This window comes from Pseudogulbenkiania subflava DSM 22618 (assembly GCF_900177275.1).
GTDB lineage: Bacteria > Pseudomonadota > Gammaproteobacteria > Burkholderiales > Chromobacteriaceae > Pseudogulbenkiania > Pseudogulbenkiania subflava.
In genome coordinates, this window is the sequence record NZ_FXAG01000002.1 from 166,340 (window position 1) to 221,818 (window position 55,479).

The following is a 55,479-nucleotide window of genomic DNA, read 5'->3' on the forward strand; positions in this document are numbered from 1 at the left end:
GTAACTTCCTGATCCCGCAAGGCAAGGCCAAGCGTGCCAACGCCGCCAACCTGGAAGCTTTCGAAGCTCGCCGCGCCGAACTGGAAGCCAAGCAAGCCGAAATCCTGGCCGACGCTCAGGTTCGTGCCGAGAAGCTGGCTGACGCTACCATCACCATCGCCCAGAAGGCCGGTGTGGATGGCCGTCTGTTCGGCTCCGTGACCAACGTCGACATCGCTGAAGCCGTGACCGCCTTCGGCGTGCCGGTGAAGCGTTTCGAAGTTCGCCTGCCGAACGGCCAACTGAAGGCCATCGGTGAATACGACCTGGAAATCGCCCTGCACCACGACGTGGTTGTGGCGATCAAGGTTGTTGTAACGCCGGAAGCCTGATTCCCGCATTTGCCGGAATCACCAAAAAGCCCGCACACGTGCGGGCTTTTTCTATTTCTGCATCCGGGTGGATCAAGCTGACTTGAGAGCCGCTGACAAAACCCAATGCTGCGGTCTTGGCCTGGCATGCGGCTGCAGACAGTACGAGTCGTACGGCCAAGCCGCCCCACAACGCCAAGAGGATTTTGTTAGCGGCGTTTAGTCGTTCTGCAACACGAGGCGCGCCTTGAGGCCGGGGGCGCCGGCTTCGGCGATGGCCAGCAGGCGGTCGATATTGGGGTGCTTGCCGGGGTTGAGCCGGGCGTCGGTGGTGTGCTCGGCGTAGAGTGCCAGCCCTTCTTGCGCCGCGGTGCGGTCAATGTGGCCGAAGCGCTGCACCAGCGCGTAGTAGACCTTGACCGAGCCGGCGGTACCGGGCTGGTTTTCCAGGCGAGCCTGCGGTTCGTCGTGTTCGTCGAGCAGGACCAGCGCGGCGATGCCGGCGGTGTCGGGCAGGGATGCCAGAATGTCCTTGAAGCTGGCGGATGTGGTCATTGCTTTTTCCTTGATGTCATCGGGGTGCCGGGGCGCTTGCTGCTGGCGCCAGTCCTGCCGGCGCTCAGCATGCCTCGAGTGGGATATCGGCGGTAGTTTACCATCGTGTTGACCGCAACCGTTTTGCTGCCGACTCTGTACCGGAGGCGGTGCAGGGCGATCATTGAAGTCGTGGGCGCGGGTTCGTGGCATCGTGGTGGTCACCGTCAGCGCATGGCCGCAGGGTGTTGAAGAAGGGGATGACACGATGGAAATGCCTTGGCCGGCCGTTTGCAGATGTCCTGGCACGACTCTTGCTAAATAAGCGGTGGTTATCCAGCGTGCCGCCGCTTCGATGCGGGGTAAAGGGGAGGGCTGCACCTGTTTGGCGCCTTTTCCTGCGTCGTTATGGTGATAAATGCACCATGGTAGTGCACGCAGCAGAGCCAAGTCTGCACTTCTGCTCGACAGGGCCGGAAGTGGAAGTAATAGAGGAGAACTAGAACGGCTCAGCCGTCATCTCGAGAAAGACAAGGTTGGCCGAAGCCTCTTCGGCCAACCTTTTGTTTTTTAGGGCGTCGTGTCCTGCTGCGGAGCACTGGCCTGTCCACGGCCTGCTCTCGCCTCTGCCGCCAGGCTTTCGATCTGGGCTTACTCGCTTGCGAACCTGGCCATCGCCACCGGTCTTGTGCGCCAGGCTCTGCCGGTTTTCAGGGTTGCGTGCCCTGCAAATAGCGCTTGCTCAAGTTGCGGAACAGCTCGGAGCCGGCTTCGCGCAGCATTTCGAACAGAACCATCTCGCGGCTCACCAGCACCGCGCCGGCGTCGCGCATGCGTTGCAGGCCCAGCTCGAGATCGCGCGCCGAGCGGCTCGTCACCGCGTCCGCCACCACGAATACCTGTTTTCCCGCCGCCAGCAGTTCCAGCACCGTCTGCAGCACGCAGACGTGGGTTTCCATGCCGCAGACGATGACTTGGGGACGCGCCAGCAACTCCTCCGGCAGGCAGTTCCCGGCGACGCAGGAGAAATGCCGCTTCGCCACTACCGGAGCATCGGGAGCGGCCGCCAGCAGTTCCGGTACGGTGTGGCCGAGGCCCTGTGGATACTGTTCGGAAAACACCACCGGCAGGCCGGTATCGTGCGCCACGCCGAGCAGCCAGCGCACCCGTGCCACCACCCCGCCGGGGTCGATCACCGCCGGCACCAGTTTCTGCTGGATATCCACCACCAGCAGCGTGGCCTTGTCGCGTTGCATCAGCATGGTCGTCTCCTTATTCCCGAAGCGTCAGCCAGAGCCTAGCAGCCGTGCCGCGCGGGCGGCAAGACCGCGCCGGACCAAGGGCTATCCCTTGATGGGCCGGAGGATGAAATGTGGCACCATCGCGTTCATCGACACGATAGAACGCGTGCGGGTGCTGGCGATCCGCTACGCAGGAGGAGAGAGGGCCATGTTGCAGGGAGCGTATCGCGAGTTTCACCACCGCTTGCAGGAGCAGATCGACTCGCGGCGGATCTATACCGACCCGCTCTCCACCCTGGCCTACGGCACCGACGCCTCCTGCTACCGCCTCACCCCCAAGATCGTGGTCAAGACCCAGCACGAGAGCGAGGTGCAGGCCATCCTGGCGCTGGCGGCGGAACTCGCGCTGCCGGTGACCTTCCGCGCTGCTGGCACCTCGTTGTCCGGCCAGGCAGTGAGCGACTCGATCCTGGTGGTGGCGAGCCACGGCTGGAAGGGCATCGAGGTGCTGGAGAACGGCGCGGCGATCCGGCTGCAGCCGGGCGTGGTCGGCGCCGCCGCCAACGCCGCGCTGGCGCCGTTCGGGCGCAAGATCGGTCCTGATCCGGCGACGATCAACTCGGCCATGATCGGCGGCATCGTCAACAACAACTCCAGCGGCATGTGCTGCGGCACGGCGCAGAACAGCTACCAGACGCTGCGCGCCATCCGCGTGGTGCTGGCCGACGGCAGCGTGCTCGACACCGCCGACGCCGCCAGCGTGGCGGCGTTCCGCACCAGCCACGCCGGCCTGCTCGGGCAACTGGCGGCGCTCGCGGCGCGGGTGAAGAGTGATGTCGAACTGGCTGCCCGCATCCGTCGCAAGTACAAGATGAAGAACACCACCGGCTACAGCCTGAACGCGCTGGTGGACTTTACCGATCCGCTCGACATCCTTACCCACCTCATCGTCGGCAGCGAAGGCACCCTGGCCTTCGTCTCCGAGGTGATCTACCACACCGTGGTGGAGCATCCGCACAAGGCCTCGGCCCTGGTGTTCTACCCCACCATCAAGGCCGCCTGCGACGCGGTGCAGGTGCTGGCGCAGCACAAGGACGTGGTGGCGGCGGCGGAGCTGCTGGACCGCGCCAGCCTGCGCTCGGTGGAGAACAAGGCCGGCGTCCCCGAGCTGATCAAGACGCTGTCGGAGGACGCCGCCGCGATCCTGATCGAGACCCGCGCCGCCGATCCGGCAGCGCTGGCGGCCAACACCGCGGCGATTGCCGGCTTCATCGGCCACATCGACACTCTGACCGGGGTAGCCTTCACCGACGTCGCCAGCGAGTACACCCAGCTGTGGAACATCCGCAAGGGCATGTTCCCCAGCGTCGGGGCGATGCGCGCCGCCGAGACCACGGTGATCATCGAGGATGTGGCGTTTCCGATCGAGCACCTGGCCGAGGGCACGCTGGCTTTGCAGGCGCTGTTCAAACAGTTCCATTACGACGAGGCGATCATCTTCGGTCACGCCCTGGAGGGCAACCTGCACTTCGTGTTCACCCCCAACTTCTCCGGCGCCGAAGAAGTCGCCCGCTACGAAGCCTTCATCGAGGCGGTGTGCCGGCTGGTGGCAGTGGACTACGAGGGCGCGGTCAAGGCCGAGCACGGCACCGGCCGCAACATGGCGCCGTTCGTGGAGATGGAATGGGGGCCGGTGGCGTACCGCGTGATGCAGGAGATCAAGGCGATCTTCGACCCCCAGGGCCTGCTCAACCCGGACGTGATCCTGACCAGCGACGCGCTGCTGCACGTCAAGGACCTCAAGCCGATCCCGGTGGTCGACGCGCTGGTCGACAAGTGCATCGAATGCGGCTTCTGCGAGGTGATGTGTCCGAGCCGCGCCATCACCCTGACGCCGCGCCAGCGCATCGTTGCCAACCGCGAGATGGCGGCGCTGCGCAGCGCCGGGGACGCGCCGGACCGCCTGGCCGAGCTGGAAGCGCTGTACCAGTACGCCGGCGACGACACCTGCACCACCTGCGGCCTGTGCGAAACCGCCTGTCCGGTCGGCATCAACACCGGCAAGCTGACCACGCAGATCCGCCAGGGCCGCCAGAGCGACACCGGCTGGGCGGCGGCGAACTGGCTGGCCGGGCACTACGACAGCGCCACGCGCGGGGCGCGGCTTGGCCTCAAGCTGCTCGATGCGACGCACGCCGTGGCGGGCGACGCCGCCACCGGCGCCGTGATGCGCGGCCTGCGCCGCGTGTTCGGCCGGCGCGTGCCACACTGGACGCCGTACTTCCCGCGTGCCGCAGGGAAATTCAACTACGCGCAGGGTTCCGGGCTTGATGCCGCAGCAGCACGCGAAGGCAAGCGAGCAACGACGAGACAGTACGAGCAGTACGGCGAGGAGTCGCGCAGCGCCGCCGACAAAGTGATGCAAAGGCAGCAGGCTCGGAACAAGGTTGTGTACTTGCCATCCTGTCTGACCCGCACTTTCTCCCCGTCCAGCGCCATGCCCGACCCGCGCCCGCTCAACGAAGTGGTGGCCTCGGTGCTGGGCAAGGCGGGCTACCAGCTGCTCTACCCGGCGGGCTTGGACAACCTGTGCTGCGGCACGCCGTTCAAGTCGAAGGGGGCGCTGGACGCGGCTGCCGTCAAGCTGGCCGAACTCAAGGCAGCGCTGCTGGCGGCGAGCGACAACGGCCGCTGGCCGGTGATCGTCGATAACGGCGTGTGCACCGCGGCGATGCTGGAGGGCATCCAGGACGAGCGCCTGCGCATTCTCGACGTCACCACCTTCATCGAGACCGAGGCGGCCGCACATCTGCACTTCACCCCGCTCGACGAACACGTGGCACTGCACGTGGTGTGCTCGATGAAGAAGCTCGGCCAGGGCGCGACGCTCAACGCGCTGGCACGGCGCTGTTCGAGCCGGGTCACCGAGCCCGCCGGCATCACCTGCTGCGGTTTCGCCGGCGACAAGGGCTTCACCTATCCGGAACTGAACGCCTCGGCGCTGACCGGGCTGAAGGAGCAGGTGGGCGGCTGCTGTGGCGGCTTCTCCACCAGCGCCACCTGCGAGATCGGGCTGTCGGAACACGCCGGCATTCCCTACCAGCACCTGATGTACCTGGTGGACCGCGCCACGCATCGCCTCGGCTGAGCCTGTCGAGATCCAGCTACCAGCCGCCTGCGGGCGGCTTTTTCGTGCCCACGGCGCGGAGGTGACGCGTCCTGGCTGGGCGGGACGCGGTTTTTATGTCATGGTCGAACGTCGGGCTGGCGCGGCGCGATCCGCGGCGTTGCCTGCCGTTCCCTTCTCGAGGAGATTCCATGAGCTACCCCATCCGCCGTGCCGACGTCGCCGACGCCCCCGCCTTGCAGGTCCTGTTCAGCTGCCCCTCGGTAGTGCGCAATTCGCTGCAGCTGCCGTATCCCTCGCTGTCGCACTGGCAGACGCGCCTGGCGGAGTTGCCGGACAGCACGCACGCACTGGTGGCGTGCGACGCGGAGGACCGTGCCATCGCCTACGGTGCCCTGATGCGCCCGCCGCAGCTGCGCCGCGCCCACACCGCCTCGCTGGCGCTGGCGGTGCACGAAGACTGGCAAGGCAAAGGGGTGGGGCGCCAGTTGTTGGGGGCGTTGCTGGAGTACGCCGACAGCTGGCTGGGACTGACCCGGCTCGAACTGCACGTCTATGCCGACAACGAGCGGGCCATCGCGCTGTACCGGCAGCTGGGTTTCGAGGAGGAGGGACGCTTGCGCGCCGATTCGTTCCGCGACGGCGAGTTCGTCGATGGCCTGCTGATGGCTCGCCTGCGCGGGCCTCTGGCTGGGCGCAGCTGAGGCGCCGGAGGGCAGCGCCGAGCCCGTCGGGGGAAACCGTCTGCCCAGCGCGCGGGGCACAAAAAAAGCGCCATCGAACCGTGGCGCCAATACTGACGGAGGAGAAAGACAGCGGTTTCAGCGCTTGCCGAAGTGGTAGGGCGACGAGCGATAGAACGGGTTCATCGGATGGTAGCCGGCGTAGGCCTTGCGCTGCTCGGCAAAGCGCGCCCGCAGCATGCCGCCGAGGAAGGCCAGTGCGCCGCCCAGCATCGGCAGCAGCAGGAAATAGAGCAGGCAGAAAGCGATCAGGGTACGCATGGCGGGGTTCCTTCGATTGACTGGATACATTGTTCCAGCCTGGCGCGCCAGGGTCGTTCACGATCAGGACATTGTTATTGTGCATTGCGACATTTTTGCGGGCGGCCCGGCGTGACCATGAAAAAACCCGCCTCGTTGCCGGGGCGGGTTGGCGTTGTCAGGTTGGCCGAAGCCGCTGTTACAGGTCCTGTCCCTCGACGATGCCGTCGTGGGTGGCGGCGTGACGGGGCAGGATCAGGTTCAATACGATCGCCAGCAGCGAGCACAGGCCGACGCCGGCCAGCCCGAACGAGCCCAGCTTGATCTCCAGGCCGCCGATGCCGGCGGTCAGCACCACCGAGATGATCACCAGGTTGCGCGGCTCCATCAGGTCCACCTTGGCTTCGATCAGGGTCTTCAGGCCGATCGAGGCGATGGTGCCGAACAGCAGCACCATGATGCCGCCCATCACCGGCATCGGGATCGACTGCAGCAGCGCGTTGAACTTGCCGAAGAAGGCCATGGCGATGGCGAACAGGGCCGCCCAGGTCATCACCACCGGGTTGAAGTTGCGTGTGATCATCACCGCGCCGGTCACCTCGGCGTAAGTCGTCACGGGAGGCCCGCCGATCAGGCCAGCCAGGCACACGCCCAGGCCGTCGCCGGACAACGTGCGGTGCAGGCCCGGGGACTTGGTGTAGTCGCGGCCGGTGACGCCGCCGATCGCCATCACGCCGCCGATGTGCTCGATGGCCGGGGCGATCGCCACCGGCAGCATGAACAGCGCCGCGGCCCAGTTCACTTCCGGGCTGTGGAATTGCGGCACGGCGAACCACGGCGCGTTGGCCAGCTTGGCGAAATCGACCACGCCCAGCAGCGCCGCGACGATGTAGCCGGCCGTGACGCCGGCCAGGATCGGCACCAGCTTGAACATGCCGCGCGCGAAGATCGACACCACGATGGTGGTGGCGAGCGACACCGCCGCCAGCAGCAGCGAAGTCTCGTACGGCATCACCTGCTGGCCGCCGGCGCGCCCCATCGCCATGTTCGAGGCGGCATTGGCCACGCTCAAACCGATGATCATGATCACCGGGCCGATCACCACCGGTGGCAGCAGGCGGTTGACCAGCTCCATGCCGCGCCATTTGACGATGGCGGCGAACACGAAGTACATGAAGCCGGCGCAGAACAGGCCGAACATGGTGGCACCCATGCCCCAGGTCTGCATCGAGTAGATGATCGGGCCGATGAAGGCGAACGAGGAACCGAGGAAGATCGGCACCTGGCGACCGGTGCACAGCTGGAACAGCAGGGTGCCGACGCCGGCACCGAGCAGAGCCATGGCCGGATTGAGCCCGGTCAGAAGCGGCACCAGTACCAGGGCGCCGAAGGCGACGAACAGGATCTGGGCTCCCGATACCGCCGTCTTGAGTTGTTGGAACATGAAAGAATCCTTGTTGTTAGATAGAGCGCGAATCAGAGCGACGTCCCGTGGCCGGCGTCACACCGTGCAGTACATGATGGCCTGCGCGATGATGTTGTCCTGGCCTTCGGCCAGTCGGCTGCGGCCGCGAAAGGCTTGCACCATGGCCTGTACCCGCTGGTAGGTCTCGTAGTTGGGGCGTGCCTGGTAGGCAATGTCGATGCCGAGCTTGGCGGCCAGCTTCTTGATGGTGGTGGGCTTGATGCATATCTGGCGCTCGGGGTCGCTGTAGGCCAGAAAGCAGGTCACCACCGGCCATTTCGCCGCATGGGTTCTCGGATCGTGCCGGCACAGCGTCAGGACATCGACGAACGCCTCGAAGTGCTCGGGCGAAAAATGATGCAGCACGTCGTTGAGCGCCGCCACGAAAGGCAGGTGCACCTCGCCGTATCCCAGGTAGTTACGGAACGCCATCTTCTCGAACGTGCTGACCGTGCTGCAGCGGCCGATGATCTGGCGGCAGCAATCGATGACGGCGGCCGTATTGCCGGTGACGAGGGCCCGCTGCAGCACGGGCTCGGTCAGGCCCTCCCGGCACAGGCGGATCACACTGTCGATACTGCGATGCTTCTTCCCCTGCGCCAGCCAGTCCGGGTCATTCAGCGCGCCGGGAAAACGCAGCAGGAAGTCGTGATCTATCTGTTCGAACGCATCCATGCGTCGCCTTTCGTCGTGGGGCAGGAGAGAGCAGACAGCACCGGGCCGGCCACGCTTCGGTGGCAGACCGCCGGCGAGTGTCAGCCGTGCTTGGTGCCGAAGATCTTGTCGCCGGCGTCGCCCAGGCCGGGGATGATGTAGCCGTGCTCGTTGAGGTGGCTGTCGAGCGAGGCGGCGACGATTTGTACGTCGGGATGGGCCTCGTTCACCACTTTCACGCCTTCCGGTGCCGCCACCATCACCACCGCCTTGATCTGCTTGCAGCCCTTGCGCTTCAAGAGGTCGATGGTGGCGACCATCGAGCCGCCGGTGGCCAGCATCGGGTCGATGATGATGGCGATGCGCTCGTCGAGGCTGTCGACGAACTTGTCGAAGTAGGGCACCGGTTCCAGTGTTTCCTCGTTGCGGTAGAGTCCGACCACGCTGATCTTGGCCGACGGCACCAGGTCGAGCACACCATCCAGCATGCCGAGGCCGGCGCGCAGGATCGGCACCACGGTGACCTTCTTGCCCTTGATCTGCTGCACCTCGATCGGGCCGCACCAGCCCTCGATGGTGACGGTTTCCAGTTCGAAATCGCGGGTGGCCTCGTAGGCCAGCAGGCGCGCCAGCTCCTGGGTCAGCTGGCGGAATTTCATGGTGCTGATGGCGCCTTCGCGCAGCAGCCCGAGCTTGTGCTGTACCAGCGGGTGGTGCACTACGGTGATGTTCATGCGGCTTCCTTCGCTCGTGAAAAAACAGCCGGGTCGTCCCGTTTCGGGATACCGGCTGTTTGGCATTGTGTCCGTGAACGGCGGGGTCGCCGCCGTTCACGTGGGATTAAATGGGTGTTTACACCATGTTGCGATTTTAGCCTTTTTCCCACTGGTAAATCCACGGCAACAAGCCTTCGGCGGGCTGCGGGGCCGAGCACAGATAGCCTTGCACTGCATCGCAGCCCAGTTCGCTCAAGAGTGCCAGGTCGGCGCTTTCCTCGATCCCCATGGCCACGGTGAACAGGCCGTGCCGCTGCGCCAGGAGCAGGTTCTCCTGCAGGATGGCGCGCAGGTGAGGATTGCTGCCGGCACCGTGCACGAAGGCGCGATCGATCTTCATCGTCGAGAAGTGCTCGCCGTTGAGGCGCGTCGCCAAGCCGCTGCCGATGCCGTATTCGTCGACCGCCACGCCGAAGCCGCGCTCACGCAGCTGGCCGAGCTGCGGTTCGGCCAACTCCCAGTGCTGACGCAGGGTGTTCTCGGATAGCTCGAGGATCAGGCTGGAGGACGGCAGGCCGGCGATGCGGCACTTGCTTTCCAGCAGCCCCGGCAGGTTGCGGTCGGTGAGCGACAGGGCGGACAGGTTGATCGACACCGTGAGCTTCTGGCCGTGATCGAGCCAGTCGCGACAGGCGTAGAGCGACTTCTCGAGGATCAGTTCGGTCAGTTCGCGGATCATGCCGCGCTCTTCCATGATCGGCACGAAGGTTACTGGCGACAGCACCCCCAGTGCCGGGTGGCGCCAGCGCGCCAGGGCCTCGACCCCGAGCACCTTGCGCGAACGCAGTTCGACCACCGGCTGGAAGTAGGGTACTAGCTGGTCGTTGACCAGCGCCCGCCAGATTTCGTCGATGGACATGGCGCTGGCAGAGATCAGGCGGTCGTCTTGATAAGGCAGGAATTCGTCAGTCATGGTGTCAGGCGATGCGGGAGACTCATACACGTTTTTCATTATATGACGAATGAAAAAAACCTGTCTGGTGCGGGCAACAAAAAACCCGGCGCAGCGACCGGGTTGTGGCGTCTCAGGCGCATGGTTACGCCTGGGCGATATCCTTCAGCAGTTCCTGCAGTTCGCCGGACTGGAACATTTCGTACATGATGTCCGAACCGCCGATGAATTCACCCTTGATGTAGAGCTGCGGAATGGTCGGCCAGTTGGAGAAATCCTTGATGCCCTGGCGGATTTCCGGATTCTGCAGCACGTCGACGGTCAGAAAGTCGTCCACGCCGCAGGCCTTGACGATCTGCACTGCGCGCGCGGAGAAACCGCACTGCGGGAACTGGGCCGAGCCCTTCATGAACAGTACGACCGGGCTGCTGGTGACGGTTTGCTTGATGGTTTCCTGGATATCCATGGATGGCAGAATCCTTGCGTTGGTTGAGGCTGGCGCTCCGGAACAGGCAACCCTGTCTGGCGACGCAATACCCGAGCGTTTCGATGGGGTATTTTACGGTCCGGCCGGCGGCGGGTCAATTTGCATGCGGCCACGGCGCTCATCCTGTCGCGCCGGCGACGGCATGAATCCATCCGACAGCTGGTGGTACAGCGCCGGGCTCAGGCGGGCGCTGATGAAGCGCGCCAGCACGCAGGCCGCCATCAGGCTGATCACCATGCCATGGTTGTCGATCATTTCCATCATGATGATGGCCGAGGTGAGCGGCGCCTGCGTCACCGCGGCGAGAAAGCTCGCCATGCACAGGGCGATGATGACGTGCTGGCCGGCAAGGGGAAAGAGCCAGCTCGCCAGATCGTTGCCGATGCCGGCGCCGACCGCCAGCGAGGGGGCGAAGATGCCGCCCGGCACGCCCATGAAGTAGGTCACCAGGGTGGCGCCGAAGCGCAGCAGCGGGGCGTGCCAGGGCAGGGTGGCGCTGCCGTCGATCAGGTGCGAGGTGGCGGCGTAGCCGCTGCCGAACGAACTGCCGCCGCTCAGCCAGCCCATCAGCGCCAGCAGCAGCCCGCACAGTCCGGCGAAGCGCACCGGGTGGGCGGCGCGCCAGCGCCACAGGCGGCTCCCGGCGTAGCGCTGCGGCCACAGCATGGCGCGGCTGAACAGCGCGCCCAAGAGGCCGCAGCCAATGCCGCAGACGATGATCGGCGTGATGATGGCGCTGCTCAGTGCCGGGATGTGCAGCGAGCCGAAGTAGCTGTAATTGCCCAGCAGGGAGATCGCCATCAGGCCGGAGAGAATGATGGTGGACAGCAGCACGCCGCTGGTGCGCGACTCTAGGCGCCGCCCCATTTCCTCCACTGCGAACACGATGCCGGCCAGCGGGGTGTTGAAGGCGGCGGCGATGCCGGCCGAGCTGCCCGCCAGGATCAGGTCTTGCGGGCGGATGGTGCGGCCGTGCGGCAGCCAGCGGTGCGCGGCGTGCATGATGCTGGCCGCCACTTGCACCGACGGCCCTTCGCGTCCGGCCGAGATGCCGCCCAGCAGACCGAAACAGCCGACCAGGATCTTGCCTACGGCGATGCGCAGCGAAACCAGCTGGTGTACCGGCTGGCGTTCGCTGCTCAGGCGGATCGCGGCGATGGCCTGCGGAATGCCGCTGCCCTGGCTGCCGGGGAAGTAGCGCCGGGTCAGCCACACCGCCAGCATTGGCACCGCGACCGGCAGTAGCCAGGCGCACAGCGGGTTGAACGCCACCAGGCGCAGGAAGCCGTGCTGGGCTTGTTCGGACAGCACGGCGAAGCCAGCCACTACCAGCCCGGCCAGCGCGGCGGTAATCCAGAGGGTGAGGCGGGTGCGCCAGCGGAATTGGTTGATCAGGTCGTGCAGCAGCACCAGGCGGCGGTTGCGGCGGCGCCATTGGGGGGCAATGTATGGCATGGTGGTTAAATAACACAGGCCGCCTCGGGGGCGGCCTGTTGTCGGGCGGGTGGATGAAAGCCTATATCAGGGTTTCATCATAGACTCACGCTTTTTGTTTGGCCAGCACGGCGGCGAAGAAGCCGTCGGTGTTGTGTCGGTCCGGACGCAATGCCAGGTAGTCGCCCATCTCCAGCGGAATCTTCTGTTCCGCCAGCACGTCCGACACCGGCACTAGCGTGAAGTCGGGGTGCTCGGCCAAGAAGGCTTCGACGATGGCCTGGTTTTCCTGCGGCAGCAGGCTGCAGGTGGCGTACACCAGGCGTCCGCCGGCCTTCACCAGGCGGCTCGCCGAGGCGAGGATGGAGGCCTGCTTGGCGTTGAGTTCGGCCACGCTTTCCGGGCTCTGGCGGAATTTCAGGTCGGGGTTGCGGCGCAAGGTGCCGAGGCCGGAGCAGGGGGCGTCCACCAGCACGCGGTCGGCCTTGCCGGCCAGGCGCTTGACGCGGGTGTCGTTCTCGTGCGCGATCAGCTGCGGGTGCACGTTGGACAGGCCGGAGCGGGCCTGGCGCGGCTTGAAGTTGGCGAGGCGCTTTTCCGACACGTCGAAGGCGTAGAGGCGGCCAGTAGAGGCCATCTGCGCGCCCAGGAGCAGCGTCTTGCCGCCGGCGCCGGCGCAGAAGTCCACCACCATCTCGCCGCGGCGCGCGCCGGTGATCAGGCCCAGGAGCTGGCTGCCTTCGTCCTGCACTTCGATGCTGCCGTCCTTGAACAGCGGGTGGCGGTTGAGCGCCGGCTTACCCTTGAGGCGGATGCCGATGGGCGAGAACGGCGTCGGTTCGGCGTCGAAGCCGTCGCGGCGCAAGGCCAGCAGGGCGTCGTCGCGCTTCATCTTCAGGGTATTGACGCGCAGGTCGAGCGGCGCGCCCTCGATCATGCCGCGTCCCAGCGCGATGATCTGTTCCGGGGTGTCTTCGGCCAACCTTTCGATTACCCAGGCCGGCAGTTCGGCCTGTACCGCCAGTTCGTCCGGCAGTGTCTTGCCCTTGAGCTCGGCCACCCAGTTGCGTTCTTCTTCCTTCAGGCTGCCGCCAAATTCCTTCAGGTTGAGCCCGCGCACGCGCGCCAGCGTGGCCAGCGCCAGACGGCGCGGGGTGGGCTTCTGCGGCGCGATCACCGCCTTGAGCTGGCTGAAGCGGCGCAGGCAGGCGAAGGCGGTTTCGGCGATGACGTGGCGGTCGTTGGCGCCGAGGTTGGCGTGCTCGCGGAAGTAGGCGCTCAGCACGGCGTCGGCGGGACGGTCGAAGCGGACCATCTTGCCGAGCACGGTTTCGATGTGGAAGAGCTGGGTCTGGTTGATCATCGTGGTTCCGTTAGGGGTTTTCCGACAGAGACCAGACGGTCTTGCCGTTGATGTCGATGCGGCGGGCGCGCTGGTCCAGTGTCTTGTCCTTGTCGATGCGCAGGATGCGCACCGGCAGGTTGGCAAAGTCCGGCGCCAGCCAGAATTCGGTCACGTCGTCGCCGTTCTTGGCGCGGAATACGACCACGCGCAGCGTGCCGTGGTCGGGCGGGTAGCGGGTTTCGCCACCTGGCGCCAGCGGATAGTCGTACACCTTCTTGCCGGTGGTGATGCGTTGTTGTGGCGGCAGCAGGCTGCCGCCGGTCAGCGCCAGCTGGTAGCCCAGGCTCAGGATGTCCTGTGTGCCCGGGGCGAGTTCGGCCTGCTTGTCGCCGTGGTCGCCGTAGGCGAGGGTGTTGGCGCTCCAGTCGAAGCGCGCCGATTCGCGTTCGGTGTCGCCGCGCCAGGCCTGGTAGGCGAGCGGAGTCAGCCCGCGCTTGCCGATGCTGCCGCGCGACTGGTAGCGCAGGTGGGGGCCGATGATCGGCGTCAGGCGCGCGTCCAGGGTGTAGTTGGCGCCGCTGCGTTGCCAGCTGATCTCGCCGTGGCCGGCCATCAGGCTGCCGTAGTAGATCTGGTAGTCGACGCGCGAGCTGTCGGGAAAGCGGCGCGTCTTGGCGGCGCCCTTGGCTTCCAGTCCGGTGCTGTCGTCGGCTTGCGGCGGCGGTGCGGCGGGGTCGCTGTTGTCGTTGGCCGGCTGTTCCGCCGACGGCGTGGCGGCCGGGGCGGGGCTGGGCTCGGCGGCGGCCGGCACGTCTTTGGCGGCAGGGGTTTCCGTGGCGGCGGCCAGCATGTCTTTGCCTGCCGGAGGCGCTTCGGCGACGGGGGCGGACGCGGCATCGGCGCGATGCGCGGCGCGGGCGCGGTGGTGGCGCTTGACGCCCGGAGCGTGCCCGGCCGGGACGGCCACCAGCCCGGTGGACGGGGCCGCGGCCGGCGCGGGGCCGGCTTCCGGTTCCAGTGTCATCGCCTGCATCGCCACAGACAAGGGCTGCAGCTTGGCCGGTTCCGGCAGGCTCGCCGCGTGCGGCAGATGACCGGACAGCAGCACGCCCAGGTGTAGCAGCAGCGAGAGCGCCAGTGCCAGGAGCAGGGGGCGGTAGAGTCGCATGGCTATTCGAGCGGCGCGGGAGGCAGGACGTTCCCGCCAAGCGCCATGGCTCAGTTCAGAGAGGGCGAAATCAGCCATTGTGTGGCGTCCTGGGCGCGGCCTTTGACGCGGCCGTCGACGATGGCCAGCTCGCCGGCGACGAAGCGGCGCACCGCCTCCGGGTACATCTGGTGCTCGATCTTCAGCACGCGTGCCGCCAGGGTGTCCTCGCTGTCGTCGTCCTGCACCGGTACCACTCCCTGCGCCACGATCGGGCCGTGGTCGAGGTCGGCGGTGACGAAGTGCACGGTACAGCCGGCCACCTTGCAGCCCATGTCGATGGCGCGCTGATGGGTGTGCAGGCCGGTGAAGGCCGGCAGCAGCGAGGGGTGGATGTTCAGCATGCGGCCTTCGTAACGGCGAGTGAAGTCCGGGGTCAGGATGCGCATGAAGCCGGCCAGCACCACCAGGTCCGGGGCGTAGCCGTCGATCAGCTCGGCCAGCGCGACGTCGAACGCCTCGCGGCTGGCGAAGGCCTTGTGGTCGAGCGTGGCGGTAGGCACACCGCGTTCGGCCGCCCAGGCGAGACCCGCAGCGCCGGGGCGGTTGCTGATCACCGCGGCGATGCGCGCGCCGGGAATCTGCGCCTCGACGATGGCTTGCATGTTGGAGCCACGGCCGGAAATCAGGATGACGATGTTTTTCATGGTGGTTGAGCGTAGGCAAGCGTCCTTGCCGTACAGACTACCAAAGACAAACGCCGCCAGCCCGTCAGCCAGCGGCGTTGTGTTTCAAACGGGAGACGCTCAGTTTACCTGGGTCTGGTGCTCGTCGCCGTTGCGCGCGCGGATCACGCCGATGCGCGATACCGTTTCGCCCTGTTCGGTCAGGATGGCCGCGGCCTGGTCAGCGTCGGCGGCGTCCACGATCACCACCATGCCGATGCCGCAGTTGAAGGTGCGGTACATCTCCTGCGCGTCGACATTGCCTTCGGCCTGCAGCCACTGGAACAGCTTCGGCAGCTCCCAGCTCTTGGCGTCGATCTGCGCCACGGTGTTTTCCGGCAGCACGCGCGGGGTGTTCTCGGTGATGCCGCCGCCGGTGATGTGGGCCATGCCCTTCACGTTCAGCTGCTGCATCAGTGCCAGGAGCGGCTTCACGTAGATGCGGGTCGGAGCGATGATCGCCTCGCGCAGGGTCTTGCCGCCGTCGAACTCGGCGTCCAGTGCCGGCTGGGCGCGCTCGATGATCTTGCGCACCAGGCTGTAGCCGTTGGAGTGCACGCCGTTGGATTTCAGGCCAAGTACCACGTCGCCCGGCTTGATGTCGCGGCCGGTGATGACCTTGCTCTTTTCCACCACGCCGACGGCGAAGCCGGCCAGGTCGTATTCGCCCACCGGGTACATGCCCGGCATCTCGGCGGTTTCACCGCCGATCAGCGCGCAACCGGCCTGCTCGCAACCCGCGGCGATGCCCTTGATCACGTCGGTGGCCTGCGCCACATCGAGCTTGCCGCAGGCGAAGTAGTCGAGGAAGAACAGCGGCTCGGCACCCTGCACCAGGATGTCGTTGACGCTCATCGCCACCAGGTCGATGCCGACGGTATCGTGCTTGTTCCAGTCGAAGGCGAGCTTGAGCTTGGTGCCGACGCCGTCGGTGCCGGAAACCAGTACCGGTTCCTGGTATTTCTTGGAGATTTCCACCAGTGCGCCGAAACCGCCGAGGCCGCCGAGGACTTCCGGGCGCATGGTGCGCTTGGCGAACGGCTTGATGTTTTCGACGAGCGCGTCGCCGGCGTCGATGTCGACGCCGGCATCACGGTAACTGAGGGACGTGGTGTTCAAGGTCAGCTCACTTTCTGTTCATAATCTTGCTGCGCGGCCCGGGTCTGGGCGGCTGCGCCGTGCGACAGCCTCATTGACCGGTTCAGTCAATTCCGGCGTCTGTGCTCTTCACCCCGCGAGGCCCGCGCACGGCGGAGTCCGAGCCGGCGCCAGGCGCCGGTTTCAGCTCCCGGGAGGCGCTCGCCGGGTGAAACAAACCGATTCGGGTAGTCGCCGGCAACGGGTTTTCCGGTCGCGGGCGAAAAAAAGCGCCTGTATTTTAACCGAATTTTGCCGGGAACGCTGCTGTGCCGCCGCTTTTTTGCCGTCGCGGACGCGCTCGGGCGTTGCGAGCGTGGCCTGCGGGTTTCGCGACCCCGCCGGATCAGCGTAAAATCAGGCTTTTGACGACTTGAAGCCTATTTCAGCAAGCGAGCGAGCCAAAGCAGGTTGAGTGCTGCCAGCGCACAGGAACCGGAATGTACATGAAGTACATGAGGATTCCTGATCGCTGAGCGAATCTAAAGATTCGCACGCAGTACTGCCGGTGCTTAAGGCGCAGCCGCCTGACGAAATGGGCTACTTATTTCGGCCCTGCGCTTATTTTGGACCAGCTGATTCTCGATCTCACGCCCACGCCGCTTCCCGCTTTCGACAACTTCGTCGCCGAACGCAACCGGGAAGTGATCACGGCGCTCACCCATCCGGGCGACGAGCGGTTCATCTACCTGTGGGGCGAACCGGGCAGCGGCAAGACCCACCTGCTGCAGGCCTGGATCGCCCACGCCGAGACGCTGGGGCGCGCCTCGATCTACCTCGACGGCCAGCGCGAGCATCTGCCCGACTTCGCGCGCGAAGCCAGCTTCATTGCCGTCGACCACGTCGACGACCTGGCGCCGGACGACCAGATCACGCTGTTCTCGTTCTACAACTCGCTGAAAGAGGGCGGCGAGAGCCGCCTCTTGATGGCCGGGCGCCTGCCGCCGATGGCGCTGGCGGTGCGCGACGACCTGCGCACCCGCCTGGGCTGGGGGCTGGTATTCGAGGTCAAGCCACTGTCCGACGCCGACAAGCTGGCGGCCTTGCACGCCCACGCCGCCGAGCGTCAGCTGGCGATTCCCGACGACGTGTTCCGCTACCTGCTCACGCACTGGCGGCGCGACCTCTCCAGTCTGATCGGCATGCTCGATCTGCTCGACCGTTACTCGCTGGCGTTGCGCCGTCCGATCACCGTGCCCCTGGTCAAGAACATCCTCCACACCGCCCCGACGCAACCATGAACCTCGCCCTTTTCGACCTCGACAACACCCTCATCGCCGGCGACTCCGACACCGAGTGGCCGAAATTCCTGATCAAGCGCGGCCTGCTCGACCCCGAGCACCACGCGCGCCAGAACGACTACTTCTACGAACAGTACAAGGCGGGCACGCTCGACATCTACGAATTCCTCGACTTCCAGCTGCAGCCCCTGACGCGCTTCAGCCGCGAAGAACTGGCCGAGCTGCACGCCGCCTACCTGGAAGAGCACATCAAGCCGATCATCCCGCAGAAGGCGCGCGATCTCCTGGCCGCGCACGAGGCGCAGGGCGACGTGGTGCTGATCATCACCGCCACCAACCGCTTCATCACCGGCCCGATCGCGGCCGAATTGGGCGTTGAGCACCTCATCGCGGTGGAGCTGGAAGTGGACGAGAACGGCAACTACACCGGCAAGCCCACCGGCGTGCCGAGCTACCAGGACGGCAAGATCACTCGTCTCAACGACTGGCTCGCCCAGCGTGGGGAGACGCTGGCAGGCTACGACAAGAGCTTCTTCTACAGTGACTCGCGCAACGACATCCCGCTCTTGTCCATCGTCAGCCACCCGGTGGCGGTGGACCCGGACCCGACGTTGCAGGCGCATGCTGAAGAGCACGGCTGGCCGGTGATCACGCTGCGCGATTGATTTGGAAGGACAGGGCCGGGCGACCGGCCTTTTTCTTTGAGCCCGGCGCCTGGGTAGGATGGCCGGAACCCATCAACATGGTGCAATGGATTGCGCGGAGCTCCGCCCACCCTACGTGCCAGGCTCCTCTCGAGCGGCCATGGCTCGCGGGCCTACTGAAACTCTTTGGTAAGATAAAGGCCGGTTATCCGGCCTTTTTTACGCCCGCTGTTTGCGCTGCCCAGGCCAACCTTCAAGAGAAAGAACGAGACTCATGGACAAGCTGGAATCCTTCCTCGCCCGCGCCGAAGCCCTGCTGGCGCGCCTCGAACCGCTGCTGCCGCCGGCCCGCCCGGAGCCGGACTGGAGCGCCCGGGCCTTCCGCTGGCGTCGCCAGGGCATGGCGGGCTGGCTCGAAGCGCTGCCCGCGCCACATAGCGTGCGCCTCTCCGATCTCACCCACATCGACCGCCAACTCGCCCAACTGGTGCGCAACACGCGCCAGTTCATCGAGCGCCGCCCGGCCAACAACGTGCTGCTGTCCGGCGCGCGCGGCACCGGCAAGTCGTCCTTGATCAAGGCGCTGCTGCCCGAGTTCGCCGAGCAGGGGCTGCGCTTGATCGAAGTCGACAAGGACCATTTGGCCGACCTCGCCCAGATCGTCGACCTGGTGGCCGCCCGTCCCGAGCGCTTCATCCTGTTCTGCGACGACCTGTCGTTCGAGGAAGGCGACGACGGCTACAAGGCGCTCAAGACCGCGCTCGACGGCGGCCTCGCGCGCCGTGCCGACAACCTCTTGGTGTACGCCACCTCCAACCGCCGCCACCTGTTGCCGGAGCGCATGAGCGAAAACCGCCAGACCCAGCAGCACGACGGCGAAATCCACCCTGGCGAGGCGGTGGAGGAGAAGGTGTCGCTGTCCGACCGCTTCGGGCTGTGGCTATCGTTCTACCCCTTCGACCAGCGCGCCTACCTCGCGGCAGCGGGGCAGTGGCTGCAGCACTTCGGGCTGGAGATGGATGCCGAGGCCGAGCGTGCGGCGCTGCAGTGGAGTCTGACGCGGGGGAGTCGCTCGGGCCGGGTGGCGTGGCAGTTTGCTTGCGACTGGGCGGGGAGGGGGGAGGAGGAGCGGAGGGCGGAGTGAGGGGGAGGTTAACGTGCAGAATCACTGGCCTGCGCGGCTTTTCGCGCAGGTCAGGTGGAATGATGGGTTGGGCGGGTTTGCCCTTATGGCCTGAGAGGATCACCATTTCCCATGCGGATGAGATAAAGCCCGATGGACATTAGTAGGTCCAGAATATCGCCGGGCTCCATAAACGAGAAAAGCACTTCCGTTCCATTTAACGCAGGTTCAATTTCAAAGTCTGATTTCAAGTCGCTCCTTATCCAGGCAAGCCGATTGTGAGCGGGAAATTTTGTGAGGCTTGACGGATTGTCGATCCTGAATCGATTTCCGTGAGCAATACCATTTCTTAGATGGCGAAGCAATTCCAGTTCGGGCGCACGATCAAAGTACTGATGCTGCGCCAATGCATCGCCGACCCGCAATAGGGTACCGGCAAACCAGACCCGCTCTAGTTCCGCAGCAATTAGATCGTCACTACTCGCAAGTGAAAGGAAGTGAAGGAAATGAAACACGTGAGCTGTCCCATCCTTCCGCTTCACGTCTGCCACTGGCACAATCTGGCCCGGTTGAATTTGTGGCGCGAGTTGTGCGGCCCTGGGATCAGTCGCGACTGAAATTGCCGCTAGATGTGCATAGTAGCCTTGGGATAAACGTTCGGCTAATTGCCCAACGTCGAAAGCTGCTTGATTTAGCTTCATCAGGATTACGCCGCCCAACGTGAACGATAACCGGTGAGCGTCAGCGCGTCCGTGTTGATTGATGGGTTAGGCACCATACCAATCATTCCGGAATGCTCGACGCCCACGAACTGCCCGAAGATAAGTGAAAAGGGAGCGTGTCGATAACTTCCTTAGGCCCCCGTACATCCCAAGAAAATACGCAGCCCCCCCGTTCATTGCAGACACGTACGAAAGCCGCTTCTGGTTCAACTCGAGCCAAAACTCCGCTTCCTCAACCTCTCCTGTGTTGTCAACCAAAGCGCAGATGGATGCGCGAGTTTCCATATACAGCACCTAACGTCTGACCTGAGGGGCCACCGTAGCGGCGAAGCCGTGAAGGGTATCTACAAGCGCAGCTTGTGGGCGGTTCCTCTCGACAGAATTGTTAGAGTGATGAGTGATCGCGCACTTTCTCGATTTGAACGTTGCAGTGAGATGCCATGAACTCAACTTCTTGCATCGAAATGGGCTCCATTGACTCAATCCGAAACCTATGCGTGATCGAAGATACTTCGTCGCGCAATCTGACCTCAGTTGACATGCCAAGAATTACTACGCGCTCGATGCCAGGCAGCGTTCGAATAAGTTTCAATAGCTCTCGAATGGACTCTTTTTCGCCGCCAGCGTATACGGTGTATCTAAATGGAAGTTGACGCGGCTCTTCTCGGAGCTGCGATCTATGCCGTAGTTCGTTTACCGACGACTCAATGTAATCAAGCTTCTTAAGTAAAAAGCTCTGTGCATCATCAGCTTGAGTGACTTCTCGCATTACCTTGGTTTGAGCCACTCTGTACACCGGATTGTCAGGTTCGCTTTCGCTAAGAGCCGAATCAATAGCCGCTCTCAGTCTTGGCTTGAGGTCGACGGCTCCATGCATGTCGTTATGGAAGAAAACAGTCCTTTCATCTGAGATATCAAAAGGAAGTTTTGTGCCACTTTCTGCTAGAACAACAATCGGCAAACCAACGCAATGCCGAACCGCAAGTTCATACATTACGTTTGGGTTAAGTTCAGTCAGGTTTGCGACGACAAGTTCATCATAAAGAATATGCTCAATGACCTGTCTCGTGATCGAGCCAGGCGTGGCGATCTCATGCGCTACGTGAGCTTCAAACCCCATTTCTTTCAAGGTTGGTTTAATCACTGCGCTGATTAATCCATCAGCGGCTCGCCGTGTTGGAGAGTTGTCAGCTCCAATGGGTGTAACAACAAAACAACTCTTTGTGTCTTTTTCTTCTACGGCCATTTTTTATCGCTCGTAAGTATTGAACTCTAACTAGAAGTAGGCGTCCTAAAAGACGTATTTCATTGCATCATGATGGGCCTGTTCCATGCTGTAAGCCTTGTGGAGCAAGCGTCTATAACTTTGAATATTCAATAATCATACAGCAATTGCGTCGTGCCATGATTGATGGTGTGTTGCGTTTGCCGGTCCCGCGCCGGCTGGCGGGCAAGGAGGCTTTGCGTGGCCAAAGCCCCCTTGCATCCCCAAAGGCCACCCCGTTTGTGCGGCCGGCGGCTTCCCGGTCGGGGCCTGTCACTGGCGAGGCGAGCCCGTAACTAGCCGGGCGCTTAAAACCTCGCCAGCGCCACCCAACCGGCGCACAAAAGGGGCCGGGGTTCATTGGTGCGGTTGTAGCAACCAAGCTAACGGGAGTTTTGGCCAATCTTTGATCATTGGGAACACGTCTGTCGGTAGCTAGGGTTGGCCCCTTTGATCCCCGCCGGGCGCAAGTTGGCTGGCAAGGTTTTAAGCTGGCGGCTGTTTGAGCCATTCGACGTTAGCGAATGGCGAGTTCCGCCAGCGCCTTGCCAGACGGCTTGTGACAGGGAACCCGAAGGGCGGGGATCCTGGGGGTGGCCTTGGGATTGTCAAGGGAATTGGCCATGCAATTCCCTTGACCCGCCTGCCGGGCGGGACCGGCAAACCTTACAAATCAACAACCCCAACAAGGCTAAAAGGTTGGCCGAAGCCCAATATCAACGGCGGCAGTGTTGGGCTTCACGGTGTTCAGCCCAACCTACGAGGCTGCCGGGCGGAACCGGCAAGCCCTGCTAATCAGCCACCTTCCCAAGGCTCTAAAAGGTCGGCCAGCATTTAGCGAGGCAATGCCGGGCTTCGCTGTGCTCAGCCCAACCTACCAGGACGCCCGGTAATAGCTATGCACCGCCACCCCCGTACTGAACGTCCGACTATCCACCAACCGCAACACCGTCTTGTCCGGCGTCTCGGGAAACAAACGCCGACCGCTGCCGAGCAGCACCGGGAAAATCATGATGCGGTACTCGTCGACCAGATCGTGCGCCATCAGCGTGTGTACCAACAGCCGGCTGCCGATCACCAGCATCGGGCCGCCCTCCCGCTGCTTGAGCCGGGCGATTTCCCCGGCGACGTCGCTGCCGATCACGTGCGAGTTGTTCCACTGCGGATTCTGCAGGGTGGTGGAGACGACGTGCTTGGGCATGGCGTTCATCTTGTCGGCGAACTGCTGCATCTCGCTGCGCTGCTCGGCCACCCGCTCCAAGTCCGGGTCGGCGCCGTGGCTGGGTTGCGAGCGCTGCGGCCAGGCGGCGGCGAACGATTCGTAGGTGATCCGTCCGATCAGCAGCGACTCGGCCTCGAGCACTTCGTCGAGCTTGTAGCGCAGCTGCTCGGGGCCCATGAAGTCGCGCACCCAGCCGGTGTGCGGGTGGCCGGGTTCGCCGCCGGGGGCTTCCATGACGCCGTCCAGCGTCATGAACTCGGATACGATGATCTTTCGCATGAGGGCTCCTTTTCGCGCCCGCCAAGAAGGCCGGGGCGTTTTTGATCGTCGCGCCCGCACGGGCCAGGGGCTGACCTGGTGTCAGCGTGGCGTGCCGGTGATGACCCGATAGTTGATGTGCGTGGCGAGCGGCGAGTGGCTCACCGTCGTCTGCTCGACCTTGAGTTGGTCTGGCCCCAACTGCTCGAACAGCCCCACACCCCCGCCCAGCAGCACCGGCGCGAGGTGCAGGGTGAACTCGTCGATCAGGCCGGCGGCGAGGTACTGGCGGATGGTGTCCGCGCCGCCGGAGATGCGCACGTCCTTGCCGGCGGCGGCGGCCCGCGCCTGGGCCAGCGCGCTTTCGATGCCGTCGGTGACGAAGTAGAAGGTGGTGCCGCCGGGGCGCACCCACGGTTCGCGCGCGCTGTGCGTCAGCACGAACACCGGGGCGCGGAACGGCGCGTTCTCGGGCCAGCCGACCTCGCCTTCGTCGAACATGCGCCGGCCCAGCACGTAGGCGCCGGCGCGCTCGAACACGTGCCGCACCAGCGCGTCGTCGGGCGAGGCTTCGCCGCCGCTGCCGCCGAGGCGTTCGTGGAAGGTGGCGGTCTGGAACATCCACTGGTGCAGGCCCCGCCCGCCGTTACCCAGCGGGTTGTGCGGGTGGGCGTGGGGCCCGGCGATGTAGCCGTCGAGCGAGACGGCAACGTCGAAGAATACTGTGCTCATGGGGCGATCTCCTGCTGCGCGGTCCGGCTATCGTTCAGCCTATGCCACGGCGGCGGCTTCGGCCAACCTTTCCTCGTCCGGCCTCGACCGGGCGGAGAATCCTGCTAGAACCGGCACTTATCCGCCCCGTCCGACACAAAGCCGCCCCGACGCGCTATCATTCCGGCCATCCATCGCTTTCCGGTTCCCCCATGCAGTCCGATCACAAAATCATTCCCGTCGTCGCCGGCGCGCTGATGCGCCCGGACGGCTCGTTCATGCTCGGCAGCCGCCCCGAAGGCAAGCCCTACGCCGGTTACTGGGAGTTTCCCGGCGGCAAGGTGGAGCCGGGCGAGGCGCCGTTCGCGGCGCTGGTGCGCGAGTTCCACGAGGAGATGGGGATTACCGTCACCCACGCCACGCCGTGGCTGACCAAGGTGCATCACTACGAGCACGCCTCGGTGCACCTGACCTTCTACCGCATCTGGGCCTGGGACGGCACGCCGCAGCCGCACGAGGGACAGGACTTCGCCTGGCAGGTGCCGGGACAGTACACCGTGGGGCCGATGCTGCCGGCCAACGGCCCGATCCTGAAGTCGCTGGAGCTGCCGGACGTGTACGCCATCAGCTGCGCGCACGAGATCGGCGTCGAGGCTTTCCTCGACGCGCTGGAAGCTCGGCCCGAGCTGACGCTGATCCAACTGCGCGAGCCGCAGCTGGGGCGCGACGAACTGGCGGCGCTGGCCGAGCGCGTGGCGGCCATCGTGCACCCGCGCGGCGGCAAGGTCGTGGTCAACGCCGACCCTGCCTGGCTGGCCGGTTGGCCGGTGGATGGCGTACACCTGAACGGTCAGCGACTGGCCGAAGCCACGGTGCGGCCGGACTTCGCCTGGGTCGGTGCCTCTGTGCACTCGACGGAAGAGTTGAACAAGGCCGCCGAGCTGGGGCTGGACTACGTCCTGCTGGGCCACGTCAAGGCCACCGCCAGTCATCCGGGCGCGGCACCGCTGGGCTGGGACGGCTTCGAGTGCCGGCTGGCAGGCGGCACGCCGCTGCCGGTGTACGCGCTGGGCGGCCTGAGCGCGGCCGATCTGGGCGATGCCCGCGCGCACGGCGCGCACGGCGTGGCGCTGATGCGGGGGGCGTGGCGATGACCCGCACGCAGCTGAAGTGGGCCACCATCGGCGTGGCGCTGGTGTTGCTGGGGGCGGTGAAGTTCGCGCTGATCAGCTGGTACCTGAGCCGTCCGGCGGAGGCCGCGGTGCAGGAGGTGGCGTGCGACCCGGCGCAGACCAGCTGCCGGCTGCCCAACGGCATGCAGCTGCAGTTCGCCAGCGCGCCCCGCTCGGGACTGCCGTTCCAGATCCAACTGACCGGGGCGGCCAAGGAAGCGCCGGGAGCCGAGTTCAGCATGCGCGACATGGACATGGGCTTCAACCGCTACCGCTTCGTGGCCGCGCCGGGCGGCTGGCAAGCGCGCGTGACGCTGCCGATGTGCGTGAGCCAGCGCCAGGACTGGATCATGACGCTGGAGGTGGAAGGGCAGCGTTATCGCCTGCCGTTCCGCACCTCATGAGAACCCATTCATCATCTTACTGCGCAGCCCTGATCGGGGCTCATGCGCGCTGCGTGTGAATCTTTCGCTGGACCAATCGAAAATTGGCACGCAGAGATTCGCTCAGCAATCGGAAATCCTCAGGGACTCCGTGTCCATTCCGGTTTCTGTGCTGCTCTTCACCCCGCTGAGGGCTGCTCGCGACAGATTCTGAACAGGTTTCGAGGGGCCTGTACCCAACAAAAAAACGGGCCGTCTGGCCCGTTTCGTGTTTTTGCCGGATGGCGATCAGCGCAGCAGGAAGTCCAGCACCAGCCCGGCGAAGATGGCCGCGCCGACGCGGTTGTTGTCGAGGAAGGACTTGAAGCAGCGCTGGCGGTCGCGCCCGCGGATGGCGAAGTACTGCTGCACCATCAGCAGCGCGGAAATCGCCAGCCCGGCGTAGTAGGCGGCGCCCAGATGCGCCTCCTGGCCCACCAGTACCATCAGTGCCAGGAACACGGCGTGGCACAGCATCACCGCCGCCACGTCGTAGTCGCCGAAGGTGATGGCCGAGGTCTTGATGCCGATCTTGAGGTCGTCCGGCTTGTCGGTAATGGCGTACTCGGTGTCGTAGGCCAGGGTCCAGAAGGTGTTGGCCAGCAGCAGCAGCCAGGCGAGACCCGGCACGTGGCCGGTGAGCGCGGCGAAGGCCATCGGGATGCCGAAGGAGAAGGCGATGCCCAGATACGCCTGCGGAATCGGCAGGAAGCGCTTGGTGAACGGGTAGCTGCCGGCGAGGAACACGGCCGGCACGCTCAACAGCAGCGTCAGCGGGTTGAGCGGCAGCACCAAGAGCAGCGCGACCAGCGACAGCCCGCCGGCCAGCAGCAGCGCCTCCTTCTTGCTCACCGCGCCGCGCGCGAACGGGCGCGCCTTGGTGCGTTCCACCTTGCCGTCGAAGTCGCGGTCGGCGTAGTCGTTGATGACGCAGCCGGCCGAGCGCATCAGGAAAGTGCCGGCGATGAAGATCGTCACCACCATGGCGTCGGGGCGGCCGTTGCCGGCCAGCCACAGCCCCCACAGCGTCGGCCACAGCAACAGCAGGGTGCCGATCGGCTTGTCGATGCGCATCAGCTGGCTGTAGACGGTGAGGCGGTCGCTAAGGTGGGCGTTCATGGCAGGAATCTCTCCAGTGCCGGCAGGAACAGCTCGCACACGATCAGCGGTGTGTTCACCAGCAGGAAGCGCGAGCGGCGCGCGGGGTAAAGGTTGGCCGAAGCCGGGTCGTGCGCCTGCGCCAGCGCGAACAGCGGGTGGGAGGCGTCGATCTCGCGATAGGCCAAGGGCTCGCGCACGATGCCGGCGTGGCCGCCGAACAGGGTGAAGCCGAGCGAGCGGCTGCCGCGTTGCAGGATCGGGTGCCAGGCCGGGCAGGCGAGGCGGGTGACGCTGCGCGCCACCACCACCGGGGTGTCGTCCAGCGTCAGCGCCACGTGACGGGCGTAGAGCGCGGCACCGGCAGGCAGTCCGAGCAGCTCCACCTCGTCGTCGTGGACGCGGTCGTCGCCCTGCGCCAGCACGCGGACGGCGAAAGCGTGGCCACAGTTCATCAGCCGCTCGGTGAGCGAGCCGGGCTCGGTCAGGCAACTCGACAGGGCCGGCGGCAGGGAGGGGGGCGTGGCAGCCCAAGCGGTATCCGGAAGCATGGCGCGCATTATGCCAAAGCCGCCGAACGCTGTCCCGTTTCAGCCTGCGGCCCGGCCCGGGGTGTCGCGTTCGAGGGTTAACCCGCGGTCGTAGAGACGCGGTGATTTTGTTATGGTGGAAGGCCTGTCGCAGGAGCCGGCGGCACCGTGGCGTCTTGGGTTCTCCGGGATGGGCGGCAGCCCGTTCCCGGCTGACGCGGTGCCGATATGGCTCGGTGGGCGCCGGCCCCAGTCAATCCGGGCGGGGGGCTTTACGCCACCCCCGAAGTGTCTCCGCGCCCCGGCGGCTTTGGCCCGCGCGTCTGCTGGAGTGGGCGTTATCTCTGTTGACCTTGATTGGATCGAATCGTGATCGAAACCCTGATCTGGCTGATCGGCTACCAGCTCGCCGGCGAGCTGATCTGTCGCAGCCTGGCCTTGCCGTTGCCCGGCGCGGTGCTCGGCATGCTGCTGCTGTTTCTGACGCTGTGCGTGAAGAAGGGCATTCCTACCAGCCTGAACACGCACGTGCCGCAACTGCTCGGCCATTTCTCGCTGCTGTTCATCCCGGCCTGTGCCGGGGTTATCGTCTACTGGTCGTTGCTGACGGCGCACGGCTGGTCGCTGCTGGCGACGCTCGCCGGCGCCACGCTGATCACGCTGCTGGTGCCGGCGTTGCTGCTCAAGCTGCTGCTGGCGCGCCGGCGGCGGGGGGGCGCGGCATGAACGTCACCGCGGCATTGGAATGGCTGCGCGGCTCGCCGCTGCTGGGCCTCGGCCTGACGCTGGCGGCCTACCGTCTGGCGCTGTGGCTCAACCGCCGCGCCCACGGCCATCCGCTCACCAACAGCGTGCTGATCGGCAGCCTGCTGGTGATCGCGGTGCTGCTGGGCTGCGGCATCTCGCCGGCCGAGTACATGAAGGGGGCGCAGTTCATCCAGCTGTTGCTGGGCCCGGCCACGGTGGGGCTGGCGATTCCGCTCTACCACAACCTGTCGCGGCTCAAGCGCGCCGCGCTGCCGTTGACGCTGACCCTGCTCGCCGGCAGCCTCACCGGCATACTCAGCGCGGTGGGACTCGGCGCGGCGTTCGGCTTGCCGCACGAAATCCTGCTGTCGCTGATGCCGCGCGCGGTGACCACGCCGATCGCCATCGGCATCGCCGAACACATCGGCGGCATCCCGGCACTGGCAGTGACCTTCGTCATCGTCTCCGGCATCTTCGGCGCAGTCGTCGTCAAGCCGCTGTTCTCCCGCCTGCGCCTCGACGACGACCTGGTGATGGGCGTGGCCACCGGCATTGCGGCGCACGGCATCGGAACCGCGCGCGTGTTCCTTTTGTCGGAAACGGCGGGCGCCTTCGCTGGCCTGGCGATGGGCCTGAACGGGCTGGTGACGGCGGTGCTTGTGCCGATCGTGCTCGGCTTCATGCGCCTTTAAGCGCGTTGACACCAAGCTGACATCCGGTCTGGTTACACTGCCCGTCTGCCTGCCCCGGCGCTATGCTGGAACGGGGCGATAACGACAAGGAGCGAGGACAACATGGACCTGATTTTGTGGCGCCACGCCGAGGCCGAAGACGGTGCGGACGATCTGGCGCGGCGCCTGACACGCAAGGGCCAGCAGCAGGCGCACCTGATGGCGGCCTGGCTGCGCGTGCGCCTGCCGCGCGAATTCACCCTGCTGGCGTCGGAGGCACGCCGCTCGCAGCAGACCGCCGCCTTCCTGATGAAGAGCTACGAAGTGGTCCCCGAGATCAATCCCGATGCCTCGCCGGCGAGCGTGCTCGAGGCGGCCGGGTGGCCCGAGCCGGGCAAGACCGTGGTGGTGGTCGGGCACCAGCCCTACCTCGGCCGGCTGGCGGCGCAGCTGATGTCGGGCCAGCCCGACCTGTGGAGCGTGAAGAAGGGGGCGATCTGGTGGCTCAACCACCGCGAGCGCCACGGTTTCGAGTCGGTGCGGCTCAAGGTCATGATGACGCCGGGCATGCTGACCAGCAGCGAGTAGGTTTCGGCCAAGCTTGGCCCTTCCAGATTGTTGATAAGTCCTCTCGAGCGTAGCGAGGCTCCCTTGCAGGGCAAGGGCAGAGGGATTGGGAATAGATGGGAAGGCTGCTGGATCAACTACTGGGTGGAGAGGCCCGGCTTTGCCGGGTCCTGTAAATACGTATCAAAGTACTTTGTTTGCAGCCTGAGGGCACCGTCTGGCGACGCTGCCCTTTGTGCATTTTACGGCGATGCTCAGACCACGGTTTCGGCCAGGCGGGCACGCAGGCGGCGCGTCACCGCCACCATGTTCGCCAGCGCCGCTTCCACTTCCGGCCAGCCGCGCGTCTTCAGGCCGCAGTCGGGGTTGACCCACAGCCGCCCGGCCGGGATCACCGCCAGCGCCTTCTCCAGCAGGTTTTCGATCCCCGCCTCGCCCGGTACGCGCGGGCTGTGGATGTCGTACACGCCGGGACCGATCTCGTTGGGGTAGGCGAAGTCGCCGAAGGCGGTGAGCAGCTCCATGTCCGAGCGCGAGGTTTCGATGGTGATTACATCCGCATCCATCGCGGCGATCGCCGGCAGGATGTCGTTGAACTCCGAGTAGCACATGTGGGTGTGGATCTGCGTGGCGTCGTCAATGCCCGCAGTGCTCAGGCGGAACGCCGCGCTGGCCCAGGCCAGATACCCCGGCCACTCGGACTGCTTCAGCGGCAGGCCCTCGCGGTAGGCCGGCTCGTCGATCTGGATCACGCGGATGCCGGCGTTTTCCAGCTCCAGCACCTCGTCGTTCAAGGCCAGCGCGATCTGTTGGCACACCGTGGCGCGCGCCAGGTCGTCGCGTACGAAGGACCACTGCAGCATCGTCACCGGGCCGGTCAGCATGCCCTTCACCGGACGCGTGGTCAGGCTCTGCGCGTACACCGCCCAGCGCACCGTCAGCGGGGAGGGGCGTTCGACATCGCCGTAGAGGATCGGCGGCTTGACGCAGCGGCTGCCGTAGCTCTGCACCCAGCCGTGCTCGGTGAAGGCGTAGCCGGACAGCTGCTCGCCGAAGTATTCCACCATGTCGTTGCGCTCCGCTTCGCCGTGCACCAGCACGTCGAGGCCGAGTTCCTCCTGGCGGCGGATGGCGAGTTCGATCTCGCGGCGCATCGCGGCGTCGTAGCCGGCGGCATCCAGTTCGCCGCGCTTGCAGGCGGCGCGCGCGGCTCGGATTTCGGCGGTCTGCGGGAACGAGCCGATGGTGGTGGTGGGCAGAAGGGGCAGGTCCAGCCAGGTGCGCTGGGCGGCGGCGCGTTGCGGGTAGGGACTGTGGCGCCGGTCGCTGTCGCCGGAGAGAGCCGCCCGCCGCGCCTGCACCGTGGGGCGGTGGATGCGCGGGCTGGTGCGGCGCGAGGACTGGGTGTGGTCGCTGCCGGCCAGTTCCGGCGCGATGGCGTCGCGGCCGTCGAGCAGCCCCCGCTTCAGCAGCTTCAGCTCGTTGAGCTTCTGCACCGCGAAGGCGAGCCAGGTCTTCACGTCGACGTCGAGTGCGAGCTCCTGTGCCAGGTCGACCGGGCAATGCAGCAGCGAGCAGCTCGGTGCCAGCCACAGCCGCTCGCCCAGTCGTGCCCGTGCCGTTTCGAGCCGCGTCAGCACGGCGCCGAGGTCGGCGCGCCACACGTTGCGCCCGTCGATCACCCCGGCGGACAGCACCTTGTGCTCCGGCCAAGCGGCGAGGAAGACGTCGAGCTGCTGCGGGGCGCGCGTCAGGTCGAGGTGCAGCCCGGCCACCGGCAGCTTCTGCAGCAGATCAGCGTGCTCGGCCACGCTGCCGAAGTAGCTCGCCAGCAGCAGTTTCACCGGGGCTTCGGCCAACCTTTGATAGCTCGGCGCGAAGGCGCCGAGCCAGTCGGCCGGGAGGTCGAGCGCCAGGATCGGCTCGTCGATCTGCACCCACTCGGCGCCGGCGGCGGCCAGCGCGGCCAGCAGCTCGCGGTAGCACTCGAGCAGCGCCGGCAGCAGGTGGAGGCGGTCGAACGCGGCGCCCTTGACCTTGCCCAGCCACAGCAGGGTCAGCGGACCGACCAGTACAGGCTTGGCCTTGAGGCCCAGCGCCTGCGCCTCGCGCAGCTGCGCCAAGAGCGGCGCCGGGTTGGCCGAAAACGCCGTGTCGGCATGCCATTCCGGTACCAGGTAGTGGTAGTTCGTGTCGAACCACTTGGTCATCTCCAGAGCCGGCTGGCGGGCGTTGCCGCGCCCCAGCTCGAAGTACTGCGCGGTGGTGAGGGTGGCAGCGTCGAAGCCGAAGCGCGCGGGCAGGGCGCCCACCAGGATTTGCGCGTCGAGCACGTGGTCGTACAGCGCGAAGTCGCCGACCGGTGCCAGCTCGACGCCGGCCCCCTTCTGCAGCAGCCAGTGGCGCTGGCGCAGCTCGCGCGCGCCCTTGAGTAGCGCGGCTTCGTCGATGTCCTGTTTCCAGTAGCTTTCCTGCAGCTGTTTCAGTTCGCGCCGGGCGCCGATACGCGGGAAGCCGAGCAGATGGATGGTGGTCATGGTCATGCTCCTTCTGGCCTGCTTCATTCGGCCGCGATGCCTTCGATCTTGAGTGCCGGCAGTACGGCGTGCGAATCCAGTGCTGAGCCAATCTCTGCATGCAAATCCAGCGCTGAGCCAATCGAAGATTGGCACGCAGGGATTTGCTCAGCGATAGATGGGTTCGCAGGGATTCGCTCAGCGATACGGAATCCTCATGGACTACGGGTCCATTCCGGTTCCGGTGCGCTGCGGCGCTCAAGCTGTTTTGGCTCGCAGGCCTGCTGAAACAGGCTCGTTCGATGGGAAAAAATCACGGGAGCAAGGATGCGATGTTTTGCTATATGATACAAACTCATTATTTTGACGGTTTGTATCGATTTCATTCATGATCAACAGCGCACTGGAAATCCGCCACCTCAAGACCCTGCTGGCGTTGGCCGAAACCGGCAGCGTGTCGCAGGCGGCGCGGCGCGTGTTCCTGACGCAGTCGGCGCTGTCGCACCAGCTCAAGCAACTGGAGGAGCACTACGGCTTGGCCTTGTTCGAGCGCAAGACCCAGCCGCTGCGCTTCACCCTGGCGGGCGAGCGGCTCTTGGCGCTGGCGCGCGAGCTGGTGGGCAAGGTGGCGGCGGCGGAGCGCGACCTGGCGCGGCTGCGCCAGGGCGAGGCGGGGGAGCTGCGCGTGGCGGTGGAGTGCCACACCTGTTTCGACTGGCTGATGCCGGCGATGGACGCCTTCCGCCAGCACTGGCCGGCGGTCGAACTTGACATCGTGTCGGGCTTTCATGCCGACCCGGTCGGCTTGCTGCTGACGCGGCGCGCCGATCTCGCCATCGTCTCCGAGGCCGAGGCGCAGCCCGGCATCGTGCACCAGCCGCTGTTCGCCTACGAGATGGTGGGTATCGCCGCGCGCGACCATCCGCTCGCCGAGCGGCGCAACTGGTCGGCCGCGGACTTCGCCGGCGAGACGCTGATCAGCTACCCGGTGCCGGATGACATGCTGGACCTGATGCGCAAGGTGCTGGCACCGGCTGGCGTCAACCCGGCGCGCCGCACCAGCGAACTCACCATCGCCATCATCCAGCTGGTGGCGAGCCGGCGCGGCGTGGCGGCGTTGCCGTTCTGGGCGGTCAAGCCCTACCTCGAGCGCGGCTACGTGGTGGCGCGGCCGATCGGGGCGGCCGGGCTCAAGAGCGAACTCTATGCCGCGCTGCGTGAGAACGATGCCCAGAGCGCCTACATGCAGGACTTCCTCGCCACGGTGCGCGAAACCAGCTTCGCCACGCTGCCGGGGCTGTCGGTGCTGTAAGTGTCGGGCAAACCAAACCGCCCGCGCGACGCATGGCGGGGGAAGCCTCCCGTCGCGGGGTCGCGACGGGAGAGGGCGCTCAGCCGTGGTTCATTTCCTCGCCGTGCGCCGCTTCCATGCCCAGCTCCTGGATCTTGCGCGTCAGCGTGTTGCGGCCCCAGCCCAACAGGTGTGCCGCCTCCACCTTGCGCCCGCCGGTGTGCGCCAGGCCGCTGCGGATGCAGGTTTCCTCGAAGCGCCGCGTCAGATCGTCGATGATGCCGATCTCGCCGGCGCGCAGGCGGCGCGCCACTTCGTCGGCCAGTCCCTTCATCCAGTCACCGCCGAACACCGCGGCAGGGCCGGCCGCACCCTCGCCACTGGCTTCCAGCACCGGGTGCAGCGCCGGGTCGCGGATGTCGGTGGGCAGGTCGCTCAGCTCCACGGTCTGCCCCGGCGCCATCACCGTGATCCACTGGCACAGGTTTTCCAGCTGACGCACGTTGCCGGGGAAGGGGTAGTGGCGCACCAGCTCCATCGCCGCGTCGGACAGGCGCTTCGGCTCCACTCCCAGGTTCTTGGCGCTGCGCAACAGGAAGTAGCGCGTCAGGATCGGGATGTCCTCGCTGCGCTCGCGCATCGGCGGCAGGCGCAGGCGGATCACGTTCAGGCGATGGAACAGGTCCTCGCGGAACTGGCCGTTCTTGACCCGCTCCTCCAGGTTCTGGTGCGTCGCCGCGATCACGCGCACGTTGGCCTTGATCGGGGTGTGGCCGCCGACGCGGTAGAAGTGCCCATCCGACAGCACGCGCAGCAGCCGCGTCTGCAGCTCGATCGGCATGTCGCCGATTTCATCGAGAAACAGCGTGCCGCCCTCGGCCTCCTCGAAGCGGCCGCGGCGCGAGGCCAGCGCGCCGGTGAAGGCACCCTTCTCGTGGCCGAACAGCTCCGACTCCAGCAGGTCTTTCGGGATCGCGGCGGTGTTGAGCGCGATGAACGGCTTGCTGGCGCGCACCGAGTGGCGGTGCAGCGCCTCGGCCACGCGCTCCTTGCCGGTGCCCGATTCGCCGGTGATCAGCACCGTCACGCTCGACTGGCTCAAGCGGCCGATGGCGCGGAACACGTCCTGCATCGCCGGGGCCTGGCCCAGCAAGGCCGGCATCTCTTCCTCGCCGTTTTGCGCCTCGGAGGGCTCGCGCGTCTCCGCCAGCGCGCGCTCGATCAGCGCGGTGGCCTGGTCGACGTCGAACGGCTTGGGCAGGTATTCGAAAGCCCCGCCCTGGAACGCAGCCACGGCCGAGTCCAGGTCGGAGTGGGCGGTCATGATGATGACCGGAATCTCGGGATGCTCCAGCTTGACGCGCGACAGGAACTTCAGGCCGTCGGTGCCGGGCATGCGGATGTCGCTGATGATGACACGCGGACTGGCGTCGTACAGCGCGTTGAGCGCGTCGTCGGCGCTGGCGAAACTCTCGAAGCCGATGCCGCCGCGTGCCAGGGCCTTTTCCAGGACCCAGCGGATCGCCTTGTCGTCGTCAATGATCCAGACCGGGTTTGTATGCATGGTGTCCCTCTCGGTGTTTTCGAGCCGCTAACAAAACCCTCTTGGTGTTGTTGTGCGGCCTTGCCGTACTATTTGTACTGTCTGCGGCCGCGCTAGGTGCCCAGCGGCAGCATCACGGTGAAACAAGTGCAGCCCGGGCGAGACTCGAACTCGATGCTGCCGCCGTGCTGGTGGACGAAGGCCTGCGCCAGCGTCAGGCCGAGGCCGGTACCCTCGGCGCGCCCGGTGACCAGCGGGTAGAAAATGTGGTCGCGGATTTCTTCCGGAATGCCCGGGCCGTTGTCGATGATTTGCAATTTCAGTGCCAGGGTGTAGCGCTTGCGCGCCAGCGTGACCTGGCGCGCCACGCGCGTGCGCAGGATGATCTCGCCCTTGCCCTTCATCGCCTGGATGGCGTTGCGGGTGATGTTGAGCACCACCTGGATCAGCTGTTCCTTGTCCGCCACCAGCGTTGGCAGGCTGATGTCGTAGTCGCGCCAGATGATCAACCCCTGCGGGTATTCGGCCAGCACGATGCTGCGCACCCGTTCCAGCACCTCGTGGATGTTGATCTCGCTCGAGACATGGCGGCGATGCGGCGCCAGCAGGCGGTCCACCAGCGACTGCAGCCTGAGCGCCTCTTCCTTGATGACTTCGGTGTATTCCTTGAGGTCGTCGCGCTCGCCCAGCTCGTGCTCCAGGAGCTGCGCTGCGCCGCGGATGCCGCCCAGCGGGTTCTTGATCTCGTGCGCCAAGTTGCGGATCAGCTCGCGGTTGGCCTGCTGCTGCAGCAGCAGCCGTTCTTCGTTGGCGATTTTCAGTTGCTGGTCGAGCGGGCGCAGTTCCACCAGCGCGCGCGAACCGTCGTTGTCGATCGGCGTGATCGACAGGGCGACGTGCAGCGGCTGCTCGTTGTGCAGCAGTTTCAGTTCGAGGTCGTGTTCGATGAAACTGACGTTGTTCTTGAAGGCGGTATCCAGCGCCTGCTTCAGCGCTGCACTGCTTTGGAACAGTCCGGTCAGTTGATGGCGCAGCAGTTCGCGCCGTCCCAGTGCCAACAGATTTTCACTGGCGGGATTGACGTAGTCGAGCGAACCGTCGGTCCGCACGATCAGCACCGGGGTGTCGAGCAGCTCGAGCCCGGCAAAGCTGGATGGTGTCATGGAAATCCGGTCGTGAAGAGTGTGTCCGCTATCCGTATAGCAATATCCACGCCAGCGCGGCAAGCGGACTCAAGCCTCTTTACCGGGATGCTATGCCTTATTTTGGTGCATTGGAAGCGGACTGCCCCAACTCGCGTCGCAAGGCTTCCACGTTCTTCTGGTGCTCGGTCACCTGGTCCTGCAACTGCTGCACCCGGTCAAGGTATTTCTGGTAGTTGCGCTCGTTGCCAAGCCGGGTGGCTCGGCCTTCCTCCAGCGCCTTCTGGGCCTCGGTCAGCGCCTTCTGCTCGTTGGCCAGCTCCTGTTCCAGAATCTTGCGCCGGCCGTTGTCGCGCTGCTGCTGGGTGGCATTGTCGACGTTGGGATAGCGGCCGCTGCTGAAGGGCGGCGTGCTGGGGGTGGTGGACGGCGCCGAACTGCTCGGCTTCGCTTCCTCGCTCGAATACGTCGACAACGGCGACAATTTCACCGGCACGCCGCCTTTCATCGGGGTATTCGAGAAGGTGACGTGACCGCTGGGGTCGACGTACTTGTAGATGGTCTGCGCCTGCGCCAGGCTGCACGCCAGCAACAGGCCGAAAATCATGGTCTTCATGGGTGGGGGGAAACCTGCATGATCTATCCTGATAGGTGATTTCATCATAAGCAAATCCGCGTCATCCGTCACATGGGGGATAATCCGCCGCCCTGTCGGCGGGCCGTTTGGCAGCGCAGGAAAACAAAAAACGGCAGCCGAGGCTGCCGTTCGATTAGGGTACAGGCCGTGAATTACAGGCTGTAGTACATCGAGAATTCCACCGGGTGGGTGGTCATGCGGGTCAGGTTCACTTCCTGCATCTTCAGTTCGATGTAAGCGTCGATCCACTCGTTGGAGAACACACCACCGCGGGTCAGGAACTCACGGTCGGCGTCCAGCGCGGCCAGGGCTTCGTCGAGCGAGGCGCACACGGTCGGGATCAGCTTGTCTTCTTCCGGCGGCAGATCGTACAGGTTCTTGTCGGCGGCATCGCCCGGGTGGATCTTGTTCTGGATGCCGTCCAGGCCGGCCATCATCAGCGCGGCAAAGCACAGGTACGGGTTGGCCAACGGATCCGGGAAGCGGGCTTCGATACGACGGCCTTTCGGGCTCGCCACGTGCGGAATGCGGATCGAAGCGGAGCGGTTCTTGGCGGAGTAGGCCAGTTTCACCGGCGCTTCGTAGTGCGGAACCAGACGCTTGTACGAGTTGGTGCCCGGGTTGGTGATGGCGTTCAGGGACTTGGCATGCTTGATGATACCGCCGATGTAGTACAGGGCGGTTTCGGACAGGCCGGCGTAGCCGTCACCGGCGAACAGGTTCACGCCGTCTTTCCAGATCGACTGGTGCACGTGCATGCCCGAGCCGTTGTCGCCGACGATCGGCTTCGGCATGAAGGTAGCAGTCTTGCCGTAGCTGTGGGCCACGTTGTGCACCACGTACTTCAGAATCTGGGTCCAGTCAGCGCGCTGGGTCAGGGTGCTGAACTTGGTGCCGATCTCGTTCTGGCCGGCGGTAGCTACTTCGTGGTGGTGCACTTCGACCGGCACGCCCAGTTCTTCCAGCAGCAGTACCATGGCGGAACGCAGGTCTTGCGAGGAATCGACCGGCGGGACGGGGAAGTAGCCGCCCTTGATGCCCGGACGGTGGCCCATGTTGCCGCCTTCGAACTGTTCGGCGGACGCCCAGGCCGCTTCTTCAGCCTGGATCTTGACGTGGCAGCCGGACATGTCAGCGCCCCAGGTCACGGAGTCGAACACGAAGAATTCCGGTTCCGGACCGAAGTAGGCGGTGTCACCGATGCCGGAAGCCTTCAGGTAGGCTTCGGCGCGCTTGGCGATGGAGCGCGGGCAGCGGTCGTAGCCCTTGCCGTCGGCCGGATCGATCACGTCGCAGGACATGAAGACGGTCGGCTCGTCGTAGAACGGGTCGATCTTGGCCGTGGCCGGGTCGGCCATCAGCAGCATGTCGGAAGCCTGGATGCCTTTCCAGCCGGCGATCGAGGAGCCATCGAAAGCGTGGCCGTGTTCGAACCACTCTTCGCCGTCATCGAGGACGACGTGGGCCGGGATGGAAACGTGCTGCTCTTTACCGCGGGTATCGGTAAAGCGCAAATCTACGAATTTGACGTCGTTGTCCTTGATCAGTTTCAAAACGTCTGCAACCGCCATGGTGTTCTCCTGTTGGGCTACGTGCATCAGAGTATGCGTTGTACTAAGGGTTTGCGACTAAAACTAGCAGGAAGCGTGCCAGCCCATTCCGACGGGCTTGCCCATTGTGGCACAAGCCTCGTCGGACTTGCACGCGCCACGGAAGGCCCCGGTTTGGTGCGTCACATTATTGCCGTGATCGATATTGGTGCATGTGGCATGGTTTGCGCCGGAGCGGGGCTTTCCCGATAATCACTGTAAACAAATAATGTAATCCCCTTGCAAGGAGAGTGATGATGAGCAAGATCAACGAGATTCTGCACCGGGCCGGCGAGCGCGGCAGTTCCCAGGGGCTGCCTTACGCCGGCGCGGTGACGCCGGACGAGGCGTATGAACTGTTGCAGGGCATTCCCGAAGCGGTGCTGGTCGACGTGCGCAGCCAGGCCGAATGGCAGTTCGTCGGCGTGGTGCCCGACGCACTGCGCATCGAATTGCGCAGCTTTCCCGGCATGGTACCCAACCCGAATTTTGCCAATCAGCTGATGCAGCAGGTGGACAAGGAAAAGGTCGTGCTGTTCCTGTGCCGTTCCGGTGCCCGCTCCGACGAAGCCGCGCGTCTCGCCACGGCTTCGGGCTACGCCACGGTCTACAACGTGCTGGAAGGATTCGAGGGCGACAAGGACGCGGAGCAGCACCGCGGCCGGATCAATGGCTGGAAAGGGCGGGGTTTGCCCTGGATTCAGGGATAAATGGTTGATGTTTGTCGGGCTTCGCGGCAAAGTGCAGAGTTGAAAGAATTACCATTAATGACGCCGCCGCGCGCTAGCAAGCGTATTGGCCGTCGTTGAGCAATATCGAGAAAGCAGAATCATGACCGACCGTTACGCCGTCATCGGCAATCCCATCTCCCACAGTCAGTCTCCGTTCATCCATACGGAGTTCGCCCGCGCCTGCCAGCTCGATATCCAGTACGAGAAGCTGTTCGCCGAGCTCGACAAGTTCGAGCAGGTCGTCGCCGAGTTCGTCGCGGCGGGCGGCAAGGGCATGAACGTCACCCTGCCGTTCAAGGGCAACGCCTATCGCATGGCGACCGAACTGACCGAGCGCGCGCGCGCCGCCGAGGCGGTGAACACCCTGAGCTTCCGCGACGGCAAGGTCTACGGCGACAACACCGACGGCGTCGGCCTGGTGCGCGACATCGTGGAAAACCTCGACTTCCCGATCGCCGGCCAGCGCGTGCTGATCCTGGGCGCGGGTGGTGCGGTACGCGGTGTGCTGGCGCCGATCCTGGAGCAGAAGCCAGCCGCGCTGACCATCGCCAACCGCACCCTGATCAAGGCCGAGGCGCTGGCGCACCAGTTTGCCGCCTGGGGCGAGATCAGCGCCACCGGCTATGAAAGACTGGAAGGCAAGACTTTCGACCTGGTGATCAATGCCACCTCGACCAGCCTCAGCAACGAGCTGCCGCCGGTCCCGTACGGCGTGTTCACCGCCCGTACCCTGGCCTACGACATGGTTTACAGCAAGGGCCTGACGCCGTTCCTGAAGCGCGCCCAGTCGGAAAACGCCGGCATGCTGGCCGACGGCCTGGGCATGCTGGTCGAGCAGGCCGCCGAATCGTTCTCGATCTGGCACGGCGTGCAGCCGGAAACCCGCAAGGTCACCAACATGCTGCGAGACGTGCTGGCCTGATGCGTCTCCTGTTCAAGATCGGGGCGGCCCTGGTGGCCGCCCTTGTGCTGTATAACCTGTGGATTTTCGGGCATGTGCTGTACTGGCGCACCAACAACCCGTCCGCCAGCGCCTTCATGAACGAGCAGCTGGCGCGCCTGCAGGAAGAGAACCCGGACGCCGAACTGCACCACAAGTGGGTGCCGTATCAACGCATCTCGCCCAATCTCAAGCGCGCCATCATCGCCGCCGAGGACGCCAAGTTCGTCGACCACGAGGGCTTCGACTGGGACGGCATCGAGAGCGCTTTCGAGAAGAACCTGAAGCGCGGCAAGATCGTGGCCGGCGGTTCGACCATCAGCCAGCAGCTGGCCAAGAACCTGTTCCTGTCCGGGCACAAGACCCCCTGGCGCAAGCTGGAAGAAGCCATCATCACGGTGATGCTGGAAGCGGTGATGGACAAGCGGCGCATCTTCGAAATCTACCTCAACGTGATCGAGTGGGGTAACGGGGTGTTTGGCGCCGAGGCGGCTTCCCGCTACTACTACCGCACCGCAGCCAGCAATCTGTCCGCGTCGCAAGCCGCCAGGCTGGCCGCCATGGTGCCGAATCCGCGCTATTACGACGAGCACCGCGGAGCGCGCGGTCTGGCGCGCAAGGCGCATATCATCCAGCGCCGCCTTTCCTACGCCGAATTGCCCTGATCCGGCGCGCTTTCCCCGGGTTTCCAGCTGGAACCCGGGGCCTTCACGTGCTAGAATCCCGCCTTTCTTTTCGTTTGGCCGTGCCCGCACGGCATTAACGCATGGACTTACCCAGTTATCCTGTAACGAAATCCCGTTACTCTATTATCGAATAATCCCCGCCTTCAGGACCGCAGTGCGCGTGCACTTCCGCTGAGGCGGAAGGAGGCGTGCATGACGGTTGTCGAAAAGAAACAACCCACTGATCGTCTGCAGGAAAACCTGAGCCAGGTGCAGCGCCTGATCGAGCGCCACCGGCTGGTCGAAGACTTGGTTCATCGCCAGGAGATGGAAAAGCACGACCTGGTCGAGAACCTGGTTCACAAGCAGAACCTGGTCGAACTGCAGCACAAGCTGAGCCAGCTCCACCCCGCCGACATCGCCCACATTCTGGAGGCGCTGCCGCTCGAAGACCGTTTGCTGGTATGGGATCTGGTCAAGACCGAGCAGGACGGCGAAATCTTGCTGGAAGTCTCCGACGCGGTGCGGGAAACCCTCATCGAGTCGATGGAGCAGCACGAGCTGGTGGCTGCTGCCGAGCAGCTCGACACCGACGAACTGGCCGATCTCGCCGCCGACCTGCCGCGCCAGGTGGTGTACGAGGTCATGGGCAGCCTGGACGAGCAGGAGCGTGCCCAGCTGCAGTCCGCGCTGTCCTACGACGAGGACCGGGTCGGCGCGCTGATGGACTTCGAGCTGGTGAAAATCCGCGCCGACGTCAGCTGCGAAGTGGTGCTGCGTTATCTGCGTCGTTTCGACGAGCTGCCGTCGCACACCGACAAGATCTTCGTGACCGACGAGGAGGGCGTGCTCAAGGGCGTGCTGCCGGTGCGCAAGCTGCTGGTCGCCGACCCGGACGCCCTGGTGCAGGACGTGATGGCCACCGAGGTGGTGACTTTCCATCCGGAAGAAGAGGCCGCCGACGCCGCGCTGGCGTTCGAACGCTACGATCTGGTGACGGCGCCGGTGATCGACGACAAGGGTTTGCTGATCGGCCGTCTGACCGTGGACGAAATGGTCGACGTGATCCGCGAGGAGTCGGAGAGCGAAGTGCTCAACCTGGCCGGTCTGAAGGAAGAGGAAGACCTGTTTGCCCCGGTCATCGACTCGGTGAAGAACCGCTGGGCCTGGCTGGCGATCAACCTGTGCACCGCCTTCGTCGCCTCGCGCGTGATCGGCGCGTTCGAGGGGTCGATCCAGAAGATCGTCGCGCTGGCCGCGCTGATGCCGATCGTCGCCGGCATCGGCGGCAACTCCGGCAACCAGACTATTACCATGATCGTGCGCGCCCTGGCCATGGGGCAGTTGCAGCCGGGACAGGCGGCGCGGCTGTGGCGCAAGGAACTCGGCGTCAGTGCCATGAACGGCCTGGTGTGGGGCGGGATGTTGGGCCTGCTGGCGTGGGCCTTGTACGGCAATCTGGCGCTGGGCTTGGTGATGGTGGCGGCGACCACCCTCAACCTGATGCTGGCCGCCACCATGGGGGTGTACATCCCGCTCACCATGGAAAAGTTCGGCAAGGATCCGGCGGTCGGCTCCAGCGTGATGATCACGGCCTGCACCGATTCCGGCGGCTTCTTCATCTTCCTCGGTCTGGCGACCCTGTTGCTGCTGTAAGCCCATCATGACCATCGACGAAGCCCTGCGCCGTTATCCCTTGCCGCGACTGGAGTCGCGCCTGCTGCTGATGCAGGTCACCGGTTTCGCCCCGGCCAAGCTGGTCGGTTATCCCGAGCTGGAGCTGAGCCCGGAGCAGGAGTCGGCCTTTGTCGCCCTGGCCGAACGGCGTCTGAGCGGCGAGCCGATCGCGTACCTGCTGGGCGAGCGCGAATTCTACGGCCGCCCGTTCCTGGTCTCGCCGGCGGTGCTGATCCCGCGCCCGGAAACCGAGCACCTGGTCGAAGCGGCGCTGGCCAAGGTTGGCCGAAGCCCGGCACAGGTGGTTGATCTGGGCTGCGGTTCCGGCGCGATCGCGGCGACACTGGCGCTGGAGGCGCCCGAGTGGCAGGTGAGCGCGGTGGACGTGTCCGACGCCGCGCTGGCGATCGCGCGCCAGAACGCGGCGCGGCTGGCGGCTCCGGTGACGTTCTTCCTGGGCAGCTGGTATGCCCCCCTGCCTCAGGGCGCCATCTTCGACCTGATCGTGTCCAATCCGCCCTACATCGCCGCGGCGGATCGCCATCTGGGCGAAGGCGACGTGCGCTTCGAGCCGCGCCTGGCGCTGACCGACGAAAACGACGGGCTGAGCTGCCTGCGCGAGATCGCCGCCGGAGCTCCAGAGAGGCTGGTGCCGGGCGGCTGGCTGATGGTTGAGCATGGCTACGACCAGGGGGATGCCGTGCGTGCCTTGTTCCGTGCCGCCGGTTTGGCCGAGGTCGAGACCCTGGCCGATCTGGCGGGGCTCGACCGGGTGACGCTGGGGCGCAAGGCAACCTGATGACGTCGCGGGTCTGCCGCCTGTGGCCGCTGCTGCTCGTGCTGCCGGCCGTCGTGTTGGCGCTATGGCCCGACTGGAACCAGCGCCTTTTCCTGCTGTTGCACCAATCGGCCCGCTCGATGCCGGGGGCTCTCTGGCGGCTCGCCAGCGTTTTCGGCGACTGGAAAACCGTCATCGCGTTGCTGCTGCCGCTCGCCTGGCGCCAGCCTCAGCGCTTGCCGGCACTGATCACGGGACCGTTCTTGGCGATCCTCCTGGCGATCTTGCTCAAGGCGTTCTTCGCGGTGCCGCGCCCGCCGCTGGTTCTGCCGACGGGGACGGTGCAGCTGCTGGATGCCTTGCCGCGCAACGCCTCCTTTCCTTCCGGTCATGCCATGGCGTCGGCGCTGTTGGCAACGGCCTGGAGTGCCGACCCGAAGGCGGGGCGCGGGAGTACCGCATTGCTGATCGTGGCTGCGGCGCTGGTCGGGTGGTCGCGCCTTGCGATCGGGGTGCACTGGCCGCTCGATGTGCTGGCCGGTGCATTGCTGGGCTGGGGTGTGATGCGGCTGGCGCTGCGCCATGCCTGGCCGCAAGGATGGCCGGCGAGAGTGACGGAACGGCTGTTGGCGGTGCTGAGCGGGCTATTGCTGCTGGTGATGGCGTTTGCGGCCGTGCGAGGTTGGCCGAAGCATCATGAGGAATACGTGGTGAGGCTGGTCATCGGAACCGGCGTCGCCCTGCTGGGCTTGCTCCGGTTCCGGCGCTGAAGCAGGCGGCACGAAGGCCGCCCGGGATCAGTGGTGGTGGCCGTGTTCGCCGTGGGCGTGGCCGTGACTGACTTCGTCGGCGCTGGCGGCGCGAACTTCCACCACCTTGGCGACGAAGCGGATGGTCAGGCCGGCCAGCGGGTGGTTGGCATCGACCACAGCCTTGCCGTCGGCGATGTCGGTGACACGGAACAGCAGAACATCGCCGGTTTCCGGATCGTCGGCCTCGAACATCATGCCCACTTCGACGTCTGCCGGGAACACGTCCAGCGGTTCGACGCGGACCAGCTCTTCTTCCGGCGTGCCGAAGGCATCATCCGGCTCCATCTTCACGTCGATGGAGTCGCCGACCGCCTTGCCTTGCAGTGCCTCTTCCACCAGCGGGAAGATGCCGTCGTAGCCGCCGTGCAGATAGCTGATGGGCTCCTCGGTCTTGTCGAGGAGGGTATTGTCAGCGTCGAACATCTCATAGTGGAGGGTAACGACGGTATTTTTGGCGATTTGCATGAGAGTTGTCCGTGCAATAAATAGATAAATTCGACAGGCGCGGAACGCCTCGCGTTCCCTGTGCCTGCAGCAAACAGATGCTGGGCGGTACCGCCTGAAGCGTATTGTAAACCATTGCAGCACCCGCTAACCGAGAAACTGCCATGACTCCCCTGAGCCTCCTGGGCGGCATCACGCCCGAGCAATTCCTGAAAGAATACTGGCACAAGAAGCCCCTGTTGATCCGTGGCGCGCTCAAGGAGGTCGGGCCGCACGTCGACTTCGACTGGCTGGCCGAACTGGCCATGCAGGACGATGTCGAGTCGCGCCTGATCGAATTCAACCAGGGGCGCTGGAAGCTGGAGCGCGGTCCGTTCCGCCCCTCCCGCTTCAAGCGCCTGCCGGCCAGCGACTGGACCATCCTGGTACAGAACGTGAATCACCATGTGCCGCATATCGACGAACTGCTGTGGCGCTTCAACTTCATCCCGTACGCTCGTCTTGACGACCTGATGATCAGCTACGCCCCTCCCGGCGGCACGGTCGGTCCCCATTTCGACTCCTACGACGTGTTCCTGCTGCAGGTTGGCGGCCAGAAACGCTGGCAGATTTCCTCCCAGAAGGACGAGACCTTCATCGAGGATGCCCCGATCAAGGTACTGGAGCACTTCGAGGCGGAGCAGGAGTTCGTGCTGGAGCACGGCGACATGCTCTACCTGCCGCCGCGCTATGCCCATTACGGTGTCGCACTGGAGCCGGGCATGACCTACTCCATCGGCTTCAGGGCGCCTTCGGTTCAGGAGCTGACCACCCAGTTCCTGGTCTACCTGCAGGACCGGGCTTGCTTCGATGGCCGCTACGCCGACCCCGACCTCCAGTCGCAGCCGGCCGATCCGGCCGCCATCGGTGACGCCATGGTGGCCCAGGTCGAGCGCATGCTGCAGCTCATCAAGTGGGATGGCAACACGGTTGGCGATTTCCTCGGCCACTACCTGACCGAGCCCAAGCCGCACGTGTTTTACGATGCGCCAGACGAGCCGCTCGAGTTCGACGAGTTTGTCGAACAGGCGGCCCTGGCCGGGGTGGTGCTCGACGCCAAGAGCCAGATACTGTTCCGTGGCGAGGCGCTGTACTGCAATGGCGAGCGCTTGGAGGTCGATGCGGCCGACGTGGTGGACTGGCAACGCTTTGCCAACGCCCGCAAGCTGGCAGGGCAGGCATTTTCGGATGCGATGACCGATGTTCTTTATGAGGGCTATTTGTCAGGGTTTTGGCATATCGCTGACAGTGTTGCATGATTGCAACATGATATTGGTTGTTTTGCCTCAATGCTGGTTCGGAAGCGAATAGCTATGTGGGAAAACCCTTGTTTGGAGCCGTTTGCTGCACTGCAAGAAAAAATTCATGGGGCTGTGGCCGTTTTGCCGACCGTGCCCTCTGTACAGCCGTTTTTTTCATGCTACAATTTGCCCACTGAAAAATTTCAGTCGCTTCCGGTTAGCCAGGAGCGATTTTTGCTGAAAAATTGTTCTCATTACTTAAAGTCAAAGGTCTTAAAAATGAAACAGTCGCTCCTCGTTGCTGCCCTGCTCGCCGTTGCTCTGTCCGCTTGCGGTAAGAAAGAAGAAGCTCCGAAAGTAGAAGCCTCCGCTCCGGCCGTTGAAGCTTCGGCTCCGGCTGCTGCTCCGGAAGCTTCGGCTCCGGCTGCTGCTGAAGCCTCCGCTCCGGCTGCTGCTTCCGCTGCTCAGTAATCTGGTGCTGTTCAAAAAACCGACCCTAGGGTCGGTTTTTTTATGCCCGGCGTATTGCCGGGCATAAAAAAACCCGCGCGAAGCGGGTTTTTTTTATGGTCAGGCAGGGGCTTACTGGAGCTCGGCCTGCAGCTTGCCAAGCGCCGTACGGGTCTGCGCCGGCGGCAGCGGTTTGCCTGCCTTGTCGGTGAGGGCAATCTGGGTCTTGCCCGGACTGTCTTCCTTCAGCTGCACCAGGAACTCCTCGTCTTTCGGTGCTGCCTCGTTCTTGTCGCCACTGCTCCAGAACGCGAGGCTCGACCAGAAGCCGCCGGATTTCTCGGTCTTGCCGCCCTCCGCCTCGCCCTTCACCGGCTTGACGTAGTAGATGCCCTGGGCGCGGTTGCGATCCGACACGGCAAGGCCGATGCGATCCAGCGCCAGGCCGACACGGCGCCAGGCGCGGTCGAAGCCATCGTTGACCGTCAGGGTGCCGTTCACGATCTGGCTGTTCGGGGCTTCCGGGGTCTGGGTCTGCTTGATCGCTTCCTTGGCTCTTTCCTCGGTCTGGCCGAGGCGGATCATGAAGCGGCCCAGCAGCTCGGCTTCCAGTTGCGGGTCGGCCGGACGTGGTTGCCACTTGGTTTCCGACTTGCCTTCGTCGACAAACACTTCGTACATGCCGCGGTGCGAGAAGTACACCTCGGTGCCGGCGGCGGTCTTCTCGACGCGGATGCGGAATTTGTCGCGCTCGGCGGTGGAGTAGACGTTGCCCAGGCCCACGGTTTCCATGAACTTGCGGATCACGTCGTTAGGCAGCTTGGCGCGGTTCTCGGCCCAGTCCGTCTCCATGATGCCCAGTTGCGGGTCTTCGGTCTTGATCACGAAACCATTGTCTTGCCAGAACGCCTTGAGCACCGGCCAGAGTTCCTCCGGCTGCTTGTGCTCGGCGACCAGCCAGCGTTGCGAGCCGGCCCGTTCCATGCGCACGTTGTCGACCTTGGTGACGGCCGCCTCGGTGCTGGCCGGTGCTTTGCTACTGCCCTGAGCCTGGTTGAGCTCGTTCAGCGAAGCCACCCCCGAGCGCGGCAGCTCGTAGCGGTTCTGGATCTGCGGGGCGGTCAAGTCGGGCGGAACCTCCAGCTTGTTGGTCTGGGCCGGTGCTTCCGACTTGTAGTCGAGCTTGTTCTGGAGCGGTTCGGAGGTACTGCAACCGGCCATCAGGCCGGTCAGCAGCAGAATCGCGGCAGGCGCGCTTCGTTTCATGCGTTCTCCCATTGAATGGGGGTTTTAGAGGACTTCCGCCTGCTGCATTGCGGCGCGGACGGCCGCGGTTGCAGCGTCGGTCAGCGGGGTCAGCGGCAGGCGCAGCCCGGCAGGGATCCGTCCCATCTGCTGCAGTGCCCACTTGGCCGGAATCGGGTTCGGTTCGATGAACAGCTGCTTGTGCAGGCCTTGCAGCTTGTCGTTGATGGCGCGCGCGCGCGCCGTATCGCCTGCGAGCGAGGCTTTGCACAGCTCGCTCATCAGTTTCGGCGCGACGTTGGCGGTGACGGAAATGACACCATGGCCGCCGCACAGCATGAAGGCCATGCCTGTGGGGTCGTCGCCCGAGTAGAGGGCGAAACCTTGCGGCGCACGCAGCGCCAGGTCGCAAGCGCGGCCGATGTCGCCGGTGGCGTCCTTGATGCCGACGATGTTGGGAATCTGGGCCAGGCGCAGCGCGGTATCGTTGTTCATGTCGGCGACGGTGCGGCCCGGCACGTTGTACAGGATGACCGGGATGTCGACCGACTCGGCGATGGCGCGGAAGTGCTGGTACATGCCTTCCTGGGTCGGCTTGTTGTAGTACGGCACCACCGACAGCGTCATGTCCACGCCGACCTGGCGGGCATGTTCGGCCAACTCGATCGCTTCGGCGGTGGAGTTGGCTCCGGTGCCGGCGACGACCTTGACGCGCTTGGCTGCATGCTTGACCACGGTTTCGACGACGGCGATGTGCTCGTCGACACTGAGGGTCGCCGATTCGCCGGTCGTGCCGACCGCGACGATGCCGTCGGTGCCGTTGTCAATGTGGAAATCAACGAGACGCTTGAGGGATTCGAAGTCAACCTGACCATCCTCGAGCATCGGGGTGACCAGCGCGACCAAGCTACCGGTAAGCATAGTTCAGCCTATTTATTAGGGTTTCGAGAGGCCTTCGATTGTAGCGGAATTCCCCTGCATGGCAAAAGGGCGTGCGCCCGATCGGTGCGGTGATCGCGGAAGGGTTGGCGAATGTGCTAGAATCCTCCGTTTTTCCGATACTTACGGCGATCTGGCTGAAGGATCCACAGCGTGATTAGTACACAGAACATTACCATGCAGTTTGGCGCGAAACCTCTGTTCGAGAAGGTTTCGGTCAAATTCGGTGAAGGCAACCGTTATGGCCTGATCGGCGCCAACGGTTCCGGCAAGTCCACCTTCATGAAAATCCTGGGCGGCGACCTCGAGCAAACCTCCGGCGAAGTGGCTATCGAGAATGGCGTGCGCCTGGGTAAGCTGCGTCAGGATCAGTTTGGTTACGAAGACAAGCGTGTGCTTGACGTGGTGCTGATGGGGCATACCGAGATGTGGGCGGCGATGAGCGAGCGCGATGCGATCTATGCCAACCTCGAGGCCACCGAAGACGACTACATGCACGCCGCCGAGCTGGAGGCGAAGTTCGCCGAGTACGGCGGCTACACCGCCGAGGCGCGCGCCGGCGAGCTCCTGCTCGGTGTTGGCATCCCGCTGGAATTGCACAATGGCCCGATGAGTGAAGTCGCTCCGGGCTTCAAGCTGCGCGTGCTGCTGGCCCAGGCCCTGTTCTCGGACCCGGATGTGCTGTTGCTGGACGAACCGACCAACAACCTGGACATCAACACCATCCGCTGGCTGGAGCACGTGCTGAACGAGCGCAACTCCACCATGATCATCATCTCGCACGATCGCCACTTCCTGAACGAAGTGTGCACCCACATGGCCGACCTGGATTACAACACCATCCAGATCTACCCGGGTAACTACGACGACTACATGATCGCCTCGACGCAGGCGCGCGAGCGCCAGCTGTCGAGCAACGCCAAGGCCAAGGAGCGGATCCAGGAGCTGCACGAATTTGCGGCCCGTTTCTCGGCCAACAAGTCCAAGGCACGTCAGGCGACCAGCCGTCTCAAGCAGGCCGACAAGCTGAAGGCCGAAATGGTGACGGTCAAGCCGTCGAGCCGCCAGAACCCGTTCATCCGCTTCGAAGTGGAAGACAAGAACAAGCTGCACCGCCAGGCGGTATCGATCGAGGGTTTGTCCAAGTCCTTCGACAAGCCGTTGTTCAAGAATCTCGATCTGATCTTCGACGCCGGTGAGCGCCTGGCCATCATCGGCCCGAACGGTGCCGGTAAGTCGACGCTGATGAAGCTGCTGGCGGGTGCGTACGACGCCAAGTTGGCCGAAGGGGTCGTGGCCGACGCCGGCCAGATCAAGTGGGCGGAGAAGGCGCAGGTAGGCTACTACGCGCAGGACCACGAGGCCGAGTTCGACAGCGACAAGACCCTGACGGAATGGATGCGTGAATGGGGTCAGGACGGTGACGACGAACAGGTCATCCGCGGCACGCTGGGCCGCCTGTTGTTCGGCGGCGACGACGTGACCAAGGCGGTGCGCGTGCTGTCGGGCGGCGAAAAGGGCCGCATGCTGTATGGCAAGCTGATTCTGACCAAGCCGAACGTGATGCTGATGGACGAGCCGACCAACCATATGGACATGGAGTCGATCGAGTCGCTGAACATGGCGCTGGAGTCGTTCAAGGGCACCCTGATTTTCGTGTCGCACGACCGTCAGTTCGTCAGCTCGCTGGCGACCCAGATCCTGGAATTGGACGGCAAGGGTGGCTACGAGCATTACACCGGCGATTACGAGTCCTACCTGAGCAGCAAGGGTCTGGAATAAGGGTAACCGTTTGTAAACAAGGCTTTGTCCCGTGAACGGGATAGGCTATATTTTTCGTGGTGCGGTGCACTATGTGCGCTGCATCACGAGTTTTGCATCAGAACAACAATAAAAGTCTATGGCGACCCTGGGTTAAGGGTGATGGTGGAGCCGACGTCCTGCCCAAGTTCGGGTTGCTAGTCTCACGTGTTATGAAGGGAATGCTATGCGTTTGCGAGGGAAAGTATCGATCATTACCGGTGCGGCCAGCGGCATCGGCAAGGCCACCGCCGAGAAGTTCGTCAAGGAGGGTGCCATCGTGGCGGTATGCGACTTGAACATCGACGCGGTCAACGCAGTGGTGGACGAGTTGAAGGCCGCCGGCGGCGAAGCGGTGGGCTATCAGGTGAACGTCACCAATCGAGGCCAGATCGCTGATATGGTGGGTGATCTGAAGGCGCGCTACGGCCGTATCGATGTGCTGGTGAATAATGCCGGCATCGTGATGGATGCGCAGCTGACGAAGATGACCGACGAGCAGTTCGACAAGGTCATCGACATCAATCTGAAGGGCGTCTACAACTGTGCCAAGGCCGTGGTCGACACCATGATCGAGCAGGGTGGCGGCGTGATTCTGAACGCGTCGTCGGTGGTGGGGGTGTACGGCAACTTCGGCCAGACCAACTACGCCGCGTCCAAGTTCGGCGTGATCGGCTTCGTCAAGACCTGGGCCAAGGAGCTCGGCAAGAAGGGCATTCGCGCCAACGCCGTGTGCCCGGGCTTCGTTGCCACGCCCATCCTGAAGTCCATGCCGGAAAAAGTGATCCAGGCGATGGAAGAGAAGGTACCGATGCGGCGCATGGCCGAACCGTCGGAAATCGCCAACGTCTACGCCTTCCTGGCGTCCGACGACGCCAGCTACATCAATGGCGCGGCGATCGAGGTGACGGGCGGCCTGACGCTCTGATCCGGTCTCTTTCGGGGATCGTCCAAACGCCCCGCCAGCGTGATGCCGGCGGGGCGTTTTGTTTTTTTGCAGTCGGGCCTAGTCGCTGTCGTGTTCGCTGGCGAGCAGCGCCGCGTCGATCTCGCGGCGGTGCAGGTGGGGGGCGAACAGTTCGATGAAGGTGTAGGCGAAGCCGCGCAGATAGGCGTCGCGGCGGATGCCGATCTTGGTCACGGACGGTTCGAACAGATGGCTGGCATCGATGGCGGTCAGCGCCACGTCCCGCTCCGGTTCGTAGGCCATGCTGGCGATGATGCCGACGCCGAGGCCCAGCGAGACGTAGGTCTTGATCACGTCGGTATCGATGGCGGTGAGCACCACGGTGGGGGTCAGGCCGGCGTCGGTGAATGCCTGGTTGATCTTGGAGCGACCGGCGAAGGCGAAGTCGTAGGTAATGATAGGATGGCGGGCGATGTCGGCCAGGGTGAGGGGGCGGTCGAGCTGACTCAGTTCGTGGCCCTTGGGCACCACCACGCAGCGGTTCCATTCGTAGCAGGGCAGCATCGCCAGCTCTTTGTAGAGCGAGATGCCTTCGGTGGCGATGGCGAGATCGGCTTCGCCGGACAGCACCATGTCGCAGATCTGCGTCGGACTCCCTTGCTTGATCGACAGGCGTACCTTGGGGCAGCGCTTGAGGAATTCAGCAATGGTGGGAGGCAGGGCGTAGCGCGCCTGGGTATGGGTGGTGGCGATGGTCAGTGCGCCTTCCGATTCGCGCGAGAATTCGTCGCCGACACGCTTGAGGTTCTGGGCTTCGCGCAGGATGCGCTCGGCGATGCGCAGCACTTCCTTGCCGGGTTCGGATACCGATACCACGCGCTTGCCGTTGCGGATGAAGACCTGGATGCCAAGCTCGTCTTCCAGCAGGCGAATCTGCTTGGAGATACCGGGTTGCGAGGTGTGCAGTTTCTCGGCCGCTTCGGACACGTTCAGCCCCTGCTTGGCGACTTCGACCAGATAACGTAGCTGTTGCAGCTTCATGATGGACATCCGCGTTAAAACCAGAAGTAATTAAATACTAACACATTAGTCTTTTAGGAATATAAGGATGTTCGTTAGCATGGTAAAAGTTTACGTTCAGGTTTCTATGGAGTGCGTTTGATGACCCTTGAGGCAAAGCTGGCCCAGACCGAGGCCCTGCTGCAGGAAATCGCCCGCGATCATGCGCCGGCGGTGCTGGCCAACAGTTTCGGTGCCGAGGACATGGTGCTGACCGATCTGATCGCCAAGCTCCAACTGCCGATCGGCATTTTCAGTCTGGATACCGGCCGCCTGCCGGCCGAGACCTACACCCTGATGCAACAGGTGCGCGAGCGCTATCCGGCCAACCCGGTGCAGGTCTATTTCCCCAACACCCCGGCGGTTGAATCTTTCGTCAACGAATTCGGTATCAACGCTTTCTACGACAGCGTGGAGAACCGCAAGTCCTGTTGCCATATCCGCAAGATCGAACCGCTCAAGCGTGCCCTGGCCGGGCAGAAGGCGTGGATCACCGGCCTGCGCCGCGAGCAGTCGCCGACCCGTCAGGATCTGGGCGACCGTGAGTTCGACGCCGACAACGGCCTGATGAAATTCAATCCGCTGATCGAGTGGAGCGAAAAGGACGTATGGGCGTATATCCGCGAAAACCAGGTGCCGTACAATGAGCTGCACGACCGCCATTACCCGTCGATCGGCTGTGCCCCGTGTACCCGGGCCATCTCCGTCGGCGAAGACATCCGTGCCGGACGCTGGTGGTGGGAGAACCCCGAGAACAAGGAATGCGGCCTGCACGTGAAGCAGTCCGCCGTTTCCATCATCAAGCGCTGAACGGCCTACAGACAGAGTAAAGCCACACCATGTACCGTTACGACGAAGTCGATTACCGCATTGTTCGCGAGCGCGTTGCGCAGTTTCGCGACCAGACCCGCCGCTTTTTGGCGGGCGAGCTTTCCGAGGACGAGTTCCGCCCCTTGCGGCTGATGAACGGCCTCTACATCCAGCGCCACGCGCCGATGTTCCGCATCGCCATTCCCTATGGCCACCTGGCGAGCCGCCAGCTGCGTAAGCTGGCGCACATCGCCCGCACTTACGACAAGGGCTACGGCCACTTCACCACGCGCCAGAACATGCAGTTCAACTGGCCGGCGCTGGAGCGCGTGCCCGACATCCTGTCGGAACTGGCGGATGTCGAGATGCACTCCATCCAGACCTCCGGCAACTGCGTACGCAACACCACCACCGATGCCTTCGCCGGTGTGGCCGCCGACGAGCTGATCGATCCGCGCCCCTATTGCGAAATCATCCGTCAGTGGAGCACGCTGCATCCGGAGTTCGCCTTCCTGCCGCGCAAGTTCAAGATCGCGGTGTCGGGATCGGTCGAGGATCGAGCCGCCACCCTGGTGCACGATGTCGGTCTGCACGTGGTACGGGCGGCTGACGGCGAAATCGGCTTCAAGGTGATCGTCGGCGGCGGCCTCGGTCGTACCCCGATTGTGGGCGAGGTGATCCGCGAGTTTTTGCCGACCCGCCACATCCTGACCTATCTCGATGCCATCCTGCGGGTCTACAACCGCTATGGCCGTCGCGACAACAAGTTCAAGGCGCGTATCAAGATCCTGGTCAAGGCGCTCACCCCGCAGGGCTTTGCCGCCAAGGTCGAGGACGAGTGGTTGCACCTGAAGGACGGCGCGGCCACGCTGCGCGACGAGGATGTGGCCCATTACGCCAGCTTCTTCGGTGCGCCGGCCTACGAAACGCTGCCCCCCAACCCGGAAGCCTTTACCGCCAGGTTGGCCGAAGAGCGCGCCTTTGCCCGCTGGGTGGAGCAGAATACCCGCACCCATCGCCAGCCGGGCTATCGCTCGGTGGTGCTGTCCCTGAAGAAGACCGGCGTGCCGCCGGGCGACATCACCGCGGAACAGATGGAAGCGGTGGCAGATTGGTCGGAGCGCTTCGGCTTTGGCGAGGTGCGCGTGGCGCACGAGCAGAACGTGATCCTGCCGGACATCAAGGAGAGCGATCTTTACGAAGTGTGGCAGCTGGCGCGCAGCCAGGGTTTTGCCACGCCGAACATCGGCCTCTTGACCGACATCATCTGCTGCCCGGGGGGCGACTTCTGTTCGCTCGCCAACGCCCGCTCCATTCCGGTGGCGGAGGCGATCCAGCGCAAGTTCGACGACCTCGATTACCTGCACGATCTGGGCGAGATCGACTGCAACTTCTCCGGTTGCATGAACGCCTGTGGCCATCATCACATCGGTAACATCGGTATTCTCGGCGTCGACAAGAACGGCGAGGAGTGGTACCAGATCACGCTGGGCGGCAGCCAGGGCAACCATACCGCCATCGGCAAGGTGATCGGGCCGTCCTTTGCCCAGGCCGACGTGCCGCTGGCCTTTGAAAAGATCATGAGCCTCTATGTGGAGCAGCGCCTGGATGGCGAGCGCTTCATCGAGACCGTGCGCCGCATCGGCCTCGAACCGTTCAAGGAGCGTGTTTATGCGAAGCATCATTAAAGATGGTCAGGTAGTGACCGACAGCTGGGCGGTGCTGCGTCCGGACGAGAACGGGAAACTGCCCGAGGTGGCCCCCGAGCGCGACGTGATCGTGCCGTTCTCCGCCTGGAAGGCCGAGCCCTCGGCGTGGCAAAACCGCGCCGGGCAAGTGGCGGTATGGCTGGCGCCGGACGACGAACCGGGCGAACTCGCCGCGCACCTGGCTTCCTTCCCGCTGTTGGCGGTAGACTTCCCGGCATTTACCGACGGCCGTGGCTACAGCATCGGCCGACTGCTGCGCGAGCGTTACCACTACCGGGGCGAACTGCGCGCACTGGGGGACGTATGGCAGGACCTGGTGCATTACCTGTGGCAGGTCGGCTTCAACAGCTTCGAGATCAAGGAAGGCAAGGCGCTGGAAGACGCGTTGAAGGGATTTGGAACCTTTAGCGAGCGCTATCACTCTACCTGGCGTGAGCCAGAACCACTGTTTCGCCGACGCAACATCAACCACAAAAGTGTTGCGTAGTTGAAACAAAAAGCCGGCGCAAGGTGTAAGAATAACAACACTTTCGCGCCGGCTTGGTATTTTGGCGTCACCCGCGTTATTGACAGGTCATGACCGGATTTCTATAGTGCGGTTTGAATGCATAAACACAGCTTTGGCAATCTTCCTGTTGTTTTGTAGTTTGCAGTAAGCTGATAGGCGCCATTGCGCTTCGTCGCACCGAGATGCGTATTGTTAAAGAGGGAATAACATGAACAAGCAGTTGAAACTGAGCGCGTTGGTTGCCGCTCTGCTGGTGTCCGCCAGCGCCTTCGCCGCCAAACCGGGCTACACCGCCGATCAAGCCACCGACGCGGTAACCCGCAACAACTACGGCGAGTGCTGGAAGAACACCTACTTCGACAAGGCCACCGAAGGTCTGGTCGAGTGCGGTGACAAGGAAGCCGCCAAGCCGGCTCCGGCTCCGGTAGCTGAAGCAGCGAAACCGGCCATGGTTGCAGTGAAAGAAAAAGTGACCCTGTCCGCCAAGGTTCTGTTCGACTTCAACAAGACCAACCTGCGCGCTGATGCCAAGAACGAACTGGATCCGCTGGTTAGCCGCCTGAAGGGCGACGCCAACCTGAAGTCGGTCGAAGTCGACGGCCACACCGACTACCTGGGTTCGGAAAAGTACAACCAGGCTCTGTCGCAGAAGCGTGCCGACGCCGTGAAGAACTACTTCGTGGCAGCTGGCGTGCCGGCCGAGAAGGTGACCGCTGTCGGCAAGGGCGAAAGCGAAGCCAAGCTGACCGACGAGTGCAAGGCCAAGAAGTTCAAGAAGAAAGCCGCTCTGCAGGCTTGCCTGGAAGGCGACCGTCGCGTCGAGCTGACCATCGACACCTTCAAGGAATCCGTGATCCAGAAGTAATTCTGGCCGGATCTCCTGCGCAAAAAGCCCTGCCGAGCAGGGCTTTTTGTTTTTGCGGCAGTGCGGCGGAATGGCTGGACGCTCGGCATTGTCGACCGCTACAATCGGAAGTTTTCGGAATGCAGAACGGGTGATGCAGGTATTCCTTGGAGATCCTCGCCGTTTTGGCCTGCCGGCCTGCGCACTGACCATCGGTAATTTCGATGGCGTGCATATGGGGCACCAGAACATGCTGGCCCGCTTGCGCGCGGAAGCGGATGCCCGTGATTTGCCGGCAGCCTTGCTGACGTTCGAGCCTCATCCGCGCGAATTCTTTGCCCGGAGCCAGCCGCCTGCCCGCTTGTCCACGCTGCGCGACAAGGTGCTGTTCCTGCGTCAGCTCGGCTTGATCGATTACCTGTTCGTCTACCGCTTCAACCACGGCTTTTCGCGCATGGCCGCACAGGATTTCGT

The 55,479-nt window shown here is 64.3% G+C and carries 55 protein-coding genes (2 of these 55 only partly in view); 27 read left to right on the forward strand and 28 right to left on the reverse strand.

Going from position 1 to position 55,479, the window contains the following annotated elements; translation table 11 throughout:
- Positions 1-371, forward strand: the 3' portion of a protein-coding gene (gene rplI, locus B9N72_RS02365; protein ID WP_085274838.1) for a 50S ribosomal protein L9. The gene continues 79 nt to the left of window position 1, outside the view; only the last 371 of its 450 coding nucleotides appear in the window; its start codon lies off the left edge, out of view; the stop codon is at positions 369-371.
- 198 nt (positions 372-569) lie between these two features.
- Here rplI and B9N72_RS02370 read toward each other — a convergent pair whose 3' ends face one another.
- Both B9N72_RS02370 and B9N72_RS02375 read right to left on the reverse strand, forming a co-directional pair.
- Positions 570-905 (reverse strand): DUF2322 family protein, encoded by a 336-nt coding sequence (locus B9N72_RS02370; protein ID WP_085274839.1) that lies wholly within the window; start codon positions 903-905, stop codon positions 570-572.
- 689 nt (positions 906-1,594) lie between these two features.
- Positions 1,595-2,146, reverse strand: a complete 552-nt coding sequence (locus B9N72_RS02375; protein WP_085274840.1) for a hydrolase — start codon at positions 2,144-2,146, stop codon at positions 1,595-1,597.
- Between the two features lie 103 nt (positions 2,147-2,249).
- On the opposite strand from B9N72_RS02375, the gene B9N72_RS02380 reads away from it, so the two are divergent.
- Both B9N72_RS02380 and B9N72_RS02385 read left to right on the forward strand, forming a co-directional pair.
- Positions 2,250-5,273: an FAD-binding and (Fe-S)-binding domain-containing protein gene (locus tag B9N72_RS02380; RefSeq protein WP_234985861.1), complete on the forward strand. Its 3,024-nt coding sequence runs from the start codon at positions 2,250-2,252 to the stop codon at positions 5,271-5,273.
- Between the two features lie 170 nt (positions 5,274-5,443).
- Entirely contained in the window at positions 5,444-5,956 is a 513-nt protein-coding gene (locus tag B9N72_RS02385; RefSeq protein ID WP_085274842.1) for a GNAT family N-acetyltransferase, read from the forward strand.
- 117 nt (positions 5,957-6,073) lie between these two features.
- Here the strand turns inward: B9N72_RS02385 and B9N72_RS02390 are convergent, their stop codons facing one another.
- The 11 genes from B9N72_RS02390 to purM form a co-directional block, all read right to left on the reverse strand.
- Positions 6,074-6,256, reverse strand: coding sequence for a hypothetical protein (locus B9N72_RS02390; protein WP_085274843.1), 183 nt, complete (start codon positions 6,254-6,256; stop codon positions 6,074-6,076).
- 178 nt (positions 6,257-6,434) lie between these two features.
- Positions 6,435-7,679, reverse strand: coding sequence for a uracil-xanthine permease family protein (locus tag B9N72_RS02395; protein ID WP_085274844.1), 1,245 nt, complete (start codon positions 7,677-7,679; stop codon positions 6,435-6,437).
- Between the two features lie 57 nt (positions 7,680-7,736).
- On the reverse strand, positions 7,737-8,375 hold the full coding sequence (locus tag B9N72_RS02400) for a hypothetical protein (protein WP_085274845.1): 639 nt from the start codon (positions 8,373-8,375) through the stop codon (positions 7,737-7,739).
- Between the two features lie 80 nt (positions 8,376-8,455).
- Positions 8,456-9,088: a uracil phosphoribosyltransferase gene (gene upp / locus B9N72_RS02405; protein ID WP_008953303.1), complete on the reverse strand. Its 633-nt coding sequence runs from the start codon at positions 9,086-9,088 to the stop codon at positions 8,456-8,458.
- Between the two features lie 136 nt (positions 9,089-9,224).
- Positions 9,225-10,043, reverse strand: a complete 819-nt coding sequence (locus tag B9N72_RS02410) for an EAL domain-containing protein (protein ID WP_085274846.1) — start codon at positions 10,041-10,043, stop codon at positions 9,225-9,227.
- Positions 10,044-10,167: 124 nt separating this feature from the next.
- Positions 10,168-10,488 carry a Grx4 family monothiol glutaredoxin gene (grxD, locus tag B9N72_RS02415; protein ID WP_085274847.1) on the reverse strand — a complete coding sequence of 107 codons (321 nt, stop codon included), beginning with the start codon at positions 10,486-10,488 and terminating at the stop codon, positions 10,168-10,170.
- Between the two features lie 93 nt (positions 10,489-10,581).
- The gene (locus B9N72_RS02420; protein WP_085274848.1) at positions 10,582-11,964 is read right to left on the reverse strand and encodes a chloride channel protein; all 1,383 of its coding nucleotides are present in this window, start codon (positions 11,962-11,964) and stop codon (positions 10,582-10,584) included.
- A gap of 85 nt (positions 11,965-12,049) precedes the next feature.
- Positions 12,050-13,303 carry an RsmB/NOP family class I SAM-dependent RNA methyltransferase gene (locus B9N72_RS02425; protein ID WP_407681294.1) on the reverse strand — a complete coding sequence of 418 codons (1,254 nt, stop codon included), beginning with the start codon at positions 13,301-13,303 and terminating at the stop codon, positions 12,050-12,052.
- 13 nt (positions 13,304-13,316) lie between these two features.
- Positions 13,317-14,456 (reverse strand): DUF3108 domain-containing protein, encoded by a 1,140-nt coding sequence (locus B9N72_RS02430; RefSeq protein WP_234985862.1) that lies wholly within the window; start codon positions 14,454-14,456, stop codon positions 13,317-13,319.
- 50 nt (positions 14,457-14,506) lie between these two features.
- Positions 14,507-15,142: a phosphoribosylglycinamide formyltransferase gene (purN, locus tag B9N72_RS02435; protein ID WP_085274851.1), complete on the reverse strand. Its 636-nt coding sequence runs from the start codon at positions 15,140-15,142 to the stop codon at positions 14,507-14,509.
- A gap of 99 nt (positions 15,143-15,241) precedes the next feature.
- Positions 15,242-16,279 (reverse strand): phosphoribosylformylglycinamidine cyclo-ligase, encoded by a 1,038-nt coding sequence (gene purM, locus B9N72_RS02440; RefSeq protein WP_085274852.1) that lies wholly within the window; start codon positions 16,277-16,279, stop codon positions 15,242-15,244.
- A 584-nt stretch (positions 16,280-16,863) separates the two neighbouring features.
- On the opposite strand from purM, the gene hda reads away from it, so the two are divergent.
- From hda to B9N72_RS02455, 3 genes are all read left to right on the forward strand, one after another.
- Complete coding sequence (hda, locus tag B9N72_RS02445) at positions 16,864-17,538, forward strand: DnaA regulatory inactivator Hda (RefSeq protein WP_085274853.1); 675 nt, start codon at positions 16,864-16,866, stop codon at positions 17,536-17,538.
- Positions 17,535-18,203: a histidinol-phosphatase gene (locus tag B9N72_RS02450; protein ID WP_085274854.1), complete on the forward strand. Its 669-nt coding sequence runs from the start codon at positions 17,535-17,537 to the stop codon at positions 18,201-18,203. Before hda ends, B9N72_RS02450 begins: the two co-directional genes overlap by 4 nt.
- Before the next feature lie 253 nt (positions 18,204-18,456).
- A complete protein-coding gene (locus B9N72_RS02455; protein WP_085274855.1) occupies positions 18,457-19,326 on the forward strand; it encodes an ATP-binding protein in 870 nt (289 codons plus the stop codon).
- A gap of 83 nt (positions 19,327-19,409) precedes the next feature.
- Here B9N72_RS02455 and B9N72_RS02460 read toward each other — a convergent pair whose 3' ends face one another.
- From B9N72_RS02460 to B9N72_RS02475, 4 genes are all read right to left on the reverse strand, one after another.
- Positions 19,410-20,006: a hypothetical protein gene (locus B9N72_RS02460; RefSeq protein WP_085274856.1), complete on the reverse strand. Its 597-nt coding sequence runs from the start codon at positions 20,004-20,006 to the stop codon at positions 19,410-19,412.
- A gap of 406 nt (positions 20,007-20,412) precedes the next feature.
- Positions 20,413-21,273 carry a hypothetical protein gene (locus B9N72_RS20545; RefSeq protein ID WP_200810866.1) on the reverse strand — a complete coding sequence of 287 codons (861 nt, stop codon included), beginning with the start codon at positions 21,271-21,273 and terminating at the stop codon, positions 20,413-20,415.
- A gap of 892 nt (positions 21,274-22,165) precedes the next feature.
- On the reverse strand, positions 22,166-22,792 hold the full coding sequence (locus B9N72_RS02470) for a dihydrofolate reductase family protein (RefSeq protein WP_085274858.1): 627 nt from the start codon (positions 22,790-22,792) through the stop codon (positions 22,166-22,168).
- An 81-nt stretch (positions 22,793-22,873) separates the two neighbouring features.
- Entirely contained in the window at positions 22,874-23,503 is a 630-nt protein-coding gene (locus B9N72_RS02475) for a dihydrofolate reductase family protein (protein ID WP_085274859.1), read from the reverse strand.
- A 191-nt stretch (positions 23,504-23,694) separates the two neighbouring features.
- Here B9N72_RS02475 and B9N72_RS02480 point away from each other — a divergent pair, with 191 nt between their 5' ends.
- Complete coding sequence (locus B9N72_RS02480) at positions 23,695-24,636, forward strand: Nudix family hydrolase (protein ID WP_085274860.1); 942 nt, start codon at positions 23,695-23,697, stop codon at positions 24,634-24,636.
- Positions 24,633-25,058, forward strand: coding sequence for a hypothetical protein (locus tag B9N72_RS02485; protein ID WP_085274861.1), 426 nt, complete (start codon positions 24,633-24,635; stop codon positions 25,056-25,058). The genes B9N72_RS02480 and B9N72_RS02485 overlap by 4 nt, the downstream gene beginning before the upstream one ends.
- A 267-nt stretch (positions 25,059-25,325) precedes the next feature.
- On the opposite strand, the gene ubiA is transcribed toward B9N72_RS02485, so the two are convergent.
- Both ubiA and B9N72_RS02495 read right to left on the reverse strand, forming a co-directional pair.
- Positions 25,326-26,195: a 4-hydroxybenzoate octaprenyltransferase gene (gene ubiA / locus B9N72_RS02490; protein WP_085274862.1), complete on the reverse strand. Its 870-nt coding sequence runs from the start codon at positions 26,193-26,195 to the stop codon at positions 25,326-25,328.
- On the reverse strand, positions 26,192-26,725 hold the full coding sequence (locus B9N72_RS02495) for a chorismate--pyruvate lyase family protein (RefSeq protein WP_234985863.1): 534 nt from the start codon (positions 26,723-26,725) through the stop codon (positions 26,192-26,194). Before B9N72_RS02495 ends, ubiA begins: the two co-directional genes overlap by 4 nt.
- Positions 26,726-27,073: 348 nt before the next feature.
- Here B9N72_RS02495 and B9N72_RS02500 point away from each other — a divergent pair, with 348 nt between their 5' ends.
- From B9N72_RS02500 to B9N72_RS02510, 3 genes are all read left to right on the forward strand, one after another.
- Positions 27,074-27,430, forward strand: a complete 357-nt coding sequence (locus tag B9N72_RS02500; protein WP_085274864.1) for a CidA/LrgA family protein — start codon at positions 27,074-27,076, stop codon at positions 27,428-27,430.
- A complete protein-coding gene (locus B9N72_RS02505; protein ID WP_085274865.1) occupies positions 27,427-28,143 on the forward strand; it encodes an LrgB family protein in 717 nt (238 codons plus the stop codon). Before B9N72_RS02500 ends, B9N72_RS02505 begins: the two co-directional genes overlap by 4 nt.
- A gap of 102 nt (positions 28,144-28,245) precedes the next feature.
- On the forward strand, positions 28,246-28,710 hold the full coding sequence (locus B9N72_RS02510) for a SixA phosphatase family protein (RefSeq protein ID WP_085274866.1): 465 nt from the start codon (positions 28,246-28,248) through the stop codon (positions 28,708-28,710).
- A 233-nt stretch (positions 28,711-28,943) separates the two neighbouring features.
- Here B9N72_RS02510 and metE read toward each other — a convergent pair whose 3' ends face one another.
- Positions 28,944-31,226: a 5-methyltetrahydropteroyltriglutamate--homocysteine S-methyltransferase gene (gene metE / locus B9N72_RS02515; protein ID WP_085274867.1), complete on the reverse strand. Its 2,283-nt coding sequence runs from the start codon at positions 31,224-31,226 to the stop codon at positions 28,944-28,946.
- Positions 31,227-31,593: 367 nt separating this feature from the next.
- Between metE and B9N72_RS02520 the strand changes: the two genes are divergently transcribed.
- Complete coding sequence (locus B9N72_RS02520) at positions 31,594-32,517, forward strand: LysR family transcriptional regulator (protein ID WP_085274868.1); 924 nt, start codon at positions 31,594-31,596, stop codon at positions 32,515-32,517.
- A gap of 79 nt (positions 32,518-32,596) precedes the next feature.
- On the opposite strand, the gene ntrC is transcribed toward B9N72_RS02520, so the two are convergent.
- The 4 genes from ntrC to glnA form a co-directional block, all read right to left on the reverse strand.
- Complete coding sequence (gene ntrC, locus B9N72_RS02525; RefSeq protein WP_085274869.1) at positions 32,597-34,060, reverse strand: nitrogen regulation protein NR(I); 1,464 nt, start codon at positions 34,058-34,060, stop codon at positions 32,597-32,599.
- Positions 34,061-34,152: 92 nt separating this feature from the next.
- Complete coding sequence (gene glnL / locus B9N72_RS02530; RefSeq protein ID WP_085274870.1) at positions 34,153-35,202, reverse strand: nitrogen regulation protein NR(II); 1,050 nt, start codon at positions 35,200-35,202, stop codon at positions 34,153-34,155.
- A 97-nt stretch (positions 35,203-35,299) separates the two neighbouring features.
- Complete coding sequence (locus tag B9N72_RS02535; RefSeq protein ID WP_085274871.1) at positions 35,300-35,797, reverse strand: DUF4124 domain-containing protein; 498 nt, start codon at positions 35,795-35,797, stop codon at positions 35,300-35,302.
- A 173-nt stretch (positions 35,798-35,970) separates the two neighbouring features.
- Positions 35,971-37,389 carry a type I glutamate--ammonia ligase gene (glnA, locus tag B9N72_RS02540; protein ID WP_085274872.1) on the reverse strand — a complete coding sequence of 473 codons (1,419 nt, stop codon included), beginning with the start codon at positions 37,387-37,389 and terminating at the stop codon, positions 35,971-35,973.
- A gap of 275 nt (positions 37,390-37,664) precedes the next feature.
- Between glnA and B9N72_RS02545 the strand changes: the two genes are divergently transcribed.
- From B9N72_RS02545 to B9N72_RS02570, 6 genes are all read left to right on the forward strand, one after another.
- Entirely contained in the window at positions 37,665-38,117 is a 453-nt protein-coding gene (locus B9N72_RS02545; RefSeq protein ID WP_014086102.1) for a rhodanese-like domain-containing protein, read from the forward strand.
- Between the two features lie 121 nt (positions 38,118-38,238).
- Complete coding sequence (aroE, locus tag B9N72_RS02550) at positions 38,239-39,060, forward strand: shikimate dehydrogenase (protein ID WP_085274873.1); 822 nt, start codon at positions 38,239-38,241, stop codon at positions 39,058-39,060.
- Entirely contained in the window at positions 39,060-39,743 is a 684-nt protein-coding gene (gene mtgA / locus B9N72_RS02555) for a monofunctional biosynthetic peptidoglycan transglycosylase (RefSeq protein ID WP_085274874.1), read from the forward strand. Before aroE ends, mtgA begins: the two co-directional genes overlap by 1 nt.
- Positions 39,744-39,956: 213 nt before the next feature.
- A complete protein-coding gene (gene mgtE / locus B9N72_RS02560) occupies positions 39,957-41,399 on the forward strand; it encodes a magnesium transporter (RefSeq protein WP_085274875.1) in 1,443 nt (480 codons plus the stop codon).
- Between the two features lie 7 nt (positions 41,400-41,406).
- A complete protein-coding gene (gene prmC / locus B9N72_RS02565; RefSeq protein WP_085274876.1) occupies positions 41,407-42,219 on the forward strand; it encodes a peptide chain release factor N(5)-glutamine methyltransferase in 813 nt (270 codons plus the stop codon).
- Positions 42,219-42,968 (forward strand): phosphatase PAP2 family protein, encoded by a 750-nt coding sequence (locus B9N72_RS02570; protein WP_085274877.1) that lies wholly within the window; start codon positions 42,219-42,221, stop codon positions 42,966-42,968. Before prmC ends, B9N72_RS02570 begins: the two co-directional genes overlap by 1 nt.
- A gap of 27 nt (positions 42,969-42,995) precedes the next feature.
- On the opposite strand, the gene B9N72_RS02575 is transcribed toward B9N72_RS02570, so the two are convergent.
- On the reverse strand, positions 42,996-43,475 hold the full coding sequence (locus B9N72_RS02575; RefSeq protein ID WP_085274878.1) for an FKBP-type peptidyl-prolyl cis-trans isomerase: 480 nt from the start codon (positions 43,473-43,475) through the stop codon (positions 42,996-42,998).
- A 143-nt stretch (positions 43,476-43,618) separates the two neighbouring features.
- On the opposite strand from B9N72_RS02575, the gene B9N72_RS02580 reads away from it, so the two are divergent.
- Both B9N72_RS02580 and B9N72_RS21355 read left to right on the forward strand, forming a co-directional pair.
- Positions 43,619-44,752, forward strand: a complete 1,134-nt coding sequence (locus tag B9N72_RS02580; RefSeq protein WP_085274879.1) for a ribosomal protein uL16 3-hydroxylase — start codon at positions 43,619-43,621, stop codon at positions 44,750-44,752.
- 72 nt (positions 44,753-44,824) lie between these two features.
- Positions 44,825-45,205: a hypothetical protein gene (locus B9N72_RS21355; RefSeq protein WP_234985864.1), complete on the forward strand. Its 381-nt coding sequence runs from the start codon at positions 44,825-44,827 to the stop codon at positions 45,203-45,205.
- Positions 45,206-45,316: 111 nt separating this feature from the next.
- Here the strand turns inward: B9N72_RS21355 and bamC are convergent, their stop codons facing one another.
- On the reverse strand, positions 45,317-46,450 hold the full coding sequence (gene bamC, locus B9N72_RS02590) for an outer membrane protein assembly factor BamC (protein WP_085274880.1): 1,134 nt from the start codon (positions 46,448-46,450) through the stop codon (positions 45,317-45,319).
- 24 nt (positions 46,451-46,474) lie between these two features.
- Entirely contained in the window at positions 46,475-47,350 is an 876-nt protein-coding gene (gene dapA, locus B9N72_RS02595; RefSeq protein ID WP_085274881.1) for a 4-hydroxy-tetrahydrodipicolinate synthase, read from the reverse strand.
- 171 nt (positions 47,351-47,521) lie between these two features.
- Between dapA and B9N72_RS02600 the strand changes: the two genes are divergently transcribed.
- On the forward strand, positions 47,522-49,150 hold the full coding sequence (locus B9N72_RS02600; RefSeq protein ID WP_085274882.1) for an ABC-F family ATPase: 1,629 nt from the start codon (positions 47,522-47,524) through the stop codon (positions 49,148-49,150).
- 205 nt (positions 49,151-49,355) lie between these two features.
- Positions 49,356-50,096: a beta-ketoacyl-ACP reductase gene (locus tag B9N72_RS02605; RefSeq protein ID WP_008953265.1), complete on the forward strand. Its 741-nt coding sequence runs from the start codon at positions 49,356-49,358 to the stop codon at positions 50,094-50,096.
- A 78-nt stretch (positions 50,097-50,174) separates the two neighbouring features.
- Here B9N72_RS02605 and cysB read toward each other — a convergent pair whose 3' ends face one another.
- Positions 50,175-51,116, reverse strand: coding sequence for an HTH-type transcriptional regulator CysB (gene cysB, locus B9N72_RS02610; protein ID WP_085274883.1), 942 nt, complete (start codon positions 51,114-51,116; stop codon positions 50,175-50,177).
- A gap of 120 nt (positions 51,117-51,236) precedes the next feature.
- On the opposite strand from cysB, the gene B9N72_RS02615 reads away from it, so the two are divergent.
- From B9N72_RS02615 to B9N72_RS02635, 5 genes are all read left to right on the forward strand, one after another.
- Positions 51,237-51,944: a phosphoadenylyl-sulfate reductase gene (locus tag B9N72_RS02615; RefSeq protein WP_085274884.1), complete on the forward strand. Its 708-nt coding sequence runs from the start codon at positions 51,237-51,239 to the stop codon at positions 51,942-51,944.
- A gap of 29 nt (positions 51,945-51,973) precedes the next feature.
- The gene (locus B9N72_RS02620) at positions 51,974-53,632 is read left to right on the forward strand and encodes a nitrite/sulfite reductase (protein WP_085274885.1); all 1,659 of its coding nucleotides are present in this window, start codon (positions 51,974-51,976) and stop codon (positions 53,630-53,632) included.
- Positions 53,616-54,140, forward strand: a complete 525-nt coding sequence (locus B9N72_RS02625) for a DUF934 domain-containing protein (protein ID WP_085274886.1) — start codon at positions 53,616-53,618, stop codon at positions 54,138-54,140. Before B9N72_RS02620 ends, B9N72_RS02625 begins: the two co-directional genes overlap by 17 nt.
- 229 nt (positions 54,141-54,369) lie before the next feature.
- Complete coding sequence (locus tag B9N72_RS02630) at positions 54,370-55,026, forward strand: OmpA family protein (RefSeq protein ID WP_085274887.1); 657 nt, start codon at positions 54,370-54,372, stop codon at positions 55,024-55,026.
- Between the two features lie 133 nt (positions 55,027-55,159).
- Positions 55,160-55,479: the start of a bifunctional riboflavin kinase/FAD synthetase gene (locus B9N72_RS02635; RefSeq protein ID WP_085274888.1), read on the forward strand. It continues 616 nt past the right edge of the window; 320 of the gene's 936 nt are visible here — the first part of the coding sequence; its start codon is at positions 55,160-55,162; the stop codon falls past the right edge of the window.

Excerpts from the sequence above, each read along its gene's own strand:
- B9N72_RS02630 (WP_085274887.1), top strand. The coding sequence starts at position 54,370 with ATGAACAAGCAGTTGAAACTGAGCGCGTTGGTTGCCGCTCTGCTGGTG.
- upp (WP_008953303.1), bottom strand. The coding sequence starts at position 9,088 with ATGAACATCACCGTAGTGCACCACCCGCTGGTACAGCACAAGCTCGGG.
- B9N72_RS02395 (WP_085274844.1), bottom strand. The coding sequence starts at position 7,679 with ATGTTCCAACAACTCAAGACGGCGGTATCGGGAGCCCAGATCCTGTTC.
- B9N72_RS02370 (WP_085274839.1), bottom strand. The coding sequence starts at position 905 with ATGACCACATCCGCCAGCTTCAAGGACATTCTGGCATCCCTGCCCGAC.
- B9N72_RS20545 (WP_200810866.1), bottom strand. The coding sequence starts at position 21,273 with ATGGCCGTAGAAGAAAAAGACACAAAGAGTTGTTTTGTTGTTACACCC.
- dapA (WP_085274881.1), bottom strand. The coding sequence starts at position 47,350 with ATGCTTACCGGTAGCTTGGTCGCGCTGGTCACCCCGATGCTCGAGGAT.
- aroE (WP_085274873.1), top strand. The coding sequence starts at position 38,239 with ATGACCGACCGTTACGCCGTCATCGGCAATCCCATCTCCCACAGTCAG.
- glnA (WP_085274872.1), bottom strand. The coding sequence starts at position 37,389 with ATGGCGGTTGCAGACGTTTTGAAACTGATCAAGGACAACGACGTCAAA.
- mtgA (WP_085274874.1), top strand. The coding sequence starts at position 39,060 with ATGCGTCTCCTGTTCAAGATCGGGGCGGCCCTGGTGGCCGCCCTTGTG.
- B9N72_RS02575 (WP_085274878.1), bottom strand. The coding sequence starts at position 43,475 with ATGCAAATCGCCAAAAATACCGTCGTTACCCTCCACTATGAGATGTTC.
- B9N72_RS02390 (WP_085274843.1), bottom strand. The coding sequence starts at position 6,256 with ATGCGTACCCTGATCGCTTTCTGCCTGCTCTATTTCCTGCTGCTGCCG.
- B9N72_RS02615 (WP_085274884.1), top strand. The coding sequence starts at position 51,237 with ATGACCCTTGAGGCAAAGCTGGCCCAGACCGAGGCCCTGCTGCAGGAA.
- B9N72_RS02580 (WP_085274879.1), top strand. The coding sequence starts at position 43,619 with ATGACTCCCCTGAGCCTCCTGGGCGGCATCACGCCCGAGCAATTCCTG.
- B9N72_RS02510 (WP_085274866.1), top strand. The coding sequence starts at position 28,246 with ATGGACCTGATTTTGTGGCGCCACGCCGAGGCCGAAGACGGTGCGGAC.
- B9N72_RS02470 (WP_085274858.1), bottom strand. The coding sequence starts at position 22,792 with ATGCGAAAGATCATCGTATCCGAGTTCATGACGCTGGACGGCGTCATG.
- B9N72_RS02570 (WP_085274877.1), top strand. The coding sequence starts at position 42,219 with ATGACGTCGCGGGTCTGCCGCCTGTGGCCGCTGCTGCTCGTGCTGCCG.
- B9N72_RS02505 (WP_085274865.1), top strand. The coding sequence starts at position 27,427 with ATGAACGTCACCGCGGCATTGGAATGGCTGCGCGGCTCGCCGCTGCTG.
- B9N72_RS02535 (WP_085274871.1), bottom strand. The coding sequence starts at position 35,797 with ATGAAGACCATGATTTTCGGCCTGTTGCTGGCGTGCAGCCTGGCGCAG.
- B9N72_RS02455 (WP_085274855.1), top strand. The coding sequence starts at position 18,457 with ATGGACAAGCTGGAATCCTTCCTCGCCCGCGCCGAAGCCCTGCTGGCG.
- B9N72_RS02495 (WP_234985863.1), bottom strand. The coding sequence starts at position 26,725 with ATGCTTCCGGATACCGCTTGGGCTGCCACGCCCCCCTCCCTGCCGCCG.
- cysB (WP_085274883.1), bottom strand. The coding sequence starts at position 51,116 with ATGAAGCTGCAACAGCTACGTTATCTGGTCGAAGTCGCCAAGCAGGGG.
- B9N72_RS02620 (WP_085274885.1), top strand. The coding sequence starts at position 51,974 with ATGTACCGTTACGACGAAGTCGATTACCGCATTGTTCGCGAGCGCGTT.
- grxD (WP_085274847.1), bottom strand. The coding sequence starts at position 10,488 with ATGGATATCCAGGAAACCATCAAGCAAACCGTCACCAGCAGCCCGGTC.
- B9N72_RS02400 (WP_085274845.1), bottom strand. The coding sequence starts at position 8,375 with ATGGATGCGTTCGAACAGATAGATCACGACTTCCTGCTGCGTTTTCCC.
- B9N72_RS02545 (WP_014086102.1), top strand. The coding sequence starts at position 37,665 with ATGAGCAAGATCAACGAGATTCTGCACCGGGCCGGCGAGCGCGGCAGT.
- B9N72_RS02475 (WP_085274859.1), bottom strand. The coding sequence starts at position 23,503 with ATGAGCACAGTATTCTTCGACGTTGCCGTCTCGCTCGACGGCTACATC.
- metE (WP_085274867.1), bottom strand. The coding sequence starts at position 31,226 with ATGACCACCATCCATCTGCTCGGCTTCCCGCGTATCGGCGCCCGGCGC.
- B9N72_RS02420 (WP_085274848.1), bottom strand. The coding sequence starts at position 11,964 with ATGCCATACATTGCCCCCCAATGGCGCCGCCGCAACCGCCGCCTGGTG.
- B9N72_RS02375 (WP_085274840.1), bottom strand. The coding sequence starts at position 2,146 with ATGCTGATGCAACGCGACAAGGCCACGCTGCTGGTGGTGGATATCCAG.
- glnL (WP_085274870.1), bottom strand. The coding sequence starts at position 35,202 with ATGACACCATCCAGCTTTGCCGGGCTCGAGCTGCTCGACACCCCGGTG.
- mgtE (WP_085274875.1), top strand. The coding sequence starts at position 39,957 with ATGACGGTTGTCGAAAAGAAACAACCCACTGATCGTCTGCAGGAAAAC.
- B9N72_RS02485 (WP_085274861.1), top strand. The coding sequence starts at position 24,633 with ATGACCCGCACGCAGCTGAAGTGGGCCACCATCGGCGTGGCGCTGGTG.
- B9N72_RS02385 (WP_085274842.1), top strand. The coding sequence starts at position 5,444 with ATGAGCTACCCCATCCGCCGTGCCGACGTCGCCGACGCCCCCGCCTTG.
- B9N72_RS02605 (WP_008953265.1), top strand. The coding sequence starts at position 49,356 with ATGCGTTTGCGAGGGAAAGTATCGATCATTACCGGTGCGGCCAGCGGC.
- B9N72_RS02430 (WP_234985862.1), bottom strand. The coding sequence starts at position 14,456 with ATGCGACTCTACCGCCCCCTGCTCCTGGCACTGGCGCTCTCGCTGCTG.
- B9N72_RS02625 (WP_085274886.1), top strand. The coding sequence starts at position 53,616 with ATGCGAAGCATCATTAAAGATGGTCAGGTAGTGACCGACAGCTGGGCG.
- prmC (WP_085274876.1), top strand. The coding sequence starts at position 41,407 with ATGACCATCGACGAAGCCCTGCGCCGTTATCCCTTGCCGCGACTGGAG.
- purN (WP_085274851.1), bottom strand. The coding sequence starts at position 15,142 with ATGAAAAACATCGTCATCCTGATTTCCGGCCGTGGCTCCAACATGCAA.
- B9N72_RS02520 (WP_085274868.1), top strand. The coding sequence starts at position 31,594 with ATGATCAACAGCGCACTGGAAATCCGCCACCTCAAGACCCTGCTGGCG.
- B9N72_RS02460 (WP_085274856.1), bottom strand. The coding sequence starts at position 20,006 with ATGAAGCTAAATCAAGCAGCTTTCGACGTTGGGCAATTAGCCGAACGT.
- ubiA (WP_085274862.1), bottom strand. The coding sequence starts at position 26,195 with ATGAACGCCCACCTTAGCGACCGCCTCACCGTCTACAGCCAGCTGATG.
- B9N72_RS02410 (WP_085274846.1), bottom strand. The coding sequence starts at position 10,043 with ATGACTGACGAATTCCTGCCTTATCAAGACGACCGCCTGATCTCTGCC.
- bamC (WP_085274880.1), bottom strand. The coding sequence starts at position 46,450 with ATGAAACGAAGCGCGCCTGCCGCGATTCTGCTGCTGACCGGCCTGATG.
- B9N72_RS02480 (WP_085274860.1), top strand. The coding sequence starts at position 23,695 with ATGCAGTCCGATCACAAAATCATTCCCGTCGTCGCCGGCGCGCTGATG.
- B9N72_RS02380 (WP_234985861.1), top strand. The coding sequence starts at position 2,250 with ATGAAATGTGGCACCATCGCGTTCATCGACACGATAGAACGCGTGCGG.
- B9N72_RS02450 (WP_085274854.1), top strand. The coding sequence starts at position 17,535 with ATGAACCTCGCCCTTTTCGACCTCGACAACACCCTCATCGCCGGCGAC.
- ntrC (WP_085274869.1), bottom strand. The coding sequence starts at position 34,060 with ATGCATACAAACCCGGTCTGGATCATTGACGACGACAAGGCGATCCGC.